58 protein-coding genes and 1 riboswitch (1 of these 59 running past the window's edge) are annotated in these 54,201 nt (G+C 62.9%); of the genes, 30 read left to right on the forward strand and 28 right to left on the reverse strand.

From position 1 onward, the window contains the following. Nucleotides 1-12: 12 nt before the first annotated feature. The 5 genes from A9K68_RS07110 to A9K68_RS07130 all read right to left on the reverse strand — a co-directional run bounded on the left by A9K68_RS07110 (nt 13) and on the right by A9K68_RS07130 (nt 3,939). A complete protein-coding gene (locus A9K68_RS07110) occupies nt 13-288 on the reverse strand; it encodes a sulfurtransferase TusA family protein (protein WP_051694953.1) in 276 nt (91 codons plus the stop codon). Nucleotides 289-293: 5 nt separating this feature from the next. Further along, nucleotides 294-1,589, reverse strand: coding sequence for a murein L,D-transpeptidase family protein (locus tag A9K68_RS07115; RefSeq protein ID WP_065007392.1), 1,296 nt, complete (start codon nt 1,587-1,589; stop codon nt 294-296). Between the two features lie 200 nt (nt 1,590-1,789). Then, nucleotides 1,790-2,740 (reverse strand): acetyl-CoA carboxylase carboxyltransferase subunit alpha, encoded by a 951-nt coding sequence (locus A9K68_RS07120; protein ID WP_065007391.1) that lies wholly within the window; start codon nt 2,738-2,740, stop codon nt 1,790-1,792. A gap of 99 nt (nt 2,741-2,839) precedes the next feature. Next, nucleotides 2,840-3,757: a site-specific tyrosine recombinase XerD gene (locus A9K68_RS07125; RefSeq protein ID WP_065007390.1), complete on the reverse strand. Its 918-nt coding sequence runs from the start codon at nt 3,755-3,757 to the stop codon at nt 2,840-2,842. Nucleotides 3,758-3,786: 29 nt separating this feature from the next. Beyond that, entirely contained in the window at nt 3,787-3,939 is a 153-nt protein-coding gene (locus tag A9K68_RS07130) for a hypothetical protein (protein WP_029348640.1), read from the reverse strand. A gap of 273 nt (nt 3,940-4,212) precedes the next feature. Between A9K68_RS07130 and A9K68_RS07135 the strand changes: the two genes are divergently transcribed. The 4 genes from A9K68_RS07135 (at nt 4,213) to A9K68_RS07150 (ending at nt 7,760) form a co-directional block, all read left to right on the forward strand. Continuing rightward, on the forward strand, nt 4,213-4,818 hold the full coding sequence (locus A9K68_RS07135; RefSeq protein ID WP_029348639.1) for a shikimate kinase: 606 nt from the start codon (nt 4,213-4,215) through the stop codon (nt 4,816-4,818). Beyond that, nucleotides 4,815-5,978: a 3-dehydroquinate synthase gene (gene aroB, locus A9K68_RS07140; RefSeq protein WP_065007389.1), complete on the forward strand. Its 1,164-nt coding sequence runs from the start codon at nt 4,815-4,817 to the stop codon at nt 5,976-5,978. The genes A9K68_RS07135 and aroB overlap by 4 nt, the downstream gene beginning before the upstream one ends. Continuing rightward, a complete protein-coding gene (locus A9K68_RS07145; protein WP_065007388.1) occupies nt 5,975-6,868 on the forward strand; it encodes a transporter associated domain-containing protein in 894 nt (297 codons plus the stop codon). Before aroB ends, A9K68_RS07145 begins: the two co-directional genes overlap by 4 nt. Before the next feature lie 91 nt (nt 6,869-6,959). After that, nucleotides 6,960-7,760: an alpha/beta hydrolase gene (locus A9K68_RS07150; RefSeq protein WP_065007511.1), complete on the forward strand. Its 801-nt coding sequence runs from the start codon at nt 6,960-6,962 to the stop codon at nt 7,758-7,760. A 3-nt stretch (nt 7,761-7,763) separates the two neighbouring features. Here A9K68_RS07150 and A9K68_RS07155 read toward each other — a convergent pair whose 3' ends face one another. Continuing rightward, nucleotides 7,764-8,066: a BolA family protein gene (locus A9K68_RS07155; protein WP_065007387.1), complete on the reverse strand. Its 303-nt coding sequence runs from the start codon at nt 8,064-8,066 to the stop codon at nt 7,764-7,766. A 192-nt stretch (nt 8,067-8,258) separates the two neighbouring features. Between A9K68_RS07155 and A9K68_RS07160 the strand changes: the two genes are divergently transcribed. The 5 genes from A9K68_RS07160 to A9K68_RS07180 all read left to right on the forward strand — a co-directional run bounded on the left by A9K68_RS07160 (nt 8,259) and on the right by A9K68_RS07180 (nt 13,396). After that, nucleotides 8,259-8,888 (forward strand): J domain-containing protein, encoded by a 630-nt coding sequence (locus tag A9K68_RS07160; RefSeq protein WP_036262308.1) that lies wholly within the window; start codon nt 8,259-8,261, stop codon nt 8,886-8,888. A 122-nt stretch (nt 8,889-9,010) separates the two neighbouring features. After that, nucleotides 9,011-9,997 (forward strand): cobaltochelatase subunit CobS, encoded by a 987-nt coding sequence (cobS, locus tag A9K68_RS07165; RefSeq protein ID WP_065007510.1) that lies wholly within the window; start codon nt 9,011-9,013, stop codon nt 9,995-9,997. Nucleotides 9,998-10,007: 10 nt separating this feature from the next. Continuing rightward, entirely contained in the window at nt 10,008-10,463 is a 456-nt protein-coding gene (locus tag A9K68_RS07170; RefSeq protein WP_065007509.1) for a hypothetical protein, read from the forward strand. Nucleotides 10,464-10,472: 9 nt separating this feature from the next. After that, on the forward strand, nt 10,473-12,371 hold the full coding sequence (gene cobT, locus A9K68_RS07175) for a cobaltochelatase subunit CobT (protein ID WP_065007508.1): 1,899 nt from the start codon (nt 10,473-10,475) through the stop codon (nt 12,369-12,371). Further along, on the forward strand, nt 12,368-13,396 hold the full coding sequence (locus A9K68_RS07180) for an esterase-like activity of phytase family protein (protein ID WP_065007386.1): 1,029 nt from the start codon (nt 12,368-12,370) through the stop codon (nt 13,394-13,396). The genes cobT and A9K68_RS07180 overlap by 4 nt, the downstream gene beginning before the upstream one ends. Nucleotides 13,397-13,479: 83 nt before the next feature. Here the strand turns inward: A9K68_RS07180 and A9K68_RS07185 are convergent, their stop codons facing one another. The 3 genes from A9K68_RS07185 to rpmB all read right to left on the reverse strand — a co-directional run bounded on the left by A9K68_RS07185 (nt 13,480) and on the right by rpmB (nt 15,276). Beyond that, nucleotides 13,480-14,154 (reverse strand): hypothetical protein, encoded by a 675-nt coding sequence (locus tag A9K68_RS07185; protein ID WP_065007385.1) that lies wholly within the window; start codon nt 14,152-14,154, stop codon nt 13,480-13,482. Nucleotides 14,155-14,216: 62 nt separating this feature from the next. Further along, the gene (locus A9K68_RS07190; RefSeq protein WP_065007384.1) at nt 14,217-14,897 is read right to left on the reverse strand and encodes a queuosine precursor transporter; all 681 of its coding nucleotides are present in this window, start codon (nt 14,895-14,897) and stop codon (nt 14,217-14,219) included. An 82-nt stretch (nt 14,898-14,979) separates the two neighbouring features. Then, a complete protein-coding gene (gene rpmB, locus A9K68_RS07195; protein ID WP_006328411.1) occupies nt 14,980-15,276 on the reverse strand; it encodes a 50S ribosomal protein L28 in 297 nt (98 codons plus the stop codon). Between the two features lie 256 nt (nt 15,277-15,532). On the opposite strand from rpmB, the gene A9K68_RS07200 reads away from it, so the two are divergent. The 4 genes from A9K68_RS07200 (at nt 15,533) to A9K68_RS07215 (ending at nt 18,949) form a co-directional block, all read left to right on the forward strand. Further along, the gene (locus A9K68_RS07200; RefSeq protein ID WP_065007383.1) at nt 15,533-16,321 is read left to right on the forward strand and encodes a DUF3108 domain-containing protein; all 789 of its coding nucleotides are present in this window, start codon (nt 15,533-15,535) and stop codon (nt 16,319-16,321) included. 43 nt (nt 16,322-16,364) lie between these two features. After that, nucleotides 16,365-17,252, forward strand: a complete 888-nt coding sequence (locus tag A9K68_RS07205) for an EamA family transporter (protein ID WP_065007382.1) — start codon at nt 16,365-16,367, stop codon at nt 17,250-17,252. Then, complete coding sequence (locus A9K68_RS07210; protein ID WP_065007381.1) at nt 17,252-17,920, forward strand: lysoplasmalogenase family protein; 669 nt, start codon at nt 17,252-17,254, stop codon at nt 17,918-17,920. The genes A9K68_RS07205 and A9K68_RS07210 overlap by 1 nt, the downstream gene beginning before the upstream one ends. 85 nt (nt 17,921-18,005) lie before the next feature. Further along, nucleotides 18,006-18,949 (forward strand): IS630 family transposase gene (locus tag A9K68_RS07215; RefSeq protein ID WP_245430216.1). Its coding sequence is split into 2 segments (ribosomal slippage): nt 18,006-18,341 and nt 18,344-18,949, totalling 942 coding nucleotides; the frame shifts between segments, so codons are not numbered across the junction. Between the two features lie 64 nt (nt 18,950-19,013). On the opposite strand, the gene A9K68_RS07220 is transcribed toward A9K68_RS07215, so the two are convergent. Together A9K68_RS07220 and gloB are read right to left on the reverse strand one after the other, a co-directional pair. Next, nucleotides 19,014-19,442: a cupin domain-containing protein gene (locus tag A9K68_RS07220; protein ID WP_029348628.1), complete on the reverse strand. Its 429-nt coding sequence runs from the start codon at nt 19,440-19,442 to the stop codon at nt 19,014-19,016. Nucleotides 19,443-19,482: 40 nt separating this feature from the next. After that, a complete protein-coding gene (gene gloB, locus A9K68_RS07225) occupies nt 19,483-20,250 on the reverse strand; it encodes a hydroxyacylglutathione hydrolase (RefSeq protein ID WP_065008519.1) in 768 nt (255 codons plus the stop codon). A gap of 301 nt (nt 20,251-20,551) precedes the next feature. Between gloB and A9K68_RS07230 the strand changes: the two genes are divergently transcribed. The 3 genes from A9K68_RS07230 (at nt 20,552) to A9K68_RS07240 (ending at nt 24,275) form a co-directional block, all read left to right on the forward strand. Next, the gene (locus A9K68_RS07230) at nt 20,552-21,328 is read left to right on the forward strand and encodes a methyltransferase domain-containing protein (protein ID WP_029348626.1); all 777 of its coding nucleotides are present in this window, start codon (nt 20,552-20,554) and stop codon (nt 21,326-21,328) included. Between the two features lie 119 nt (nt 21,329-21,447). After that, a complete protein-coding gene (locus tag A9K68_RS07235; RefSeq protein WP_065008518.1) occupies nt 21,448-23,274 on the forward strand; it encodes an ABC transporter ATP-binding protein/permease in 1,827 nt (608 codons plus the stop codon). A gap of 125 nt (nt 23,275-23,399) precedes the next feature. Then, complete coding sequence (locus tag A9K68_RS07240) at nt 23,400-24,275, forward strand: DUF1194 domain-containing protein (protein WP_082982393.1); 876 nt, start codon at nt 23,400-23,402, stop codon at nt 24,273-24,275. 88 nt (nt 24,276-24,363) lie between these two features. On the opposite strand, the gene metW is transcribed toward A9K68_RS07240, so the two are convergent. Both metW and A9K68_RS07250 read right to left on the reverse strand, forming a co-directional pair. Continuing rightward, nucleotides 24,364-24,978 (reverse strand): methionine biosynthesis protein MetW, encoded by a 615-nt coding sequence (gene metW / locus A9K68_RS07245; protein ID WP_065008548.1) that lies wholly within the window; start codon nt 24,976-24,978, stop codon nt 24,364-24,366. A gap of 115 nt (nt 24,979-25,093) precedes the next feature. Then, entirely contained in the window at nt 25,094-26,263 is a 1,170-nt protein-coding gene (locus A9K68_RS07250; protein WP_029348622.1) for a homoserine O-acetyltransferase, read from the reverse strand. A gap of 116 nt (nt 26,264-26,379) precedes the next feature. After that, nucleotides 26,380-26,457, reverse strand: a riboswitch (SAM riboswitch). A 293-nt stretch (nt 26,458-26,750) separates the two neighbouring features. Here A9K68_RS07250 and hisC point away from each other — a divergent pair. Together hisC and A9K68_RS07260 are read left to right on the forward strand one after the other, a co-directional pair. Then, nucleotides 26,751-27,860, forward strand: a complete 1,110-nt coding sequence (hisC, locus tag A9K68_RS07255; RefSeq protein WP_065008517.1) for a histidinol-phosphate transaminase — start codon at nt 26,751-26,753, stop codon at nt 27,858-27,860. Nucleotides 27,861-27,864: 4 nt separating this feature from the next. Continuing rightward, entirely contained in the window at nt 27,865-28,800 is a 936-nt protein-coding gene (locus tag A9K68_RS07260) for a prephenate/arogenate dehydrogenase family protein (protein WP_203546889.1), read from the forward strand. A 98-nt stretch (nt 28,801-28,898) separates the two neighbouring features. On the opposite strand, the gene A9K68_RS07265 is transcribed toward A9K68_RS07260, so the two are convergent. Together A9K68_RS07265 and A9K68_RS07270 are read right to left on the reverse strand one after the other, a co-directional pair. Next, complete coding sequence (locus A9K68_RS07265) at nt 28,899-29,822, reverse strand: PfkB family carbohydrate kinase (protein ID WP_065008515.1); 924 nt, start codon at nt 29,820-29,822, stop codon at nt 28,899-28,901. Between the two features lie 57 nt (nt 29,823-29,879). Then, a complete protein-coding gene (locus A9K68_RS07270; RefSeq protein WP_065008514.1) occupies nt 29,880-30,878 on the reverse strand; it encodes a DUF2125 domain-containing protein in 999 nt (332 codons plus the stop codon). Between the two features lie 119 nt (nt 30,879-30,997). Here A9K68_RS07270 and A9K68_RS07275 point away from each other — a divergent pair, with 119 nt between their 5' ends. After that, on the forward strand, nt 30,998-31,591 hold the full coding sequence (locus tag A9K68_RS07275) for a gamma-glutamylcyclotransferase (protein ID WP_065008513.1): 594 nt from the start codon (nt 30,998-31,000) through the stop codon (nt 31,589-31,591). A gap of 87 nt (nt 31,592-31,678) precedes the next feature. Here the strand turns inward: A9K68_RS07275 and A9K68_RS07280 are convergent, their stop codons facing one another. Then, nucleotides 31,679-32,659: a zinc-binding dehydrogenase gene (locus A9K68_RS07280; RefSeq protein WP_156768333.1), complete on the reverse strand. Its 981-nt coding sequence runs from the start codon at nt 32,657-32,659 to the stop codon at nt 31,679-31,681. A 171-nt stretch (nt 32,660-32,830) separates the two neighbouring features. On the opposite strand from A9K68_RS07280, the gene A9K68_RS07285 reads away from it, so the two are divergent. The 3 genes from A9K68_RS07285 (at nt 32,831) to A9K68_RS07295 (ending at nt 35,663) form a co-directional block, all read left to right on the forward strand. After that, on the forward strand, nt 32,831-33,799 hold the full coding sequence (locus A9K68_RS07285) for a helix-turn-helix domain-containing protein (protein ID WP_065008511.1): 969 nt from the start codon (nt 32,831-32,833) through the stop codon (nt 33,797-33,799). Between the two features lie 143 nt (nt 33,800-33,942). Next, nucleotides 33,943-34,890 (forward strand): aldo/keto reductase, encoded by a 948-nt coding sequence (locus tag A9K68_RS07290; protein ID WP_065008510.1) that lies wholly within the window; start codon nt 33,943-33,945, stop codon nt 34,888-34,890. Between the two features lie 155 nt (nt 34,891-35,045). Then, complete coding sequence (locus A9K68_RS07295; RefSeq protein WP_065008509.1) at nt 35,046-35,663, forward strand: LysE family translocator; 618 nt, start codon at nt 35,046-35,048, stop codon at nt 35,661-35,663. Between the two features lie 24 nt (nt 35,664-35,687). Here the strand turns inward: A9K68_RS07295 and A9K68_RS07300 are convergent, their stop codons facing one another. Both A9K68_RS07300 and A9K68_RS07305 read right to left on the reverse strand, forming a co-directional pair. Beyond that, on the reverse strand, nt 35,688-36,482 hold the full coding sequence (locus A9K68_RS07300; protein ID WP_065008508.1) for a 1-acyl-sn-glycerol-3-phosphate acyltransferase: 795 nt from the start codon (nt 36,480-36,482) through the stop codon (nt 35,688-35,690). A gap of 99 nt (nt 36,483-36,581) precedes the next feature. Beyond that, a complete protein-coding gene (locus A9K68_RS07305; RefSeq protein WP_065008507.1) occupies nt 36,582-37,493 on the reverse strand; it encodes a LysR family transcriptional regulator in 912 nt (303 codons plus the stop codon). A gap of 114 nt (nt 37,494-37,607) precedes the next feature. Here A9K68_RS07305 and A9K68_RS07310 point away from each other — a divergent pair, with 114 nt between their 5' ends. After that, nucleotides 37,608-38,240, forward strand: a complete 633-nt coding sequence (locus A9K68_RS07310) for a pyridoxamine 5'-phosphate oxidase family protein (RefSeq protein WP_065008506.1) — start codon at nt 37,608-37,610, stop codon at nt 38,238-38,240. Nucleotides 38,241-38,257: 17 nt separating this feature from the next. Here A9K68_RS07310 and A9K68_RS07315 read toward each other — a convergent pair whose 3' ends face one another. The 3 genes from A9K68_RS07315 to ftsE all read right to left on the reverse strand — a co-directional run bounded on the left by A9K68_RS07315 (nt 38,258) and on the right by ftsE (nt 40,700). After that, the gene (locus A9K68_RS07315; protein WP_065008505.1) at nt 38,258-38,977 is read right to left on the reverse strand and encodes a YdcF family protein; all 720 of its coding nucleotides are present in this window, start codon (nt 38,975-38,977) and stop codon (nt 38,258-38,260) included. 81 nt (nt 38,978-39,058) lie between these two features. After that, nucleotides 39,059-40,048 carry an ABC transporter permease gene (locus tag A9K68_RS07320; RefSeq protein WP_065008504.1) on the reverse strand — a complete coding sequence of 330 codons (990 nt, stop codon included), beginning with the start codon at nt 40,046-40,048 and terminating at the stop codon, nt 39,059-39,061. Beyond that, on the reverse strand, nt 40,041-40,700 hold the full coding sequence (gene ftsE / locus A9K68_RS07325; RefSeq protein WP_010911739.1) for a cell division ATP-binding protein FtsE: 660 nt from the start codon (nt 40,698-40,700) through the stop codon (nt 40,041-40,043). Before ftsE ends, A9K68_RS07320 begins: the two co-directional genes overlap by 8 nt. A gap of 191 nt (nt 40,701-40,891) precedes the next feature. Between ftsE and A9K68_RS07330 the strand changes: the two genes are divergently transcribed. The 3 genes from A9K68_RS07330 (at nt 40,892) to A9K68_RS07340 (ending at nt 42,541) form a co-directional block, all read left to right on the forward strand. Further along, nucleotides 40,892-41,536, forward strand: a complete 645-nt coding sequence (locus tag A9K68_RS07330; RefSeq protein ID WP_065008503.1) for a hypothetical protein — start codon at nt 40,892-40,894, stop codon at nt 41,534-41,536. Between the two features lie 27 nt (nt 41,537-41,563). Further along, nucleotides 41,564-42,106 (forward strand): hypoxanthine phosphoribosyltransferase, encoded by a 543-nt coding sequence (gene hpt / locus A9K68_RS07335; RefSeq protein WP_065008502.1) that lies wholly within the window; start codon nt 41,564-41,566, stop codon nt 42,104-42,106. A gap of 63 nt (nt 42,107-42,169) precedes the next feature. Further along, a complete protein-coding gene (locus A9K68_RS07340) occupies nt 42,170-42,541 on the forward strand; it encodes a response regulator (protein WP_065008501.1) in 372 nt (123 codons plus the stop codon). Nucleotides 42,542-42,561: 20 nt separating this feature from the next. Here A9K68_RS07340 and A9K68_RS07345 read toward each other — a convergent pair whose 3' ends face one another. After that, nucleotides 42,562-43,512, reverse strand: a complete 951-nt coding sequence (locus A9K68_RS07345; RefSeq protein ID WP_065008500.1) for a DMT family transporter — start codon at nt 43,510-43,512, stop codon at nt 42,562-42,564. Nucleotides 43,513-43,737: 225 nt separating this feature from the next. Between A9K68_RS07345 and A9K68_RS07350 the strand changes: the two genes are divergently transcribed. Beyond that, entirely contained in the window at nt 43,738-44,595 is an 858-nt protein-coding gene (locus A9K68_RS07350) for a LysR substrate-binding domain-containing protein (protein WP_065008499.1), read from the forward strand. Nucleotides 44,596-44,638: 43 nt separating this feature from the next. Here the strand turns inward: A9K68_RS07350 and A9K68_RS07355 are convergent, their stop codons facing one another. From A9K68_RS07355 to A9K68_RS07365, 3 genes are all read right to left on the reverse strand, one after another. Then, nucleotides 44,639-44,917 carry a glyoxalase superfamily protein gene (locus A9K68_RS07355; protein WP_348640708.1) on the reverse strand — a complete coding sequence of 93 codons (279 nt, stop codon included), beginning with the start codon at nt 44,915-44,917 and terminating at the stop codon, nt 44,639-44,641. A gap of 130 nt (nt 44,918-45,047) precedes the next feature. Then, a complete protein-coding gene (locus A9K68_RS07360) occupies nt 45,048-47,690 on the reverse strand; it encodes a TIGR02302 family protein (protein WP_065008498.1) in 2,643 nt (880 codons plus the stop codon). A gap of 172 nt (nt 47,691-47,862) precedes the next feature. After that, entirely contained in the window at nt 47,863-48,804 is a 942-nt protein-coding gene (locus tag A9K68_RS07365; protein ID WP_065008497.1) for a threonine/serine dehydratase, read from the reverse strand. A 50-nt stretch (nt 48,805-48,854) separates the two neighbouring features. On the opposite strand from A9K68_RS07365, the gene A9K68_RS07370 reads away from it, so the two are divergent. Continuing rightward, nucleotides 48,855-49,157 carry a metalloregulator ArsR/SmtB family transcription factor gene (locus tag A9K68_RS07370; protein WP_065008496.1) on the forward strand — a complete coding sequence of 101 codons (303 nt, stop codon included), beginning with the start codon at nt 48,855-48,857 and terminating at the stop codon, nt 49,155-49,157. Between the two features lie 10 nt (nt 49,158-49,167). Here A9K68_RS07370 and lysA read toward each other — a convergent pair whose 3' ends face one another. The 3 genes from lysA to argH form a co-directional block, all read right to left on the reverse strand. Next, nucleotides 49,168-50,436: a diaminopimelate decarboxylase gene (lysA, locus tag A9K68_RS07375; protein WP_065008495.1), complete on the reverse strand. Its 1,269-nt coding sequence runs from the start codon at nt 50,434-50,436 to the stop codon at nt 49,168-49,170. Nucleotides 50,437-50,487: 51 nt separating this feature from the next. Further along, nucleotides 50,488-50,694 carry a hypothetical protein gene (locus A9K68_RS07380; RefSeq protein WP_029348597.1) on the reverse strand — a complete coding sequence of 69 codons (207 nt, stop codon included), beginning with the start codon at nt 50,692-50,694 and terminating at the stop codon, nt 50,488-50,490. Between the two features lie 227 nt (nt 50,695-50,921). Further along, nucleotides 50,922-52,322 carry an argininosuccinate lyase gene (gene argH, locus A9K68_RS07385; RefSeq protein WP_065008494.1) on the reverse strand — a complete coding sequence of 467 codons (1,401 nt, stop codon included), beginning with the start codon at nt 52,320-52,322 and terminating at the stop codon, nt 50,922-50,924. A 35-nt stretch (nt 52,323-52,357) separates the two neighbouring features. Between argH and A9K68_RS07390 the strand changes: the two genes are divergently transcribed. Both A9K68_RS07390 and ugpB read left to right on the forward strand, forming a co-directional pair. After that, nucleotides 52,358-53,044 (forward strand): TlpA disulfide reductase family protein, encoded by a 687-nt coding sequence (locus A9K68_RS07390; RefSeq protein WP_065008493.1) that lies wholly within the window; start codon nt 52,358-52,360, stop codon nt 53,042-53,044. A 214-nt stretch (nt 53,045-53,258) separates the two neighbouring features. Then, nucleotides 53,259-54,201, forward strand: partial view of a sn-glycerol-3-phosphate ABC transporter substrate-binding protein UgpB gene (ugpB, locus tag A9K68_RS07395; RefSeq protein ID WP_065008492.1) — the 5' portion only. It continues 368 nt past the right edge of the window; 943 of the gene's 1,311 nt are visible here — the first part of the coding sequence; its start codon is at nt 53,259-53,261; its stop codon lies off the right edge, out of view.

Raw genomic sequence — 54,201 nt, forward strand, 5'->3', positions numbered from 1 at the left:
CTAAGTTGAGACTCAGCCACCGCCGCGCTCGACAAGGAAGCGATGGCCGCCTGATATCGCTGCCGTTTCGATCAATCGATGGCCGCTCTCGGTGCAAAAGGCGGGAATGTCGATGACGGCGAGGGGATCAGTGGTTTCAAGCCACAGGCGGCTGCCCGGCTGCATTGTTGCCAACCGCTTTTTTGCCTTGAGCACGGGCAACGGGCAGTTCAGGCCTTTGAGATCGTAGACGGCGGCGGGGCTGGTTGAGGGCCTGTCTTCTTGGCCCCCATCTTCTTGTTCAAGCATGAACCTCAGCCGCCGAACATGCCGAGCAGCTTCTTCTTCAGCCTTGTCGTCGTGCTTTCGTCGGCACTCGCCGCGTGCGTTTCGATTGCCGCGGCGGCCTCGGAGGGCACGACGGTTGCAGTGGCGACAGGCGCTTCGGCTGCGGCCCGGACCGCTTCCTCTTCAGCCAGAGCCTGAGCCTTAGCTGCCTCTTTCTCGGCCTTGGCTGCTTCTATCGCGGCAAGCCTTTGCTCCTCGGCCTTCTGCTTGGCGGCCTTCTCCGCGTCGAGCGCGGCCATCTTGCGGCCGGCCGGCGAATCGATGCGGCCCATGCGCGCCGTCGCCGTCAACGAGCCGTCGGCGTTGAGCGAGGGCGGCTCGATCGGCACGCGTTCGCCACGCGCGCGCTTCTTCGACCACTCGGAGACGATGCTGGCTTCCTTGATCCCGGCGATGGTCGGCTTGGGCGCCGGCACGCTAGCCTTGACCGCGCCGTTAAAAGCCGCTTCGTAGGTGCTCTGATAGGCATTGAAGGCGCTCTTCAGCGAATCCGGCTGCGTGGTCGCGGGGCAGGCGCCGGCCGGATCGAAGGTCGCGCCGTCAGCCGCGACCTGGTTGAAGACATAGCGCTTCTCGCAGACATCGACCTTCGGCGGCACTTTGGTGATCTCGAAATTGTCGTAGCCGACCTTTAGCATCTTCCAGAATTCGTAGTTCGGATCTTTGCGATAGCGCGCCATGTTGGCGGCGGTCATGCGGAACGGAAAGGCCTGGATCTGGAACTCGGTCTGGCCGCCCTGGAAAGCGTCGCGGCCGAAGGCGTAGATTTGCTCGATCTGTGCGTCGGTCATCGAATAGCAGCCCGACGACGAGCAGGCGCCATGGACCATCAGATGGGAACCGGTGCGGCCATTGGCGCGGTCGTAGGCGTTGGGATAACCGATGTTGAACGCAAGGTGGTAGCTCGACCGTGGATTCATCTGCGCCGGACGGACCGTATAGAAGCCTTCCGGCGCCTGGCGGTCGCCTTCGGTGAATTTGGGGCCCAGCTTGCCCGACCATTTGCAGATGTCGTAGCTGGCGACCAAGTCGTAGCGGCCGTTGGTCTTGGCCTTCCAGATTTCGAGCTTGCCCTCTTCCTTGAAGATGCGGGCCATCACCGGCGAGGTGCGGGTCATGCCCTTGGCGTTCATGCTGGCCAGGATCTTGTCGGGCAGCGGCTTATTGGCGTGGGGGGCAAAATCCTTCATCGAAGAATCATTGCAGCCGGCGACGCCTATCGCGGCAATCAGAAGTCCGGTGCGGGCAAGCTTGGCAAACATGGATATGGCTATGTCTTTTCTTTCGGACCGCAGGCATCAGCGCCGTCAGGCCCAACCCTAAGCCCGGTAACCTTGAAAATTCCTTACCGCAAGCGCCGGACGCATCCCCTTACAGCAATTTGATTGAACCGAATGCCGCGGCATTTTTGTGGCGGAAGCGCTCAATCTCGCCACATTACGGCGCGGACACCCATCTCGCGTTAAAGGTTTCGCCCCATAGCCAGGTATTTTTCGCGGCGCTGCTCGCGAAAATCGGTGTTGGCGCCGGAGAACTCCTTCATCGTCTTGGCGATGAGGTCGCCGGTGGCGGCAATCACCGTTTCCGGGCCACGATGGGCGCCACCGAGCGGTTCGGCAATGATGGCGTCGATGATCTTCAGCTCCAGCAGATCCTGGGCGGTGATCTTCATGTTGGTCGCCGCATCCTTCGAGCGGGTGGTGTCGCGCCACAGGATCGAGGCGGCGCCCTCCGGCGAGATCACCGAATAGATGGCATGCTCGAGCATGTAGACGCGGTTGGCGGTGGCGATCGCGATGGCACCGCCCGAGCCGCCTTCGCCGATGACCACCGAGATCGACGGCACCTTCAGGCCGAGACAGGCCGAGGTCGAGCGGGCGATGGCTTCCGCCTGGCCGCGCTCCTCGGCATTGACGCCGGGATAGGCGCCGGCCGTGTCGACCAGCGTCAGCAACGGGATGTTGAAGCGATCGGCGAGTTCCATCAGCCGCACCGCCTTGCGATAGCCCTCCGGCCGTACCGAGCCGAAATTATGCTTCAGCCGGCTGGCCGTGTCGGAACCCTTTTCCTGGCCGATGATCGCCACCGGCTCGCCGCGGAAGCGGGCGAAGCCGCCGACGATCGCCTGGTCCTCTCCGAAATTGCGGTCGCCGGCAAGCGGCGTGAAATCGTTGAACAGGCCCTTTATGTAGTCGACGCAATGCGGTCTGTCCGGATGGCGCGCCACCTGCACCTTCTGCCACGGGGTCAGCGCCCTATAAGTGTCGCGCAATGCGTCACGCACGCGTTTCTCGAGACGGCTGATCTCATCGCCGACATCTACCGCCTCGCCATTCTCTGCGAGCTTCTTCAGCTCGACAATCTTGCCTTCGAGATCGGCAACCGGCTTTTCGAAATCGAGGTAATTGTACATTCTTGAGCGGACCGATAAGCCGGGAGGCAATGACTGACGGAACCTGGGAAATAGAGGCGCCGGGCGGTGGAACGTCGTCCTCACATAGCGATATGACGTCTAGTCGGCAAGCGGATGATGATCGTTGACCAGCCGCACCAGCCGCTCCTCCAGCACATGCGTGTAAATCTGCGTCGTTGAAATATCGGCATGGCCAAGCAACTGCTGCACGGCCCTGAGATCGGCGCCGTTCTGCAGGAGATGGCTGGCGAAAGCATGGCGCAGCACATGCGGCGATATTTTCGCAGAGGCGATGCCGGCGCGCGCGGCAAGACCCTTCAGGTCGCGGGCGAAAACCTGCCTGGAGAGATAGCCGCTGTCGCTTGCTGCTGGAAAAAGGAACGGGCTATCTGCGAAAGCCGGCACCGTTGCCCGGGCAGCGAGCCAGGCCCGCATTGCCATGCGCGCCTTTGCCGACAGCGGCACCATGCGTTCCTTGTCACCCTTGCCGCGCACCATGAAGAAACGATCGTCGCGCAGCGCCACCGTGACCGGCAGGCCGACCAGTTCGGAAACGCGCAGGCCGGTGGCGTAGAGCACCTCGACCAGCGCATGCAGGCGCAGCGCCGCCAGGTTGTCGCCATCGTTCAGCGAGGCGTCAGCTGCCTCCTGCGCTGCACGGTCGATCAGCCGGCCGGTGTCGGCCTCGCTCATCGTCTTCGGCAGCGGCCGGCCCTTCTTCGGACTGTCCAAGGTTCCGGTCGGGTCGTCGCCGCGCAGGCCTTCTGCATAGAGGAACTTGAAGAACTGGCGGATCGCCGACAGTTTGCGTGCCTGCGAGGTGGCAGCAAAACCGCGCGCCGCGATCTCGTCGAGATAGCCGCGGATATCGGCGTCGGTGGCACCCGCGAGCCCGCCGTCGATCTCGGCCGAAGCGTCTTCGAGGTCGCGGCGATAGCTGGAAAGCGTGTTTTCGGCAGCGCCGCGCTCGGCACTCATCATTTCCAAAAAGGCTTCGATGCGGGCCGCGCTATTCATTTCTTTTGGGTCAGTTTTTCTCTTTTGGGTCAGTTTTTCTTGGGGTTCAGCTTTTCGGGAGGAATGCGTACGCTCATTTCGGTCTTTCTCGGCTCGACGAACATCGCCAGAGCGAACATCGTGCCATAGACAATGCCGGCCAGAATCGTGAGCGTCACGACAAAGCGGAACAGTGTCGGCATCAATTTTCGCCCGTCTTCTTGTTCTGCGTTTCCAAACCCTGTGCCCTTATGAGACGCCAATCCGGCCAATTCAAGGGCGAAGCTCGGACGACGCTCGGCGCCGCCACGCTTGACGCAATCAGGCTTTTGATGTCGATACGCCGGCAAAGTGGGCCTAAGCAGGCATTCGTGGGCTGGCCCACGAATGCCTGCTTAGATTCTTTGGCTCGTCGCAGTTCTTGTCGCCAAACCGTAGGATACTTGGCGGAACCTGCTTAGAAACATCATGGTGTCATGAACGCACTACCAGCAAATCCTCCCGATGAGAGCCATGCCGCGCTGCTCGGCCGGCTGGGCAACCGTTCCATCGTCTTTGTCGGCCTTATGGGCGCCGGCAAGACGGCGATCGGCCGCAAGGTGGCGGGGATCCTGGGACTGCCTTTCATCGACAGTGATCAGGAGATCGAAAGCGTGTCGCGCATGAGCGTCCCTGAATTGTTCGAACGCTATGGCGAGACCGAGTTCCGGGCGCTGGAGCAGCGGGTCATCCTGCGCGTGCTGGAACATGGTCCGCAGGTGCTGTCGACGGGCGGCGGCGCCTTCATGAGTGCGCAGACGCGGGAGGCCATTGCCGGCCATGGCGTGTCGGTATGGCTGAAGGCCGAGATCGACCTCTTGATGGACCGCGTTTCCAAGAAGCAGAACCGGCCGCTCCTGAAAAGCGCCGACCCCCGCGCCGTGATCGAGCGGTTGATGGCTGAGCGCTATCCGGTCTACGCAGCCGCCGATGTCACCGTGCCGACCCGCGACGATCGCAAGGAGGTCATCGCGGCCGAGGTGGTGAATGCGCTTTGCGGGTATTTCGGCGTTGCGGCCGCGACAGGCGAGGTGCGGTCGTGAGCACCAATACGACAGTCACCGTCGAAGTCGGGCTCGGCGATCGTGCCTATGACATATTGATCGGCTCCGGCCTGCTTTTGCGCGCCGGCAGCGAGATTTCGCGCCGCCTGCCCGGCACGCGCGCCGCGGTGGTCACCGACGTCAATGTCGCCGCAGCACACCTCGAGACGTTGAAGGCCGGCCTTGAAAAGGGCGGCATCCAGCCCGCCGTGATCACGTTGCCGGCTGGGGAAAAGACCAAGAGTTTCGCGCATCTCGAAGAGGTGGTGGACGGCGTGCTCGCCGCAAGACTGGAACGCGGCGATGTCGTCATCGCGCTCGGTGGCGGTGTCATCGGCGATCTGGCCGGATTTGCCGCCGGCATCGTGCGCCGCGGCATGAATTTCGTGCAGGTCCCGACTTCGCTGCTGGCGCAGGTCGACTCTTCCGTCGGCGGCAAGACCGGCATCAACAGCGCGCGCGGCAAGAACCTCGTCGGCGTCTTCCATCAGCCGAAACTGGTGCTGGCCGACACCGAAGTGCTCGATACGCTGCCGATCCGGGATTTCCGGGCGGGTTACGCCGAACTCGCCAAATACGGGCTCATCGATCGCCCCGACTTCTTCGCCTGGCTGGAGGAAAACTGGGGCCAAGTGTTCGCCGGCGGCCCGGAGCGGGCCGAGGCCATCGCCGAAGCCTGCCGCGCCAAGGCCGATGTCGTCGCCCGCGACGAGTTCGAGACCGGCGACCGCGCGCTGCTCAATCTCGGCCACACGTTCGGCCATGCGCTCGAGGCCGCCACCCACTATGACAGCGCCCGTCTCGTCCACGGCGAGGGAGTCGCCATCGGCATGGCGCTGGCTTATCGCTTTTCGTCACGCCTCAACCTGGCAAGTCCCGACGATGCGGCGCGCGTCGAGGCGCATCTTCGCGCTGTTGGCCTGCCCTGGCGCACGGCCGATATTCCGGGTGAATTGCCTGATGCCGAAGCGCTGCTTGCCTTCATCACCCAGGACAAGAAGGTTTCGCGCGGCGCGCTAACCTTCATCCTGACGCGCGGCATCGGCCAGGCCTTCATCGCCAAGGATGTGCCGGGGTCAGAAGTGCTGTCGTTTCTGAGGGAGAACCGCCCGGGTCAGCCGAAAGGCAGCCCGGGTCGGCAGAAGAGCCGCCCGGGATGAACGAGGCCGGCTGGATTGCCGCTGGTGTCTTGGCCGGGCTCGGCCTGCTCGCTTTCGCCTTTCGCGCGCGCCTGCTCGCTGCCTTCGGCTATGAACTGCAGCGCATCGAGCCGCAGCATTCGAAACATGATGAAGCGCGAGGCGCCGTCGACGATTTTCGGCGCGACGGCCAGGTGGTGCGCGTGGATCACGCCCGCATCGGCCGCCTGTCCGATCTCGACGAGCTCGAAGTGTCCGATGTCATGGTCCACCGCACCAACATGCGCTCGGTCAATGCCGACAATCCGCCGGAAGCGGTGGTGCGCGAGATCCTGCAGAGCCCGCATACCCGCATGCCCTTGTGGAAGGGCTCGCTCGACAACATCGTCGGCGTTCTGCATGCCAAGGACCTGCTGCGCGCGCTGAACGATGTCGGCAACGACTTTTCCAAGATCGACGTGATGAAGATCGCTTCAAAACCGTGGTTCGTGCCCGATACCACGACACTGCAGGAACAGCTCAACGCCTTCCTGCGTCGCAAGGCGCATTTCGCAGTCGTCGTCGACGAGTATGGCGAGGTCGAGGGGCTGGTGACGCTGGAGGACATCATCGAGGAAATCGTCGGCGAGATCGCCGACGAGCACGACATCGACGTGCAGGGCGTCAAGCAGGAAGCCGACGGCTCCGTCGTCGTCGACGGCACTGTGTCGATCCGAGACCTGAATCGGGCGCTCGCCTGGGACCTGCCGGACGAAGAAGCCACCACCATTGCCGGTCTCGTCATCCACGAGACGCAATTGATCCCGGACGAGAAGCAGGCGTTCACCTTTCACGGCAAGCGCTTCGTCGTCATGAAGCGCGACAAGAACCGGATTGCAAGGCTGAGGATCAGGCCGGCCGGTGACATCTAGTTCTGGTAGGTTCTGTCGCGGCTCGCCAATCCTTGACTGCACGCTCGCCGCGCCGGCGTGCACTTTTCGGCTGGGCTGTCTGGAGATGACGGTGATCGATCGGCGAATCCTGCTTTTGATGTCGATGGCTTTGTTGCCGGCCAGCGCTTCGGCGGCGCCGCGCCGGCTTTTGCCATCTCCGCAAACTTTCGACTACGGACCGGCCAGGCTCGACATCTACGCGCGCGCTGGCGCTAGCTCCCTGCCTGTGGTCCTTTTCATCCATGGCGGTGCCTGGCGAGCCGGCAATCGCACCAACGTCGACGTCAAGCCGCGCTTCCTGCTCGACAATGGCTTCTGCTTCGTCTCGATCGACTACCGGATGCTGCCTAAGGCTGATGTCGCCACCCAGGCCAACGATGTCGAGCAGGCATATCGTTACGTGCGCGCCAACATCGCCAGATACGGCGGCGATCCGAACCGGATAGCGGTGATGGGCCATTCGGCCGGCAGCCATCTCGCCGCACTGACCGGGCTGCGCGGCGGTCTGCCCGGCGTCGCGGCGCTGGTTCTGAACGATACCAGGGCCTATGATCTGGAGGCGCTTGCGAGGAGCGGCGGCATGACACCGGCCTATGCCCGGGCCTTTCCCGACCCGTCGCAGTGGCGCGTGCTGTCGCCTGCGACCCATGTCGGGAGCCGCAAACATCCGCCGACCTTTATCGCCTATTCGCGCGCATCGGGTCGTGCGGCGGCCTCGCGGGCCTTCGCCGAGCGCCTGCGGGCGACCGGAACCGAGGTGACACTGTTCGACGGCAGCGCTTATTCGCACATGTCGATCAACCGCGACTTCGGCGAAGGCGACACCTTGACCCGTGCAGTGATGACTTTCCTGAAGGCGGCGCTCGGCTGAAGCCTACCACCTGATCTTTTCGTCCGGCGCGGCCGGTTCGATCGCCAGCGCGTGGACACCAGCATTCAGCTCGTCGGCCAGCAATGCGTTGACCGCGCGATGGCGCTCGATTCGGCTCATGCCGGCAAAGGCTGAGGAGACGATGCGGACGCGGAAATGCGTCTCGCCGGTGCCGTCATAAGTGCCGTGATGGTCGGAATCCTGATGGTGATGGCCGGCATGCAGATGGCTTTCGTTGATGATCACCAGCCGCTCCGGCGAGAACGCCTTCTTCAACTTGCCTTCCATCGTTGACTGTATGGACATTCGTACTTCCCTTCACCACATATGCGGGCGCATGACCCTCGAAAATCGGCGCCCTTTGCGCGTGCGGAAGGAAGCGCGGTACCGTCGCCGCGACAAAATTCGCCGATCGCCCGCTTTATGCCCCGATTCAGCGGTTAGGGCGATCATTGCAAAAATGTCAATTCTTGTTTCGCACCAGCGAACAGCCCATAAATGGGTGAGATGAAACCGTACCCCAAATATTTCGAAAAAATTCGCATCCGCCCGGAGAAGGATGCGGAGCTGAAGTCGCGCTCGCCGATCTGCCAATGGGACGGTTGCAAGGAGGCCGGCACCCATCGCGCGCCGGTCGGGCGCATGAAGGAGGGCGAATATTTCCAGTTCTGCTTCGATCATGTGCGCGAGTACAATAAGGGCTTCAATTATTTCTCCGGTGTCCCCGATACCGAGATCGCCCGCTTCCAGAAGGAAGCGATGACCGGCCACCGGCCAACCTGGAAGATGGGCGTCAACGGCGCCTCGACGCGCTCCTCGCCCGATTTCGCCCAGCAGCGTTCCGGCCGCGCCGGCTACTACAACCGCATGCGCGATCCGTTCGACCTGTTCAAAGGCCCGAAGGATCCGCGCGAAGCGCGGGAGCGCAAGGCCAAGCCGCTTGAGGCCAAGGCGCTGGAAACGCTTGGCCTTGATACAAAGGCGACTGGCAAGGATATCAAGGCGCGTTATAAGGAACTGGTGAAACGCCACCATCCGGATGCGAATGGCGGCGACAGAGGTTCGGAAGACCGGTTCCGCGATGTGCTCCAGGCCTATCGTGTGCTCAAGCAGGCAGGATTGTGCTGAGCGACCATTCGGTTCGTGTCGTTTTCCAACTTTCATAAGGTTGGAAAAGGCTCTAAGACCGCCCCCGAACAAAATCGGTTGCCGGCGAAACGCGGCGTTCGCCCGTGGAGACGTTGATAAAGATGAACAAGGTCGATCGCGACATCGCCAACCTGCCAGACAGCACCGTGTCGGTGAAGGAGAAATTTGGCTTCGAGTCCAAGATGGTGGTGCCGGCCTATTCGGTGACGAGCGAGCATGTGCCCGACATCGATCCCGACTATCTGTTCGACAAGAACACGACGATGGCGATCCTCGCCGGCTTTGCCTACAACCGCCGCGTCATGGTGTCGGGCTATCACGGCACCGGCAAGTCGACGCATATCGAGCAGGTCGCCGCCCGTCTCAACTGGCCTATGGTGCGCGTCAATCTCGACAGCCATGTCAGCCGCATCGACCTCGTCGGCAAGGACGCCATCGTCGTCAAGGAAGGGCTGCAGATCACCGAATTCCGCGACGGCATCCTGCCCTGGGCCTACCAGCACAATGTCGCACTCTGCTTCGACGAGTACGATGCCGGCCGTCCGGACGTGATGTTCGTCATTCAGCGAGTGCTGGAGTCGTCCGGCCGGCTGACGCTGCTCGACCAGAGCCGGGTCATCCGCCCGCATCCGGCGTTCCGGCTGTTCTCCACCGCCAACACCGTCGGTCTCGGCGACACCACCGGCCTCTATCACGGCACCCAGCAGATCAACCAGGCGCAGATGGATCGCTGGTCGATCGTCACCACGCTGAACTATCTGCCGCACGACAATGAGGTGAACATCGTGCTGGCCAAGGCCAAGCACTATCGCGACAGCAAGGGCAAGGAGATCGTCAACAAGATGGTGCGTGTCGCCGACATGACGCGTTCGGCCTTCATCAACGGCGACCTGTCGACTGTCATGAGCCCGCGCACGGTCATCACCTGGGCCGAGAATGCCGAGATCTTCGGCGATATCGGCATGGCGTTCAGGCTGACCTTCCTCAACAAGTGCGACGAGCTGGAACGCTCGCTCGTTGCCGAGTTCTACCAGCGCGCTTTCGGCCAGGATCTGCCCGAATCGGCCGCCAATGTGGTGCTGGGGTAACACCGATCCCATGGGAACGATCCTCCGGATATTCCTATGGAGTTTTTCAATCTTCTGCTTTGGTATCTGTCAGGCGGCTATGGCCCAGAATGAACCATTCAAAGCCGGGCAAATTTGGACTTATCGCGGCGCGACACCGGTATCATCGCGGTTAATCGTTGGCGCAGTCGATAACTTCGATGGCGAAAGCCAGCCGATCATATCGGTCTCAGTTACCGACGCTCCAATTCCGAATGGCGGCAAGCAGCTACAAACTGTCCCCCACCTTCCTGTAGCCGCCGACGCGTTGAGAAAAAGTGTAATTGAACTTGAACGGATCGGTTCGATTCCTAATGGTTTTGACAACGGATACAGTCTGTGGAGACATGCATATGACAGCGGGAAAGGAGGCTACTTTACGATCTCGGTGGAAGAGGTTGTCGGCCACCTTCGCGCTCAATTTGGCCAGCAGCCGGCAGCAAAATAGAGATGTATGATGGCGGGTCCGGGCGACAACACGCGCAACAAGTCGAAGACGGGTTCTGAAGCTGACAGCTTCAAGCGCGCCGTCACCGTCTGCATGCGCGCGATTGCCGGCGACAAGGACCTCGAAGTCGGTTTCGCCAAGGATCGGCCGGCGCTGGCCGGCAGCCGCGCCCGGCTGCCTGAACTTCCGAAAAAAGCGTCGAAGGCCGATATCGCCATCACCCGCGGGCTCGGCGATTCCATGGCGTTGAAGCGCGCCTGTCACGACACGCGCATCCACACTCGGCTGGCGCCGGAAGGCAAGCAGGCCCGCGCCATCTACGATGCGGTCGAGCAGGCCCGCGTCGAGGCGATCGGCTCCCGCGCCATGCAAGGTGTGGCCGACAATATCGGCTCCATGCTCGAGGACAAATACGCCAGAGCCAACCTTATCGACGTCAAGGACAAGGCCGACGCGCCGATCGAGGAAGCGCTAGCCTTGATGGTGCGTGAAAAGCTGACCGGCCGCACCGTGCCAAAGAGCGGCGAGCGGCTGGTCGACCTCTGGCGTCCGTGGGTCGAGGAGAAGGCCAGCGCCGATCTCAACGGGCTGTCGGCCAAGCTCGACGACCAGCAGGCTTTCGCCCGTGTCGTGCGCGAGATGCTGGCTTCCATGGAAATGGCCGAGGAACTCGGCGACGACCAGGAGACGGAAGACTCAGAGGACAACGACGACAACCAGCCGCAGGGCGAGGAGCAGAGTGAGGAGGGCGGCGAGGATGATTCCGGCTCCGAGCAATCGCAGTCCGACGACACCGAAGCGTCGTCCGACGACGAGCAATCGGCCGAGAATGAGGCATCCGATGCCACCGCCGACGACCTGTCCGACGATGACGACGCCGATGCCGAGACGCCCGGCGAGGCGCGCCGCAACGACAATCCCTTCACCAATCTGTCGAAGGAGATCGACTACAAGGTCTTCACCACCGCCTTCGACGAGACGGTGGGTGCGGAGGACCTGTGCGAAGAGGAAGAGCTGGATCGGCTGCGGGCCTTTCTCGACAAGCAACTTGCCAACCTTTCCGGCGTCGTCGGCCGGCTGGCCAACCGGCTGCAGCGCCGCCTGATGGCGCAGCAGAACCGGTCCTGGGATTTCGATCTCGAAGAGGGTTATCTCGATCCGGCGCGGCTGGTGCGCGTCGTCATCGATCCGATGCAGCCGCTGTCCTTCAAGCAGGAACGTGACACCAAATTCCGCGACACGGTGGTGACGCTGGTGCTCGATAATTCGGGCTCGATGCGCGGCCGGCCGATCACGGTCGCCGCCACCTGCGCCGACATTCTGGCGCGGACGCTGGAACGCTGCGGCGTCTCGGTCGAGATCCTCGGCTTCACCACCCGCGCCTGGAAGGGCGGGCAAGCACGCGAGAAATGGCTGAAGGAAGGCAAGCCGCCGAATCCCGGCCGGCTCAACGACCTGCGCCACATCATCTACAAATCCGCCGACCATCCGTGGCGACGGGCGCGCCGCAATCTCGGGCTGATGATGCGCGAGGGCCTGCTCAAGGAAAATATCGACGGCGAGGCGCTGCTGTGGGCGCACAACCGCCTGATCGCCCGGCCGGAGCAACGCAAGATCCTGATGATGATCTCGGACGGCGCGCCGGTCGACGATTCGACGCTGTCGGTTAATCCGGGCAACTATCTCGAACGGCATCTGCGCGCGGTGATCGAACTGATCGAGACGCGCTCGCCGGTCGAGCTTTTGGCCATCGGCATCGGCCACGACGTTACCCGCTACTATCGCCGCGCCGTCACCATCGTCGATGCCGAGGAACTGGCCGGCGCCATGACCGAGCAACTGGCCTCACTGTTTGGCGAGGAAAGTACGCGGGATACGCGACGCGGCGGCATGCGGCGCGCCGGATGATTTTTTCGCGGGGCGGCTTTCGGCAGACGCTTTTCGCCGTCACAGCGCTGTTCGTTGCCGGCATCGCCCTGTCGCCTTGCATCGCCGCGGGCAGCGTTTCGGTCGAGCCGATCGAAATCTCGGCACGGCTGATAGACCGGTTTCATATCGGCCGTGACGAAAAGCGGTTCGGCCCGCTCGAATTCGTCGGCGGGCTGGAAATGACCTCGCCGTCACGCGATTTCGGCGCTTTGTCGGCGTTTCGCTTCCTCAAGCCCGGCAGTGATTTCATCGGCGTCGCCGACACCGGTTTCTGGTTCTTCGGCACGGTTACCCATGATGCGGACAAGCGCCCATCGGGCATGCGGAATTTCCGCATGCAGCAGATGGTCGACGAGGCGGGCCTGATCGAAGAGAAATGGAAGGTCGACGCCGAAGGCCTTGCGGTCAAGGGTGGCATTGCCACGGTCGGCTTCGAGCGCAACCACCGTGTTTCCCAGTTCAAGATCGACCCGCACGATATGGAGCCGCCGTTCAAGCAATTGGATTCCCTGATTCCAGCCTGGGAACTTCGCCTGAATCGCGGCTTTGAGGCCGTCACCCACGCCCATCCTAACGGCCAGCACCAAGGCGGGCTGGTCGTGGTGTCGGAGAAGAGCCTCGACAAGGCCGGCAACATCTATGCGGCTGTTATCGGAGGGCCGCACAAGGGTGTCTTCACCATCAAGCGCAACGGCAATTTCGACATTACCGACGGCGCATTCCTGCCGGACGGCGACCTCTTGCTTTTGGAGCGCAGCTTTTCGATGGCTGGCGGGGTCAAGATGCGGCTGAGGCGCATCTATGGCGAAAGCGTCGAGAAGGGCGCCGTTGCCGACGGGCCGGTGCTGATGGAAGCCGACATGGCCTACCAGATCGACAATATGGAAGGGCTCGACGTCTGGACCCGCGAAGACGGCGCACTGATGGTGTCGCTGATCTCGGATGACAACCACTCGATGCTACAGCGTAATCTCTATCTGGAATTTGTGCTGCATGAGGATTGAGAACGTGCGGCCGGCGATTGGCTGATGGCGAGGCTGCCGTCTCGAGCTCTTCGATGTTCGCAGCTTCGCAAAGAGAATTCGGCCTATTGCTCGTTGGTCGCGATCCAGATGACGTGGCGGGCGCCGCGCTTGCCATTGGCGCGGACCCTAACTTCCTCGACCGAGAAGCCCGTCTGCTTGAGTCTGCGGGTAAAGCCGCTGTCGGGCCCCTGCGACCAGACCGCCAGCACGCCGCCGGGCTTGAGCGCTGCTCTCGCTCTGTTCAACCCGGCTATACTGTAAAGAGCGTCATTGGCCCCGTGGACAATCCCTTCCGGCCCATTGTCGACGTCGAGCAGGATGGCGTCATAGGTTGCCACGTCCAACTTGATGAGCCGTCCGACATCCGCCTCGCGAACGGTCACGCGCGGATCGTCGAGACAGCCACCGAACACCGAGGCCATCGGGCCGCGCGCCCACGCCACGACGGCGGGTACCAACTCGGCGACAACAATGCCGGCATCGGCGCCAAGCTCGGCAAGGGCGGCGCGCAGCGTGAAGCCCATGCCCAGCCCGCCGATCAGGATTTTCGACTGCCGCCGGCCGGCAATCCTTTGGCAGGACAGCCTGGCCAGCGCTTCCTCGGAGCCGCTGAGGCGGCTGTTCATCAACTCGTTCGAGCCGAGCATGATCGAGAATTCGGCGCCGCGTTGTTTCAGGCGAAGCTCGTGGTCGCCGGCAGGCGTATTCGCGCTATCGAGCTGGACCCATGGGATCATGCTCGAGACCCTGTGGGCAAGATCTTTTCCGAAAACCGGCGCCCACTCTCAGGGATCATGGTCTATGCCGCCAGTGCCGGCTGGCTCCAGCGGGCGGCAAGCAGCCGGTAGGGGATCAGCGCCACCACGGCGATGATCAGCTTCACGCCGAGGTCGCCGAGCGCCCATGACACCCAGCGCATGGTCTCGACCGGCAGCACGCCCATCAGCGGCGCGGTTTCAAGCGCGAAGCCATCGTTGGGGCCAGCGAAGGCGAACGCCGCTGAAAAGGCGACGGTGAAGAACACGGCGGTGTCGAACACCGAGCCGACCAGCGTGCCGACGATCGGCGCCCGCCACCAGCTCTGCCGGCGCAGCCAATTGAACACGGTCACGTCGAGCAGCTGCGCGATCAGGAACGCGGTGCCGGAAGCCGCCGCAATGCGCACCAGCCGGTCGGCGGCCGTTTCGAACTCGATCAGACCGTAGCGGAACAGCAAGGGCGGGATGACGACCGAGCAGATCACCGCCGCCGTGAAGCCGACAAACACGATCCGGCGCGCCACGGCCGGGCCGTAGCGGCGGTTGGCAAGGTCGGTGACCAGGAAGGAGAAGGGATAGGTGAAGGCGCCCCAGGTCAGAATGTCGGCCAGCGACAAGCCGCCGATCGCACCTTGCAGCGGGAACTGCACAAGGATGTTCGACGCCACCACGACAAGCGCCATGGCCGCAACAAAGGGCAGGTATCGGGAGAAAAAACTCATTTTTTTATCCTGGGTAATGGAACCAGCGGGGTGTCATGCCGAGCTCGGACGACACTCCTTGGAAGGCGGTTGCCTGAAAAAATTAAGCGGCCGGCTGTTCGGCAAGTTTCTTGGCGATCTGCTTCTTCAGCAGGCGCGCGCGCTGCGACAGCTCCTTGGCGTCGGCCTTGGCCAGGAACGCATCAAGGCCGCCGCGATGCTCGACCGAACGCAGCGCGTTGGCCGAAATGCGCAGGCGCACATTCTGGTTCAGCGCTTCCGAGATCAGCGTCACATTGACGAGATTGGGCAGGAAGCGACGCTTGGTCTTGTTGTTGGCGTGGCTCACATTGTTGCCGGACATGACTGCCTTGGCAGTGAGTTCGCAGGTGCGGGACATGGTTCTAAACCTTCAGTTCTCGGTCTGGCCAAACATTCGACCCGCGCCGGTTGGCGCGCGGTTTCGGTCAGGCGGCCTTATGGAAAAAGTTGGCGTTCCATAGTTGCATTTCGCCGATGCGTCAAGCTCCGGCTTGCGCACGGGTGTGACGACGCCTTTCACATAAAGGCCGGAATTCAGCCTATAAGCGGTCGCACAACGAGATGCCAGGCCGGAGTTGTCCGCTTCCGCTGAAAATCGAGGATCGATCCCCGCCATGCTTCGTTCGTCTCTTGCTATCCTTGCCTCGCTTGCCGTTGCGCTGCCGACGGCAGCGTTTGCCGCTACGCCACAGTCCTTCAAGGGCGAGTATACGGTATCGATCCTCGGCCTCTCGGTGGCGAAAGCAACCTTTTCCAGCAGTTACGAAGGCGATACCTATTCGATCGACGGCAGCGTCTCCAGCGCCGGCCTCGCCACAATCTTCGACGACACACGCGGCACGGTCTCGTCAAAAGGCAAGATTTCGGGCAAGCAATTGCAGCCGCAAGCGTTCCGCGCCGACTACACGTCGGGCGAGAAGGCGTCGATGATCGATATCCAGTTCGCCAATGGCACTGTTATCGCGACGAAGGTCGTGCCTGCGCCGAAGAAGCGCAATCCCAAAAATTGGATACCGCTGGGCGCCAGCCATCTCGCGTCGGTGCTCGATCCGATGGCCGCCACCGTCATCCATGCCGATAGCCTCGACAAGGTATGCGGGCGCACGGTGAAACTCTATGACGGCGAGATGCGCGCCAATCTGACGCTGACATACTATTCGAAAGGTTCGATCTCGGTGCGCGGCTACAAGGGCGAGACCGTCACCTGCAGACTGGGCTTTGAGCCGGTGGCGGGGTACCGCAAGAACCGCAAAGCTTTGAAGTACCTGAAGGATCGCAGCCGCATCATGGTGACATTTGCGCCGGTCGGTCAAACTGGCGTATATGCGCCGATCCACGCCACCGTCAGCACGAAAATCGGCACTCTCACCGTCAGCGCGGAGCGGTTCGAAGCAACAGAATAGGCGCGATTGCGCGCCGCCAGAAACAGCCGTGAGGCCGACGGACATGGGGCGCGCAACACTGATCGGCTTCTCGGCGATCGCCATGTGGGCGCTGCTGGCGCTGCTTACGGACGCTTCCGGTGCGGTGCCGCCATTCCTGCTTTCGGCGATCACCTTCACGATCGGCACCGGCGTCGGGCTCGTCGCGCGGCTGTTCATGCCGGCCGCCGCCAACCGGCCGAAGATACCGCCGCAAGTGTGGGTGATCGGCATTGCCGGCCTGTTCGGCTATCACTTCTTCTACTTCACTGCGCTGCGCAACGCGCCGGCGGTGGAGGCGAGCCTCATCGCCTATCTGTGGCCGCTGCTGATCGTGCTCGGATCGGCGCTGATGCCGGGCGAGCGGCTGGCCTGGAACCATGTCGTCGGCGCGCTGCTCGGGCTTGCCGGCACTTTTCTGATCGTCACAAAGGGCGGCGGGCTTGCCTTCGACGCGCGCTATGCATTTGGCTATGCGATGGCTGGCGTCTGCGCCGTGCTGTGGTCGGCCTATTCGCTGCTGTCGCGGCGCTTCCCGTCGGTGCCGACCAGCGTCGTCACCTGGTTCTGTGCGGCCACGGCAGCGCTTTCCCTTGTCTGCCATCTGATGCTGGAAGAGACGGTGCTGCCTGTCGGCGCCGGGCAGTGGCTGGCCGTGCTCGGCCTCGGCCTGATGCCGGTGGGCGCGGCCTTCTACGCCTGGGACATAGGCGTCAAGCGCGGCAACATCCAGGTGCTGGGCGCGGCGAGCTATGCCGCGCCGCTGCTGTCGACGCTGGTGCTGATATCAGCCGGTTTCGCCGAGCCGTCCCTGCGCATTCTCGCCGCCTGCGTGCTGATCACCGGCGGGGCAGCACTTGCGGCGAAGTCGCTGTTCTTGCGCAAGCAGGCAACTGGCGAGGCTGGGGCGTGATGCCGTTTCCCGGCGGCATTGACGCCAACGCCAATGCGACGCTGCTGTTTTCGCTGGTGGCGGCGGTGATCTACGCCTTCATCATCGACATGCCGCCGACGCTTGCGCGTTCTGCGGTCAAGACGCTGGCGGTGGCAATGCTTGCCGTGCTGTCCTCGCTGCAGGGCGGTCCGTGGCTGCTCGTAGCGGCACTGGCGCTCAGCGCCGTCGGCGACGCGTTCCTGTCGCGCGACGATGAAAAGGCTTTTCTCGGCGGGCTGGCCAGTTTTCTAATCGCGCATGGGCTTTACATAGCGCTGTTCCTGCGTTCCGGCGGTGGGATCGGGCTGCTCTCGGCCGAGCCGTGGCGCGGGTCGATTGCCCTGGCAATGGCCCTGTTCGCGCTCGCCATGCTTTTTTCGCTCTGGCGCCGTGTCGGCCCCGTCTTGCACCTTCCGATCAGCGTCTATATCGCGGCAATCCTTGCCATGGGAATTTCAGCACTCACCCTGAGCAATGTCTGGGTCTTTGGCGGCGCCGTGCTGTTCATGGCGTCCGACGGGCTGCTCGCCTCGGAAAAGTTCCTGCTGACCGCCATCTCGCCGCACCGTGTCTGGATGCGCTACGCGGTCTGGATGCTGTATTACGCCGCCCAGCTGGGGATCACGATGGGTTTCCTGTTGGGTTAGAGCACGTCCGGCGATCGATGAATCGATTGTGATGTGACGCGAATCGGTTTGGCTGATTCAACGTCCACTTTTATGGAGGTGGACGATGGCGAGAGCACTTGGTGAGGATCTGCGGTCACGTGTCGTGAAGGCTGCGGGTGAAGGAGCATCGGCCCGGCAAGCAGCGGCTCGGTTCGGTGTCGGGATATCGAGTGCGATCCGCTGGATCGGCAGAGCCCGGATGGGCGAGACGACACCACGACCGCAGGGACGACGGCGCGGCTCGCGTCTCGACGCCCATGCCGACTTCATCATCGGGATGATCGAGGAGCGCAAGGACATCACGCTGAACGAGATGGTGGAGCGGCTCTTGGCCGAGCGGTCCATGCGCATCGGCCGCAGCACGTTGAGCGACTGGCTGCGGGGGCACGGCTGGACGTTCAAAAAAAGTCCGCACACGCACTGGAGCAAGATCGCCCCGACATCCTGAAGCGCCGGCGTGCCTGGTTCGACGGCCAGCTCGACCTCGATCCGGCAAGGCTCGTCTTCATCGATGAGACCGGGCTGTCGACCAAGATGGCTCGCCTGCGCGGAAGAGCGCTGCGCGGCGAACGCTGCCGGGCCGGCGTGCCGCACGGTCACTGGAAGACCACGACCTTCACCGGCGCGCTCAGGCTGACCGGAATGACCGCGCCCTTCGTCTACGACGGCGCCATGAACGGGGTCGTGTTCCTCGCCTATGTCGAGCAGGTGCTGGCGCCAACGCTGACGCCAGGCGACGTCGTCGTCATGGACAATTTGCCGGCGCACAAGTCCGGGGGCGTGCGCGAGGCGATCGAAGCCGCCGGTGCAAAGCTGATGTTCCTCCCGCCCTACAGCCCCGACTTCAACCCCATCGAAAACGCCTTCGCAAAGCTCAAGGCGCTCCTGCGGGCGAGGGCCGAGCGAACAATCGCAGCCCTATGGGACACCGTCGGCGCGCTCGTCGACCTTTTTACGCCAACAGAATGCGAAAACTACTTCAAGGCCGCAGGCTATGAACCGGATTAAACCGGACGTGCTCTAGGTATGTCGATATCAGGGTGATGCCGGCCTGACCTGAATCTCAACATACCTACGTCGTTCCCGGCTGCCAGCCCGGTTCGGCCAGCTCGAAGGCGGCGAAATCGAAGCCCGGAGCCACGGTGCAGCCGACCAGCGTCCACTCGCCCAGGCTGCGTGCCGACTGCCACCAACCTGCCGGCACGACGATCTGCGGCCGCTCGCCCGCCGCCAGTGCCGTGCCGAGCACCTGCTCGATCACCGGCCCGTTTTCCCCATGTATCGACAGCGCCAGCGGCGCGCCGGCATAGAAGTGCCAGACCTCGGCCGCGTCCTTGACGCGGTGCCAGGCCGACACTTGTTCCTGCTCCAAAAGAAAATAGATCGCGGTCGAATGGCCGCGCGCGTCTTCCGTGCCGTCGCGGAAGGTTTCGGCATACCAGCCGCCTTCCGGATGCGGTTTCAGGCCGAGCGTTGCGATGATTTCGGCGGAACTGGTCATTGGCCCCAGAACGTCACGGTTTCCAGACCATCAATGGTGCTCAGAAATTGTCCTTGCGCTTGCGAATTTCGGCGAGCACTTCGGCGTCGGAGGCGTTCTCCAAGCCGAGATGCTTGCGGATTGCCGGATCGTGCCAGCGCAGGAACGGATTGGTCGACAGTTCCTCGCCGATCGTGGTCGGCAGCGTCGGCTTGCCGTCGGCGCGCAGCGCCTCGATTTTCGCAGCGCGCTCCTTTAACGCCGAATTGGTCGGGTCGACGGTCAGCGCGAAGCGGGCGTTGGAAAGCGTGTATTCATGGCCGCAATAAACGACCGTCTCGGCCGGAAGTGCCGCGAGCTTTTTCAGCGAATCGTACATCACCGGCGGCTTGCATTCGAACAGCCGCCCGCAGCCGAGCGCGAACAGCGTATCGGCGGTGAACGCCACTTTCGATCCCGGCAGATGATAGGAGACATGGCCTGCCGTGTGGCCGGGCGTGGCGATCACGTCGATCCTCTCCTCGCCGAGGTGGATGACCGAACCCTGCTCGACGGTTTCGTCGATGCCGGGGATCTTGGCCTTTTCCGCTTCCGGTCCGACGATGCGCAGCTTGAAGCGCTCCTTCAGCGCCAGATTGGCCTCGACATGGTCGACATGGTGATGGGTGGTCAGGATCATCGTCGGCGTCCAGCCGGTACGCTCGATCGCAGCCAGGATCGGCGCCTCCTCGGGCGCGTCGATGATCGCGGTCTGGCCGCTTTTGGGGTCATGCACCAGCACGCCGAAATTGTCGCTGCGGCACATGAACTGTTCGATTTCAACCGGCATAGCATCTCTCCACTAGAGCGGTTCGGCGTTTCACGGAAACGCCGAACCGCTCTATCTCGTTGTTTTTCCGCAATTCCGGACGGAAAACCGTTTCACACTTTTCCTGGAACTGCTCTAGAGCGCCGTACGTCCAGTTGGACGCACAAAGAACGCTCTAACACCTTTATCTGCTGCATCGTGCTTTCCGAAATCGAAATCGATTTCGGGCCAATGCAGTAGTCGCCGCAGACATAGGGCGCTTGCCCGCGGATGTCATCCGCCTTTGTTGAACTTGGACAGCATCGAAGATAGCGTGCCGCGCATGCATTCCGATATCGTCGACCTTCGCTCCTTCTATTCGACCACGCTCGGGCGATTGGCCGAACGCTCGATCACCATGGCGTTGTCCTCGATATGGGCTGTTGTGCCCAATGAGCGGCTGGTCGGCCTCGGTTACACCTTGCCGTGGCTGGAGCGGTTCGGAACCGACGCGGAGCGTGTCTTTGCCTTCATGCCGGCGACGCAAGGCGCGGTGGTCTGGCCGGCCACGGGGCCGACCGCAACCGCGCTGGTCTTCGATGAGGAATTGCCGCTGGTCGATGCCTCCATCGACCGCATGCTGCTCGTCCATTCACTCGAACATGCCGAGAACCCGCGCGAGACGCTGAACGAAATCTGGCGGGTGCTGTCGCCTGCCGGCCGCGTCGTCATCGTCGTCCCCAACCGGCGCGGTGTCTGGGCCCGTTTCGAGCATACGCCGTTCGGCAGCGGCCGGCCTTTTTCGCGCGGCCAGCTCACCGAATTGCTGCGCGAAGCAAACTTCACGCCCGCCGCCTGGTCCGACGCCCTGTTCTTCCCGCCATCGCGGCGACGCTTCATGATGCAGTTCCACAATGTGCTGGAGCGCGCCGGCCGCAGGTTCTGGCCGATCTTTTCCGGCGTCATCGTGGTCGAGGCGCAGAAGCGGCTCTATCAGGGCGTGCCGGTCGTCCAGCGTGCATCTCGCCGCGTCTTCGTGCCGGTTTTCTCGCCGCATGGCGCCACAAGGCTCGGCCGGATATCGCCGACCGGGAAGGCGACATTGCCGAGCCGTCGATGACATTTTCGTGATCGGGATCGAGCTTATTCTCACCTATCTGTCGAGGGCGGGTTTGCTACCCGAATGTGTCGACATGTCCACCGGTTTCAGCACCGCTTGCGAATTCAAGGACTTCACCAATGGCTGATCATCCGGATGTAGAGGCCAGCGCCAAGCCGGTTGCCGCGTCGATCGAGGCCAGCAGCTTGCGCGACCAATTGGCGACGATCAAGCTGGCGCTGGGGACTTCGCCGATCCGCAAACACCTGCTCTGGGCGTGCGTCGGCATTGTCGCCGTCATTGTGGCAACGTCGATCGGGCAGGTTCTGCTCAATCGCTGGAACGAGCCCTTCTACGACGCGCTGGCTCGGCGCGACATGCAGGGCTTCCTGCACCAGCTTCTGGTCTTTGCCGCCATCGCCGGCGGACTTGTGGTGCTCAATGTCGGCCAGACCTGGCTCGACCAGAGGATCCGGCTGAAGCTGCGTGAGGCGTTGACCCTCGATCTGATCGGTGAATGGCTGCGGCCGGCGCGCGCCTTCCGGCTCGCCAACGCCGGCGCCATCGGCGTCAACCCTGACCAGCGCCTGCAGCAAGATGCCGGACATCTCTCCGATCTTTCCACAGGCCTCGGCATAGGGCTGTTGCAGTCGTTGATTCTGCTTGTTTCGTTCGTCGGCGTCTTATGGTCGCTGTCTTCTGGCTTCGTCTTCCATATCGGCGGCTATTCGCTGGCCATTCCGGGCTACATGGTGTGGGCCGCGATCCTCTATGCCGGTACCGCTTCCTGGCTGAGCTGGCTGGTCGGACGGCCGCTCATCCGCTTCAACAGCGACCGCTATACGCGTGAAGCGGAGCTGCGTTCCTCGGTGGTCCGCGTCAACGAGAATGTCGATGCCATCGCGCTTGCGCACGGCGAAGCCGACGCGAGACGACGGCTCGAGCTCGACCTCGGCACGGTGCTGGGCGCGATGCGGCGCATCTACAGCGCCCAGATCAATCTTTCCTGGGTGACCGATACCTATGGCTGGATCACTGTCGTCGCACCGATCCTCGTCGCCTCACCGGTCTATTTCGCCGGCGATATCAGCTTCGGCGGGCTCATGATGGCTGTCGGCGCCTTCAACCAGGTGCATGCCTCGTTGCGCTGGTTCATCAACAATATCGGCGGCATCGCCGATTGGCGCGCCACGCTGATGCGCGTCGCCGATTTCCGCATCGCGCTCGTTGAAACGGACGTGCTGCACGACACCGAAGAACGCATCACGATCGGCGAAAACCCGAATGGCAGGCTGACATTCGAGAACCTCGAGGTTGCGTCGCGGGATGGCTGTACGAAGCTCGCCAAGCCCCATGTCGAAATCCGCGCGGGCGAGCGCGTCATGATCACCGGAGATCCGCGCGCCGGCAAGACGCTGTTCTTTCGCGCCATTGCCGGTCTGTGGCCGTGGGGAAGCGGGCGGATCGGCATGCCGGCCGGAGAGGTTCCCGCCTTCGTTCCCCGCAAGCCCTATTTCCCGCTCGGCACGCTGCGCGAGGTGCTCAATCACGCCGATGCCGCGGTCAGCGACGCCGAGATCTCGGCGGTGCTTGCCGAGGTCGGTCTTGGGCGTCTGTCGTCCTCGCTCGACCGCTCGGCGCGCTGGGAGCGCGAATTGAGCGATGACGAGCAGCGCCTGCTTGCCTTTGCCCGGCTGGTTTTGCGGCAGCCGAAATGGGTGATCATCGACGAGGCTTTGGACACGTTCGACGGCGCGACGCTGAGTCGGGTGCTGTCGATGCTGGAAGCGCGTCTTGCCGACGCCGCGATCCTCAACATTGGCCGGAGCCAGCAGAACGTTGAATTCTTTCCGCGCTCGTTGGCGATCGTGAAAGACGTCGAGCGACCGGCTCTCAAGCCAGTCCGTGTCAGGGCCGGCGCGATCGAACCACCCCCGGCCGTCGCCGCAGCCTACCAAGAGACGTAGCCGGCGATACGCAGCCAAGCTTTATTTCGCCGTGATCGCGGCGAAAGATTGCCGGCATCGTGCGGAAGTTCGCGGCGTTGGACCCATGCTTGACGCGCTTAAAACGCGTCCCGTTGAAGAGATTCATGCGACACGTTTTAAGCCTTTGTTTCTATGCATGTCGTTACCCCAAAACCGCTTCGCACTTTTGGGCGACATGCATCAGCCTGCTTGCCTGCCTTGCCTGCGCTCAGGCAGCACCACTGGGCGCGCCGGCCAATACCATTGCGGTGGACGTCGAACTGGTGCTGGCGGTCGACATTTCACACTCGATGGACGAAAGGGAATTCGCCCTGCAGCGCGCCGGCTATGTCGAGGCGCTGCGCCACCCCGACTTCATCGATGCGGTGCGTTCGGGTGTGACCGGCCGCATCGCGCTGGCCTATTTCGAATGGGCAGGCACTGTCCGCGACGATGCGGTCATTGCCTGGCAGGTCATCGATAACGCTGAGAGCGCCGACGCATTCGCCGACAAGATCGAGGCGCGCCCATTCAGGAGCTTTCGCGGCACCTCCATTTCCGGTGCGCTCGGCTTCGGCGCCAAGCTATTGGATGGAGGCGCTTTCGAAGCGACGCGCAGCGTCATCGACATTTCAGGCGATGGTCCCAACAATACCGGGATGCCCGTCACCACGACACGCGACGCCGCGGTGGCAAACGGTATCGTCATCAACGGCCTGCCGATCCTGATCAGCCCGTCGCCCAGCTTCAGCCATCTCGACCAATACTATGCCGAGTGCGTTACGGGCGGGCCTGGGGCTTTCGTGCTGCCGGTCTATGCCGCTTCCGAATTCGTGACCGCCATACGCCGCAAACTGATCCTAGAGGTCAGCGGTGTTGCCGGTCCCTGGGCCGATCGCGTACCGATCCGGGTCGATGCGGCAACACCGGTCGACTGTTTGCAAGGCGAGCGCGACCGGCGGTTTTTCTCCGATCCGTATTTTCCGGAACTTAATCGCTAGCTGGTCGATGAATGGCGATCAGTCCTACACCCATGGTCTTCGGACTCGGGCAGGCCGAGCGCCATATTGGCCGAAGAAGCGACGGCCGTTATCGCCTCAGCAGGAACACCGCTTGCTGGCCAAAGAAATTCCAGAACCACCATGGCATCGAGAGGCCGATTTTCTGGCCATTGGCGTCAAGCGCGGTTGCCCTTTCCACGGTTGCGCCGAGCTCCTCGCAGAGATTGACGAAGTCGCGGATGGTGCAGAAATGGATGTTGGGTGTGTCGTACCAGGAATAGGGCAGGTCCTTGGTCACCGGCATCCGCCCTTCGAGGAACAGCGAAAGGCGCACCCGCCAGTGGCCGAAATTGGGGAAGGAGACGATGGCGTGTTTGCCGATCCTGAGCAATTCGTCGAGCACCAGCTTCGGGTTGCGGGTCGCCTGCAAGGTTTGCGACAGGACGACGAAATCGAAACCCTTGTCGGGATAGAATTTGAGGTCCTTGTCGGCGTCGCCCTGGATGACGGACAGGCCGCGCGCCACGCATTCGTTGACGCCGCGCTGCGACAGTTCCATCCCGCGGCCGTCGACCTGCTTCGTCGCCTGCAGCAATTCGAGCAGCAGGCCATCGCCGGAACCGACGTCCAGCACCCGCGACTGCGGCGGGATGAGATCGGCGACGACTTCGAGGTCGACGCGCTGGGCGTGGTTGACACTCATGATCTCGCCTTTTGCCTGGCGCATGATCCGGATCCGAACAGTCTGCGACTTTTCGGGGTCATGCGCTGATGCCTGGCGCATGATGCCGGTCCGGAAAGCCTGCAATCTTCAGGGGTCATGCGCTGAGCCCCCTGGCGCGGGCCGCCGAGGCGATGAAGCCGTTGATGGCGGCGAACAACTCCGGCTCGTCGAGCAGGAAGGCGTCGTGGCCGCGATCGGTCTCGATCTCGACGAAGGACACCGAGGCGCCGGCCGCGTTCAGCGCGTGAACGACCGAGCGGCTCTCCTCGGTCGGGAACAGCCAGTCGCTGGTGAATGAGACCAGGCAGAAACGGGTCCTGGTGCCGGCAAAGGCGTCGGCCAGTCGGCCGCCATGGTCGGCGGCGAGGTCGAAATAGTCCATTGCCCGGGTCATGTAGAGATAGGAGTTGGCGTCGAAACGGTCGACGAAGGTCATGCCCTGATGGCGCAGATAGCTCTCAATCTGGAAGTCGGCGTCGAAACCGAAGGTGAGCGCTTCACGGTCCTGCAAATTGCGGCCAAACTTCCGGTGCAGGGCCGCTTCAGACAGGTAGGTGATGTGAGCGGCCATACGCGCCACGGCCAGTCCCTTTTCCGGGCGCTTGCCCTGCTCGAAATATTTGCCGCCATGCCAGTCCGGATCGGCCATCACCGCTTGCCGGCCGACCTCATGGAAGGCGATGTTCTGCGAGGAATGGCGCGCGCCGGTGGCGATCGGCAGCGCTGAGAAAACGCGCTCCGGATAGCTCGACGCCCATTGCAGCACCTGCATGCCGCCCATCGAGCCGCCGAGCACTGAGAACAGTTTTTCGATGCCGAAATGGTCGACCAGCATCAACTGCGCCCGCACCATGTCGCGGATGGTGATGATCGGCAGGTCGAGCCCGTAGGGCTTGCCGGTGGCTGGATTGGTAGAGGCGGGGCCGGTCGAACCGAGACAGCCGCCGATGACGTTTGAGCAGATTACGAAGAAGCGGCTGGTGTCGATGATCTTGCCGGGGCCGATCAGCACTTCCCACCAGCCCGGCTTGCCGGTCACTGGATTGGTGCTGGCGACATGCTGGTCGCCGGTCAGCGCATGGCAGACGAGGATGGCGTTGGAGCGGGCGTCGTTGAGCGTGCCGTAGGTCTTGTAGGCGATCTGGAACGGTGACAGCAGCGTGCCGGCGTCAAGCTTGAGCGGCTTGTCGGCACCGAAACGCAACACCGGGCTCGACGGTTGGTCGGCCTCGTTGTTGGTTCTTTTAGTGCGCAGCGCGACCATCGCATCCTCTTATATTACCCATCGCGCTTTCCGAAAATCGATTCCGATTTTCGGGCGATGCGGTTGTCCGGCCGGCAACGGACAACAAAAACCGGCATTGCCTTCGCAAAGCCGGTTACAGAATGCAAACGGCCCTTTAGCGAGTTGTTTAACGTGGCTGCAAGCCGACCGGCCAAATCACCACGGGATTTCGCCTTTCTTCTAGGACCGCCGCGCCTCGGCGTCAACGGCCAGTCGCTCACCCTTAATTGACGGTCTCGACATTCCGGGCCACGGCTTGTATTTCCGCTGCGGCTTCTAGTGTGGCGAATCCGAAATTCGCATCGCGTTGGAGCAGCGCAGTGGGCGAATTTCGGATTCGCCACGCTAGCAACCAATGAATTCTAGTGTGCTGGATTTGAAGTTCCTGAGCGCTGATGCCACCAAAATGGCAGGAACTCCAAATCCATCACGCTAGGCGGAAACGTTCTCGACGGATTTTTGCAATATGAACCAGCCATCGGATCAGGCACGTCCAACGCCCCGCGCGGGGATCATGGACATAGAAGCCTATGTGCCGGGCAGGAGCACGGCGCCGGCCGGCGTTGCCAGTATCCATAAATTGTCGTCGAACGAGAACCCGCTCGGCCCCTCTCCGAAGGCGATAGAGGCCGCGCGCGACGTCGCAGCCAAACTCGACATATATCCCGACGGCACCGCCAAGCGCCTGCGGGAGGCGATCGCCGAGGTGCATGGCCTCAACCCGGCGAACATCGTCTGTTCCAATGGTTCCGACGAGATTCTGGGCCTGCTTGCGCAGACCTATCTCGCGCCCGGCGATGAAGCCGTTATCACCGAACACGGCTTCATGGTCTACAAGATCTACATCCAGTCGGCTGGCGCTGTCCCGGTCTCTGTCAAGGAAACCAATGAGCGCGCCGACGTCGATGCGATCCTCGCCGCCGTAACGCCGCGGACCAGAATCATCTTCCTCGCCAATCCGAACAACCCGACCGGCACCTATTTGCCGTTCCAGGAGGTGCGCCGCTTGCATGCCGGCCTGCCTCGAAATGTGCTTCTGGTGCTGGATGGCGCCTATGCCGAATATGTCCGCCGCAACGACTATGAAGCCGGCGTCGAGCTGGTGGCTGGCGCGGAAAACGTGGTCATGACCCGCACCTTCTCCAAGCTCGGCCTCGGCGGCGCGCGGATCGGCTGGATGTACGCGCCGATGCATATCATCGACGCGATTAACCGCGTGCGAGGTCCCTTCAACGTCAACGCGACGGCGATCGAGGCCGGCATTGCCGCGATCCGCGACCGCGCCCATGTCGAGCGCAGCGTGGCGCACAACGAGACCTGGCTGCAATGGGTGAGCGAGGAGTTGACCAAGCTCGGACTGCGGGTGACGCCGAGCGTCGGCAATTTCGTGCTCATCCACTTTCCCGAGGACCAAAAGCATTCGGCGGCGGCTGCGGACGACTACCTCTCAGCGCGCGGCTACATATTGCGGCGCGTTTCCGGCTACGGCTTCCCGAATGCACTGCGCATGAGCATCGGCACCGAAGAGGCCAATCGCGGCGTTGTCGCCGCGCTCACGACATTTCTGAAAAGCTGAGACAATGACATCACCGATGTTCGAAAAGATCGCGCTGGTCGGCATCGGCCTGATCGGCTCGTCGCTGGCCCGCATCATCCGCCGCGAAGGTCTTGCCCGCCACGTCGCTATCTCGACACGCAGCGAAACGACGCTGGCACGGGCAAGCGAACTCGGTCTCGGCTCCTCCTACACGGTGGACGCGAAAGAGTCGGTCCGCGATGCAGACCTGGTCATCGTTTCGGTGCCGGTCGGCGCTTCGGGCGAGGTCGCCGAGGAAATCGCACCGGCGCTGAAGCAGGGCGCCATCCTCACCGATGTCGGCTCGACCAAGGCGTCGGTCATCGCGCAGATGCAGCCGCATGTGCCTGATGGTGTGCATTTCATTCCCGGCCATCCGTTGGCGGGCACCGAAAAATCGGGTCCGGATGCAGGCTTTGCCGAACTGTTCGAGAATCGCTGGTGCATTTTCACGCCGTTGCCCGGCACCGATCCCGAGGCGCTGGAAAGACTCTCGGAATTCTGGCGCCGCTGCGGCTCTAACATCGATACGATGGATTCCCAGCATCACGACATGACATTGGCCATCGTTTCGCATCTGCCGCACATCATCGCCTACAACATCGTCGGCACCGCCGACGATCTGGAGTCGGTCACCAAGTCCGAGGTCATCAAATACTCGGCCTCCGGCTTTCGTGACTTCACGCGCCTTGCCGCTTCCGACCCGACCATGTGGCGGGATGTCTGCCTGCACAACAAGGATGCCATTCTCGAAATGCTGGCGCGGTTCTCGGAAGATTTGGCCTCGCTGCAGCGGGCGATCCGCTGGGGCGACGGCGAAAAGCTGTTCGACCTGTTCACCCGCACCCGCGCCGTCCGCCGCTCGATCATCGAGGCCGGCCAGGACATCGACGTACCGGACTTTGGCCGGCAGGCGGTCGAGCACCCATCCAAGGGATAGAGCATCGGACCCAAATGTGGGTACCGATTTTGGGAAATCCGATGCTCAAACAAAAGGCAGAGCGGCGGTACGATTCGATTTGAAAGCCCGCCGCTGTCTCAGGCCGGCCATAGGGCGGCCATCATCGCCAGCGTCTCGGCCCTGTCCGGCGCACCCAGCCTGCCGCCGAAACGCAGGCATTTGAGCGCGGCGGCGGCGCTGGCAAAGCGCAGGGCCTGTTCGATCGGCATGGCTTCCGCCAAACCAACGGCAAAGGCGCCGTGAAACACGTCGCCGGCGGCAAGCGTGTCCACTGCCTTGATCCTTGGCGCCGCGACATGGCGCACGGATCCCACTGAGCGGTCGAACCACCAGCTTCCCGCCGAGCCGCCCGTCACCGCTACGAATGCATCGGTGCGTCCGGCCAACCCTTCACAGGCCTTTTGCGGGCCTTGTTCCTCGCCGCAGAGGATGAACGCCGCCGGCTCCGACGCGACGATGTGCGAGGCGAGCGGAAACAGGCGTTCCAGCACGTCCCGTGGCGCGGTGTCGGCGTCCAGTATGGCTGGACGGCCGATTGCGCGCGCCGCCGCCAGGGCCAGAGCTGCTGCGCCCGGCCAGCGTACGTCTACCAGGACGGCGTCGAATGCGGTGAGATCTTGGGTGGGGAGCGCCTCGGGATCGGCCTGGGCGAGCTTGTCATAAAAAGGAACGATGATGCGCTCGCCATGCGTATCGACCAAGATGGCCGACAGTGCCGAACGCGCGCCGGTGACGCGCCGGACAAAGCTGCAATCGACGCCTTCGGCCTCGATCCCGGCGACCAGCTGATCGCCGACGGTGTCGTCTCCCGCGCTCGCCCACAGCGATACGTCCGCGCCGAGACGGCGTGCGGCGCAGGCCGCGCTCGAAGCCATGCCCGAGGCGATCTGGACGCCGTCGGCCGCGATGAACTTGCCCTGACGTGTCGGAAGCGTGTCGACGCGTAGGATCGTGTCGAGCGTCAGCGCGCCAACACTCAGGAGCTTCACCGGGCGGTTCATCTATCTTCCTGTTCGACCATGATCTTTTTTTCCGAACTGGAGGTTCGCAATCTTGGTCTAATCGACCGGCTCGATCCTGCCCAGCGGGATAAAACCGAGCGAGGCCTTGCCCTTGACGACCTTGAGCGGCATCGACGGTTCGTTGCCTAGCAGCGCCAGCCCGGCAAAGCCTGTTTTGATCTGGCTCTTCTGCTCGGGAATGGCCTTGCCGAGGATTGCCGCCACCGCCTTCGGATCGCTAAGCTTGATCATCAAATCGGCGTCGATCAGCCCATCGGCATCGACCGAAACCGGTCCGGAAACGGTGATACGCGCAGTTCCCGACGACAGATCCAGCTTGCCGATATCGACCGCCTGGCCGCGTAGGCCCTCTGTTTGTGTCTTGATCAGCGCCACGCCGTTCTTCAGCGTCACGTCGCCGCTGCCGTCGAGCGGCGGCAGAACGCGCCCATCGATCACCCCTGGATCGATTTCGAGATCGGTAAAACTTCCGGCATAGTCGATGTCCTGGCCGTTCGGACGCAATTGTCCGGCCGCTGTCCCGGCGCTGAACAGCTCGACCGGGTCTGTGCCATCCGCCGGATCGGTCTGGGCAGACAGGCTCTCCGCCTCCAGTGAAACGCGCCGGGGCAGCGGCCAGGACAGTTTCACGTTCGCTCGCAGAGTATCCCAGTCGATCCATAGCGGCGCCATCCCCGGCACGGAGGTCCTGAGCGGTCCCCGCAGGTCGACGCCAGGCGACAGGATCTGGGTGATATGCGTAGCCGCGTGGAGGCTGCCGAGCGAGGCGGCGACGTTCCTTGTGTCGTCCTGGTAAGCCAGGTTGTCGCAGGAAACGGCGAAGCTCGAGGGATAGCCGCTGACCGTCAGATTGGCGCAGTCCGCCTCGATGCCATTGCCGTTGAGCTCGGCCACCGCTTTGCCGGCTTCGCTCTTGACCTTGCCTGCCAGGTAGAACCAGCCGGCGCTGTAGAGGCCGAACAGCACGACGATGAAAGCGCCGAGCCAGAGCAGCCGGCGGAGAAAATTCGGCGGGCGTTCGTCATTTGACGTCATGCTGCGGCTCTTCGTTGGCGCGTGTTGCAGAGGGGACTGTCGTTTCCGGCAACATCAGATAGACGGAGGAGGATCGAAAAACACCGATTCCAGTGCGGTGCTGCAACAGGCTTGGCGATATGGGCGATTTTTGGGTTTTTGGCTACGGTTCGCTGATCTGGCGGCCGGGATTTGCGCATATCGAGACGCGGCGCGCCCGCCTCCATGGCTACCGCCGCTCGCTGTGCGTCTACTCCTTCGTGCATCGCGGCACGCGCGAACGGCCCGGCCTGGTGCTCGGCCTCGACCGTGGCGGCTCCTGCATCGGGCTGGCCTTCCGCGTCCCCGGCGATCTGCGCAACGAGGTCATCACCTATCTGCGCGAGCGCGAGCTAGTCACCAATGTCTATCTCGAGCGCATGCTTAGCATTCGCCTCGACAATGGCGATAAGGATGGCGGCGATAAGGGGGGTGGCGATAAGGGTAGCGGCGATAAGGGTGGCGGCGAGACGGACGGGGGCGAGACGGTCTCGGCTGTCGCCTATGTCGTCGACCGTACCCACGAGCAATATGCCGGTGCGCTCGATGCGGCCGATGCGGCGACCGTCGTTCGCGGCGCCGTCGGCCAGTCGGGAAAGAACGAGGACTACGTGCTCAGCACACTGGAGCACCTCGAGGCGCTGGGGATCCGCGACCACTGGCTGGAAGAGGTGGCGAAACGGATCGGGTCGTGATCTTCTTTCGTTGTTTGACCATGATCTTTCCGAAAACCGGTTCCACTTTTTGCTTCGCTGACCTTCGGATCGGGATCATAGTCCGGGCTACATCCTGAAAATCTGCTTTCCGAGATCGGCGCGATCCAGGCTGTTTGCAACGGCGAGCTCGAACTGCGCCAGCGGATGGATGCCGCCGACAGAGATATGGAAATCGGGTTGGCCGAAGATGTCGATAATCTCGCGCAACACCGGCCGGTCCGCTTCGACAGGCGGCGAAAAGAAGTAGCGGTAGATATTTGCCCTGATCTCGACGCCGCTCAGCAGCACGTCGAAATTGTGCAGTTCGAAACGCTCGCTGCTCATGCCGCCATTGATGACCATCTGCCCGCCCATCGCGAGGGTGCGGATCAATTCGCCACTGGCGGGTCCGCCGACATTGTCGATGATCCCGTTCAACCCGGCGCCGCCGGTCATGTCCATGACCGCTTCCCTGATGCCGACCTTCAAATCCGACAGATCGAGGGTGGCGGTGGCACCAAGCCGCTTCAGGTCCAGCCTGTCGTGAGAGCGTCGCACGAGCGCGATCACGTTGATGCCGCGCCGTTTGGCGAACTGCATCACCATCGTCGAAACCGATGAATAGCCGGCCGTGACGGCCAGCCACTGTCCAGGCTGCACACGGGAATCCGCCAGCAGGTCCCAGGCGGTGATGGGGTTCACCATCTGTCCGGCGCGTTCGAGCGGATAGTCCGCCGGTAGCGGGATCAGCCATTCGGCCGGAACGGCCGCATATTCGGCCCAGCTATTGTAGTGGCTGAACGCGACAAGCGTGCCCGGTTTGAAAGCGACGTTCGCGCCCACGGCATCGATAATGCCGGCGCCATGATTTCCGGCGATCTGGTGGGGAAAATGCGGCTTCTTCGGTTCGGGATAGAGGTTCTGGATGAACAGGAAGTCGCCAGGGTTGACCGAGGCGGAAACCATCCTGACCAGCACCTCGCCGTCGCCAATTCGCGGCATGGGTACGTCGTGCAGATAGAGCACGTCCCGCGGCGAGCCGATTGCGTCAAACACGATTGCTTTCATCTCGGCCTCCAATAACGGGCGATCTGGTCATGCAATCTGGACGCGGCCAGATCGCAGGCACCGATGTTTGCATCGGTGTCGCGGAACCTAAGCTCGCGGGCAAAAATCGGAATTGGCAGATTTGACAATCTATGTGCTAAACTTGCCATAACTGTTCAAAAAGGAGGCATCTTGGACAATCGTTCCGTCCACGCCGTGATCTGGCTGCCGTCGACCTTTTATTCGGCCGTCGCCGCGACACTTGTCGAAATGTTCGAGCTGGTGAACACAATTCGCGGCGCGCCGGCGATTTCCTTCGAATTCGTGGCGCGGCAGGCCGACGCCACGACGACGCCCGGGATTTCCTTCCATACCAGACGCGAACCCTCGCAGCGCATGGACCTGCTGATCCTGCTGGCCATGCCCGGCATGCAAATCCCGGAGCTTGTTGCCGCGCTGGAGGAAGAGAGCCGCCACGCCGCGCCGCTTATCGCAAGCGCGCTACGCGACGGCACCATCATCGCCGCGCATTGCGGGGCCGGTTACTTCCTGGCAGACGCCGGTCTTCTCGACAGAAAGCGCGCGACGATCTCCTGGTGGCTGAAGACCGATGCTCAGCGCCGCTTTCCGAAGGTGCGTTGGGACACGTCACGTGTGCTGATCGGGGACGGACGGATCTACACTTGCGGCGGCGGTTTTTCAGGCTTGGAGCTCGGCAAGGCGCTTCTGCGGGATCTTGGTTTCGCCAGGGAGGAGCGCCTGGTTCGCAAATTGCTGGTGCTGCCGCCGTCGCGGCAGATCCAGACGCCCTACGAGTTCCCGCTCACCGATCTGCTGCCCACGCAAGAGCCGTTCCGCGACCAGCTCGAAGCTTTATCCAGAAAACAGCTCGGAGCGCTCGACCTTGCCTTCCTTGGAGCGCAACTCGGCCTGTCGCCGCGAACGCTGGCGCGCCGGTTTTCCGATGAATTGCACACCACTCCTGGCCGATGGATTCAAGACCGGCGCCTTGAGGCCGCGAAAACACTTCTTGAAAGCACCAAACTCGGCATTTCGGAAATATGTTACCAGGTCGGATACCGGGATACGGCCTCATTCAGCCGGCTTTTCAACCGCGTGGTCGGACTGCCGCCTGGTGAATACCGACGCCAAAGCCAGTAGACATTTCGAGCGCGGCGAGTCGCGCCTTTGTGAAGCGCTGGTCCATCGGAAAAGACAGCCGGGCCTTTGACCTCGGCGCGGTGAGACCTAGTTAAAGCCCGGGCTTTTCGCCCGCTCCTTTCCATTCCCCACGGAGATCAGTCTTGCAGAAACGTCGTCTCGGTCAAACCGACCTGTCCATCGCGCCGCTGGTCCTGGGCGGCAACGTCTTCGGCTGGACCGCCGACGAGAAAACCTCTTTCGACCTGCTCGACCGCTTCGTCGGCGCCGGTCTCAACGCCATCGACACGGCGGATGCCTATTCGCGCTGGGTTCCCGGCAACAAAGGCGGCGAATCCGAAACCATCATCGGAAAATGGATGAAGAGCCGCGGCAACCGCGACAAGGTCGTGGTGATCACCAAGGTCGGGTCGGATATGGGACAGGGCAGGAAAGACCTCTCCGCCGCCTATGTCGAAAAGGCCATCGATGCGTCGCTGAAGCGGCTGCAGACCGATGTCGTCGATCTCTATCTGTCGCACTGGCCGGATCCGACGACCCCCTACGAGGAAACGCTCGGCGCCTACCAAAAACTGCTCGCCAAGGGCAAGATCCGCCATGTTGGCGCCTCCAATCTCGATGCCGGCCAGTTGCGTGCCGCGCTCGACGTGGCAAGCCTGCGGGGCCTGCCGCGCTACGCGGTGCTGCAGCCGGAATACAATCTCTATGATCGCGCCTCCTTCGATGGGCCGCTCCGCGATCTGTGCATGGCCGAGGATCTCGGCGTCATCAGCTATTTCGGCCTCGCCAAGGGTTTTTTGAGCGGCAAGTACCGCAGCGAAGCTGATCTCGGCAAAAGCGCGCGTGGCGACGGCGTGAAGCGCTATCTCAACGCGCACGGCATGCGCATCCTGGCGGCACTCGACGCTGTGTCGGCGCGTCACTCGGCCAAGCAGGCGGAAGTGGCGCTCGCCTGGGTGATCGCGCGGCCCGGCGTCACCGCGCCAATCGCCAGCGCCACGACGCTGGACCAGGTCGACAGCCTCGTTCACGCCGCATCGTTGAAGCTCAGCCCAGACGATGTCGCCGAGCTCGACAGCGCGAGTGCGTAGCCGCGTGTGAATTGACTGCTTGCGTGTCCCAGGACATTCAGCAGTGGATGCGTCAAGGACGCCCGGCCGCGGACGAGTTTGCACGATCGTTCAAGACGCTCGGCGCTGCCTTGCCGTACCGTCCCTGCATCGACGCACGATGCGGGGGATGACGCATGGCCGGACAAGTTCTATCCCACCCGTGTCTATGGCCGCAATTGCTCGCGCTTGTGCTGGTATCGGCGGTTGTGATGGGCAGTCCGGGGCCGGCGACGATCAGCGTCACCGCCGTTGGGGCCGCCTTCGGTCTGCGCGATTCGCTCCGCTACGCCTCCGGCATCGTTCTTGGCACAGTCGCCGTGCTTTTGGTCGTGGCGACGGGCATCACGGTCATGCTTGCCTCTGTGCCGAAGCTCACATCGCTCTTGGCGCTGGCATCCGCAGCCTACATCCTCTACCTCGCCTTCAAGATAGCAACGGCTCCGCCTCTGGCTGCGCGTACCGGCGGGGCCGCACTTCCCACGTTCTTGGGTGGGTTTCTTCTGGCCGTCGCGAACCCTAAAGCCTATGTGGCGATTGCCGCTGTGTTTGCCGGCACGTCGTCCGCCGGTGAGCTTGATGCAAGCCTCAAGCTGGCGGTCCTCGCCTCGATGATCGTCGCCATCCATGCCCTTTGGCTTCTCGCCGGGGCAGCGTTTGCGCGCTTCCTGCGCAAACCGCTGGCCTCGCGGATCATCAATCTGACGTTCGCGGCGACGCTGGTTTTGACGACGGCACTGGCTGTGATTCCCTAGGGATATTAGCGGTCAGGCAGCAGTTCAGGCCGAGGTATCGGAGGCCAGCTCGCTCAGCCGCTTCACCGCCGTCGGCGGCATAGGCGGCGGGTTCGGCGCATTGGAGGCCTCGACGAGCAGCTGGTCGCAGGCGGCTTCCGTCTCACCGATCAGCCGTTCCATGAATTCCTGCTTGTCCAACCCGGGTGGGATCGGCGGCAGGAAGCGGGCCTTGATCGTGCCGGGATAGCGCAGGAATTTCCGGCGCGGCCAGTAGAGGCCGGCGACATGGGCGACCGGCACCACCGGAATGCCAAGCTGCGCATAGATCTCGACGATGCCGTATTTATAGGCCGGCTCGTCGCCCGGCGCTCGGCGCGTACCCTCGGGATAGATGATCAGCTGGCGGGGATTGCGGGCCAGCTCCTGTTTGGTCGCGGCGACGACTGCCTTCAATGCTTTCGAGCGGCTGCCGCGGTCGACCGGGATCATCCGCATTTTCAAGATGTACCAGCCGAAGAACGGGATCCAGGTCAGTTCCCGCTTCAGGATGTAGATCGGATCCTGCAGGAGGGGGAAAAAGGCAATCGCATCCCAGAAGGATTGATGCTTGGGCGCCAGGATGAAGGAGCCTTCGGGCAGGTTTTCCTGGCCGGTGATCTCGCTTTTGGTGCCGGTGATCTTGTCGTAAAGCCACATGCTTGTGCGCGACCAGAATTTCGGCACGAACCAGGCGCGGTGGCGCGGCGACAGGAAATAGTACGGGGTCCAGAGGATCATCTGGACGATCAGATTGACATAGAAGACGAAGTTGAACGCCAGCGAGCGGATAAGGAGCATGGGGGAAGTGCCCGGTGAGGAGGTGTGCGTTGGTTACACCAAGCGCGGGCAAAAAGGAAACGATGCGAAATCGATCCGACTTGACCCGCTATCCGTTCGTCAGGCCTGCCACGTCGCTTGCATCAGCCGCTTCTTCAGGCGAGGGGCGGCGAAATCAACGAACGCACGCAGTTTCACCGGCAGCAGACCCTGGCGGGCATGCACGAGACTGACCGGCCATGGCTGCGGCTCGAATGCCTCCAGCACGGTGCAGAGTGTGCCCGCCCGCACCGCAGCTGTGACCTGGTAGGAAAGCACCCTCGTCATCCCGGCGCCGGCAACCGCGGCATCGACCGCCGCTTCCGCGGTGTTGACCCGAAGCCGTGAGCGGATCGGAACAGCGAGCTCGGTCTTGCCGGTGGCAAAAGTCCATGCGGCGGGAGCGGTGAGCCCCTCGAAGGTGATGCAGTTATGTGCCGCGAGGTCTCTCGGGGTCTCCGGCATACCGTGCTCGGCCAGATAGGCCGGGCTCGCGCAAACAACGCGCCGGATCGAGCCGATGCGGGTGGCCACCAGGCTCGAGTCGGGAAGCTCGCCTATGCGGACGGCGAGATCGATATGCTCCTCGCTCAACTGGGTTATCCGGTCCGCGAGCATCAGGCGGATAGCCACGTCGGGGTAGGCGGCGAGGAAGCCGGTGACTACCGGCAGCACATGCAGGCGGCCAAAGACGATCGGTGCGGTGATGATCAGTTCGCCCGTCGGGGCGCTGTATTCGCCGGCGGCGGCCCGCTCGGCCTCGCCGACCTCGTCGAGAATGCGACGGCAGGCCGCTAGGTAGGCGTGACCCGCGTCGGTCAGCGTCAGCTGCCGCGTCGAGCGGTTCAGGAGACGCGTCTTCAGATGCCGCTCCAGGTCGGAGACCTTGCGGCTGACCGTTGCAAGTGGGATGCCGAAACGGCGTCCGGCGGCCGAAAGGCTGCCGGCCTCCACCGCGGCGACGAAAAGCGACATGGCCTCGAGGCGATCCATGGTTCTCCCGAAAAATGGAAGGATTGGTTGCATCTATGCCATCTGCATCCGGAGGATGGAAGGCCTTATTTTTTGCTGACTATGGCTCGCAGCTCTGCCTGCGAAGGAGGTTCCATGAATGCTCACGCCTTCACCAGCGATGTTGCCTTTACGCCAACCGTCAAGGCGATCCAGGCCCGCAAAGGCTCACGCGTGGCCTATGCCCGCGTCGAGGAGCGCGGCGGCTGGCAAGCTGATATCACGCCCGATCTCGCCGCCTTCATCGAGGCGCAGACCAGCGTCTTCCTGTCAACGGCCAATGGTGACGGCCAGCCGTACATCCAGCATCGCGGCGGGCCGGCCGGCTTCCTCAAGGTGCTCGACGAGCGGACGATCGGCTTCACGGATTTCTCCGGCAACAGGCAATTCATCACCCAGGGCAATCTGGACGACAACCCCCGCGCCTTCCTGTTCCTGATCGACTATGCGCACCGGCAGCGCATCAAGATCTGGGGCAGCGCGCGTGTCGTCGAGGACGACGCCGAACTGATGGCGAAGCTGATGCCGGAAGGCTACAAGGCCCGCCCCGAACAAATCATCCTGTTCACGGTTTCGGCTTGGGATTCCAATTGCCCGCAGCATATTCCGCAACGGTTCGAAGCTGCCGACGTGGCGGCGGCGCTGGCCGAGCGGGACAAGCGTATCGAACGTCTCGAACAGGAGATCGCGCGCCTGCGCAGCGCCTCATGCGCCACGGTCAAGGAATGATATAGGTCCAGATCGGCTCAGTTCGGCGCAGCAGCCTCGGCCAGCGCGATGCCGGTTGGCGTTGGTTTCACCGGCACGATGCCGCGCGCCAGCGCCAGCAGATATTTGTTATATTCGGTGAACAGCACGCGCAGCGCCCTGGGCTTGGTCAGCCAGCCGCCATTGCCAAGGTTGCTGTTGACAACCGGATAGGGCTCGAGCTTGGCCTTGTGCAGCAGCCGGCCCATTTCCAGCAGGCTGCGCGGCATGTGATAGTTGTTGGTGACGAGGATCACGGTGCCATAGGCGTGATCTTCCACCCACTTGGCACTTTCCTCGGCATTTCCGATCGTGTCGAGCGCGGCGCGGTCGATATCGACGCAGCAGGAAAACAATTTCTTGTCGCCGCGGGTCGCGACCTGAAGCTGGCGGCGGCTGGCGGAAGGATGCACGCCGCTGATCAGCAGCCGCTCGCCCTTGCCGGACGCCAGCAGACCCATAGCGGCGTCGAGACGCGAATGGCCGCCGGTCAGCACGATGATGGCATCGGCTTTTGCCGGATTGATAGGCGTCGCGAGACGGCTGACAGTGTTGGCGAACCAGCCGAAGCCGCCGGCAAACAGCGTTGCCAGCACAAGCAGAAAGAAAGCGGAGATGCGCAATGCGCCCGCCAATCGGCCGGGCGTGACGCGCTCACTGGATGGCGCAATCACCAAGGGTAACTGTCCAGCCGTTCCGGTCGACTCGCGCGCGTCCATCGTCTCTATCGTTAACCCCGAAATGCGGCGTTTAGTAGGTGGAAGAGCTCACATTACGTTACGCTAATTCTCTATTCGTGATCACCTCGCGTCCGGCTGGCGGACATCGATGTCGCTGAGATAGGTGACGACGGTGACATGGGAGGTTGCCGCAGTCAGCGCACCGATGACCAGCACCATGAGGACGACGCCGAGATAGCCCGCCGAACCGATGGCGAAATTACCGAACAAGGCGGTCGCCTGATCGGCCTCCGGCGTTGCCATGTTGCGCGACGACCACCATGAGAAGACGATGAAGACGAGCACCGCCGCCGCACCCCCGGCCGCTGCGCCCTTCATGCCGGTGACCAGGAAGTGGTGGCGGAATTCACGCGCGATGAAGCGCGCTTCGGCGCCGACGAAATGCAGCACTTCGATGATGTGGCCGTTGCCGGCCATGGCGCCGCGCGTTGCGAACACCACGGTCAGCACGGTTGCCGACAGCATCAGCGCCAGCACGGCAATGCCGATTGTCACCGTGGTACGGGCCATGGCCACCAGCCGGTCGACCCAGGTGCGATGGTCGTCAAGTGCTGCACTAGGCAGCTTCGGCGTGATCGCGGCGCGCATTGCGGCGAAGTCGGGCGGGTTGTTCTCGTCTATGGTGACGATGATCAGACGCGGCACCGGCAGCTCGTCGATGTTGAGACCCGAACCCAGCCACGGCTCCAGTAGCCGCGCCGTGGCATCGCGGTCGACGATCCTGGCGCTCTTCACGCCAGGAAATTCACCGGCGATCTGCGAGGCCTGGGCAAGTGCTGCCTCCATGTCGAGGCCATCTACCGGCTTGATCTGGATGGTCGCCTCGCGTGATATCTGGTTCTCCCAGGCCGAGGCGGTGTCGCGCACCAGCGTCACCGCGCCGAAGGTCAGGCAGGAGAGGAAAGTCATGATGGCAATGACCAGGACCAGTGCCCGGCCGGCGATGTTCTGCGCCGGCACGATCGGCGCCATCTTGCGCTGAGCGCGCTGCGTCGTCGCAGCCTTACCGGCGTGCTGGTCTTCGGCATGGTGAACGGAAAGGTCAGTCATAGATATCCAGCCTTCCGCCGGCCAGGATCATGCGCCGTGCGTCGACCTGTTCCATCAGGCCGAGGTCGTGCGTTGCAATCACCACAGCAGTGCCCAGCCGGTTGAGTTCGATGAACAGCCGCAACAGGCGTCGCGCCAGCGGCGGATCGACATTGCCGGTCGGCTCGTCGGCAAGCAGGATCTCGGGCTGCTCGATCAGCGCCCTGGCAATTGCGGCGCGCTGCTTCTCCCCACCCGACAGCACCGGCGGCAGCACATGCATGCGCTCGCCAAGGCCGACCCATTTCAGTAATTCGGTCACGTCGGTGCGGTAGCTCGCCTCCTCTCGCCCGCGCACGCGCAGCGGCAAGGCCACATTCTCATAGGTCGTCATGTGGTCGAGCAGGCGAAAGTCCTGGAACACCACGCCGATGCGCCGCCGCAGATGCGGCAGCTCGGTGCGCGAGATGCGCGAGCGGTCCTTGCCAAAGATGGTGATCAGCCCGCGCGTCGGCTTGAGTGACATGAACAAAAGCCGCAGCAGCGTCGTCTTGCCGGCGCCCGAAGGGCCGCTCAGGAACTGGAAGGAGCGCTCCGGTATGTGCAGGGAAATGTCGCGGAGGATTTCCGGACCCATGCCATAGCGGAGGCCGACATTTTCGAAGCGGATCACGTTCGACGACCTGAAACTTGCGGCGGCGACGAGCCAGCCTTCTCTGAGAAGAGACCATCGGCCGGCATGGTTAACCCGCGGTTAATTCGGAGGTTTTTTAGGCGCGTCACAAGGGCTCCGGTGGGGAAGCGTTAACCATTTCCGTTTACATAAAAGAAACGAAGACGAACAAGTACCGTAGTGCTGGGGCCGTGATGGCTGACGATCGAACCGCGCGCCCGGTTTCCGGCGAATTCATGACCGATTCGGCCCCTGCGCCGGAACGCATCTTGCGTGATCCAGCCGCCGACGTCGTCGATGCCGACTTCGAGGTGCTGCCGCGCCTCACCACCAGCATGGACCCTTCACCGCCGCTTTCGCGGGTGATCGCCACGCCATCGCTCGAAGGCATGGACATGTTGCGCAAGCCGAAAGCCGCGATGGAACGGCTGCGGGCGTCGCGCGGCGGGCCGATCTTCTGGATCGCCGGCCTCAGCGTGGCGTTTGCAGCCTTCTGGATCTCGGGCGGGCACGCGCTGGTGCGCCAGGCGCCGCTTCTTCTCGCCGCACAGGAGACGGGCGCTGCACTCACCATTTCAGGCGTTACGTCGCGTATCGATGCGTCCGGGCCGGAACCTGTCCTGTTCGTCGGTGGCGAGGCCGCGAATGACGGTGCCGGCCCGTTGCCATTGCCGCCGCTGGAATTCCGGGTCACCGGCAATGACAGGCGCACAACCCGCTATACGCTGGAGACATTCAGCCGTTCGCTGGCGCCCGGCGAAAGATTTGGCTTTTCCAGCCGGCTCGACGTGCCTAGAAACGGGGTGAAGACCGTCTCGGTCACCTTCGCCAATTAGGGGCGATCATTTCTGGAAAGGCGGCCAATGCCAATCGTGCGTGGCAAGAATATCGAGGTCTTGTTTTCGGCGTCGGCGATTGCCCGGCGCAATCTGGAGCTCGCCAAGGAGATCGCCGGGCACGATTATCAGGACCTTCTGGTGATTTCGGTGCTGAAAGGATCGTTCATCTTCGCCGCCGATCTTATCCGCGCCATGCACGATGTCGGCCTGTCGCCCGAGGTCGAGTTCATCTTCATTTCCAGCTACGGCGCCGGTACCACCAGCGGCGAGGTGAGGGTGCTGCGTGACATCGACAATGAAGTCGCCGGCCGCGACGTGCTGTTGATCGACGACATTCTCGAATCCGGCAAGACGCTGTCCTTCACCCGCGACCTGATGCTGTCGCGCGGCGCCAAAAGCTGCGGCATCGCCGTGCTGCTCGACAAGCGCATGCGCCGCCAGACTGCGCTCAACGCCAACTATGTCGGCTTCGACTGCCCCGACTATTTCGTCGTCGGCTACGGCATGGATGTCGCCCACGCGTTTCGCGAATTGCCGTTTGTCGGCGTTGTCAAGGGCGACGCATAGATTTATCTTCGATGCCGTTTGCGGTTCAGGAAAAGTCAACTTTTCCCCGCCAAACATTCCGCTATGGCAAAGCTCCTGATCGTCGAGGACGATGATTCCGTCCGCACCCTCGCCGCCCGCGCGCTCGAACGCGCCGGGCATATGATCGACATCGCCACCGACGGCGCGCAAGGGCTTGCCCTGATCCGCGCAGCACGTGGCGGCTATGACCTTGTCGTTTCCGATATCCGGATGCCGGAAATGGACGGCATCCAAATGGCCAAATCGGCGGCGTCGCTTTTTCCGGCGATGAAGATCTTGCTGATGACCGGCTATGCCGACCAGCGCGAGCGCGCCGAGGAATTGAATGGTGTCATTGTGGACGTCGTGCAAAAGCCGTTCACGCTGGCCGAAATCCGCGCGCGTGTCGAACAGGCGCTCGCCTGTTTTGCCTAGCGGCCAAAGCCTGATTGCAGTCAGGCCGGATCGCAGGTTGCCGCGATTGCCGGCGCGCTGCTCCGGCGCCGATTGGCGTTTAGCGCGAACAGACCGGCGCCGATGATGAGGGCCGCGCCGACGACGGTGGTCGATCGCGGCACTTCGGCAAAGAACAGGAAGCCCCACAGCGGCGACCAGATGATGCCGGTGTACTCGAAAGTGGCGACGCTGTTGGCGGGCGCCAGCCGGTATGCCTGCGACAACAGGACCATCCCAGCCGAAGCGACGAAGCCGCAGGCCGCCATCTTCAGGAAATCGATCGGCGTCGGCCAGATCCATGGCCTGACCAGGAATTCGAGGCTCGGATGCGTGGCGTGAGCTATTCCCGCCAGCCAGAACAGCCCGGCAACCACTGCAGCGCCCGAGAGGTAGACGCCGTTCTGATAGAACGCCATGACCGTGGCTGATTCGGTGTCGCCGATCTTGCGGGCCATCAACTGCGATAAGCCGTACAGCACCGCCGAGGCCAGCGACAGCACCGCCGCCCAGTCGAACAGCCCGGCACCGGGTCGCAGCATCACCAGCACGCCCAGCATCCCGACCATGATGGTGACCAGCGTCTGCCACGCCACTCGTTCGCCGAGATAAGGGCCGGCAAGCGCCATGATGAACAGCGGTGCCATGAAGTAGAGCGCCACCGCGTCGGCAAGCGGCAGGGCGGCGATCGCCAGATAGTAGACCGTGTAGGAGGTGAACAGGATGAAGGCGCGCGTCGTCAGCATGCGAAATCGCTTTGAAAAGATCGCTCTGAGCCCGACATCGGCATGAACGAGCACGAGAAGAATGGGCAGGGCGACGATGGAGCGGATCGCCATCACCTCGGTCACCGGATAGGTGCCCGACACGGCCTTGATCAGCGGATCCTGGAGCGAGAACACCAGAACGCCGAGGCAAAGGCTTGCCATGCCGAGAACGATCCGGTTCTGCATGTCGTTCGACGGTCTCCTTGCAGTGCGGCCCGGAACCGGCCTGCGTCCGGGGTAAAAAGAACCCGCCACCGTTTCGGGCAGCGGGTACGAGTGAGGACTCTAAATTGGTCCGCGGCCGATTTCGCAGCCGCATGTCCAATGGGTGAGGCGACTATTATCCGCCGTTTGACATGTTGCAAACGAATTGGAATGATGCCAGCAATCAGAATTTCTTATGGCGGACAAATGAAGCTCACGCTTGACAGCGACCTGCTGCGCACCTTCGTCGCGGTTGCCGATACCGGCAATTTCACCAAGGCAGCGGAGCAGGCCGGCCGTACCCAATCGGCGGTTTCGATGCAGATGAAGAAGCTCGAAGATGTGCTCGGCGACAGTCTGTTCGAGCGCGGCTCGCGCGGTGTGGCGCTGACGCGACGCGGCGCCGAACTCATCGTCAACGCCCGCCGGATCGTGTCGCTGCTGGACGAGACGGCTGCCTCGATGGTCGCGGCGCCGCTTGGCGGCCCGGTGCGCATCGGCATTCCAGAAGAATATGGCCACGCGATCCTGTCGCGCGCGCTCGGCGCTTTTGCCAAGCGCCATCCTCAGGTCGACATCACCGTCCGCTACGCGCATTCGGGTGCGCAGATCGCGGCGCTCGCCGCCGGCGACCTCGATCTGGCGGTGGTGTTCGAGTGGCAGGACCTCTCCGGCGGAGAGGTGCTGATGCATGATCCGACCGTATGGGTAACGTCGGAGCTGCATCACATGCATGAGGAGCGACCGGTGCCGATCGCCCTCTATAATCGTGCCGGCTGGTGCAAGGATTTCGCGATCAAGTCGCTGGAGCAGCGCGGTCTCGCCTACCGCGTCGCCTATACCAGCGACACCAATGGCGGCCTGCGGCTCGCCGTCACCTCCGGGCTGGCGATCGCGCCGATCTCGCGCAGCAACATCCCGGCCGGCTGCCGCGAACTTACGGCCGCCGACGGGTTCGGCGACATCGATTCGTCGAACGTGGTGCTGCGCCGCAATCCGAACGCTTCCGGCGAGGCCATAGACGGCATGGAAGAGGCGATCCGCGAGGCGTTCACCAATCGCTAAGCATGTACCGTCCTCGATCGGATGGGATCGGGAAGGGCAGCCGCTATGCGACGTCTTCGTAGAAGGTCAGCCGATTGCCGAACGGATCGCCGACGGTGACCTCCCTTGTCTGCCAAGGTGTCTCTTCCAGTCCCGGCCTGGCAAAACGGTACTTTTTCGCTATCAGTTCGCGGTGCAGCGCCGCGGTGTCACCCGCTTCGACGCGGATGTGAGAGCCCGGCGCGCCGTCGCCGTGGTGTTCGCTCAGATGCAGCACGCAGCCATCGCGCGAAATTCCCATATAGAGGGGTGCGTTGTCGTCGAAGCGATGCTCGAACTGCACTTCGAAACCGAGGAAGCCGACAAGAATTCATGCGCCTTGGCGATGTCGAAGATGCGCAGGATCGGGGTAAGGGCGCCGAGTTTCACCATGGCGGTCTCAATGGTTCGATGCTTGAGGCGATAGGAGAGGTTTACTTCAGCTCCAGCAGCCGCTCCAGATAGCTGCGCTCGATATCGGGGCTGAGCGCGTTGCCGAGCCGCTTGCGGATCGCTTCTAGGATCTGGCGGGCGCGCTGCACGTCGATTTCGTCCGGCACCTTCACCGAATCGCCGAAGTCAGGGCCCTCGGTGGCGCGTGGCCGGCCAAGCGGATCGCGGTCGGCATTCTGCTGGCGGCCGCCCCGCTCGCCGTCGCCCTCGTCGCCCTGCATGGCCTGCAATTGCTTCATCATGTCCTTGGCGCCCCTGCGCAACGCTTCCAGCGCGCGGCCCTGGTGACCGACGGCCTGGTCGCCATCGCTGTCGCCAAGCGCCTGTTCGGCATTGCCCATGGATTTGCCGGCCTCGCCAAATCCTTCATTGGGCTCGAGACCCATGCCTTCGAGGCCTTTCCTCAGCTGGTCGAGGTCGCCTTGCAGCTTGCCCTGGCCTTCCTGCAACCGCTTCAGCGCGTCGGCGAATTCCTGCGGCGTCATCGGCCGGCCGAGCGGATCGCGGTCTTCACCTGGGCCGGGCTGCTCGCCCTGTTGGCCCATTTGGCCCTGCTCACCGTTCTCGCCGAGCTGCTGGTCGCGATTCTGCCCGCGCTGTTGCTGGCCGCGCTGCATCTGGTCCATGCGGAACGTCTCGTTCATCATCTCCTGCTGGCGCCGCATGATCTCGCCGAGCTTGTCCATCTGCTGGCGCATTTCGCTGTTCTGCTGGCCGCCCTGTTGCTGACGTCCGGCCTGGAGATTGTTCATCATATCCTGCAGTTGCGAAAGCAATTGCTGCGCGCTGTCGCGATCGCCTGATTTCGCCAGGTTTTCGATCTGGTCCATCATGCGTTCGATGTCGCTCTGGCGCAGTTCCTGGCCGTTCTGCTGCATCTGCGGCGCGTTCGGATTCTGCTGCGCACGCTGGGCGAATTCCTGCAGGAACTGGTTCATCGCCTCGCGCAGTTCCTTCATCGCCTTGTCGATTTCCTCGTCGCTGGCGCCGTTCTTGATCGCGTCCTGCAGCGCCTGCTGCGCCTGGCGCAGCCGCCGCTCGGCCTCCGAAAGATTGCCTTCCTCGATGCCGAGCGCGATCTCCCACAGATAGGCGACCTCGTCGCGCAGCTTGTCGTCGCTGTCAGCCATCTTCAACCGGGTGCGGGCGCTCATGACGGCGAGGTAGTGCGCCATGTTGTCGAACGTATCTTCGGGCCTGAGCGTGATCGCGTCCATCAGGTCGAGCACGCGGCTCTTGGAGTTGGCGTCGAGCGCCAGCACGCGGCGCTGCTCGATCACGGCCCTCGCCAGCGGGTTGGAGAAAGGCCGCTCCGGCATCACCAGCGTCTTAGTCTCGCTGGTTGCCGTATGTCCGGCGTCGTCGGTGGCGACAAGCGTGAGCTTGATGTTGCCGCCAGCCCAGACATGCTCGGTCAGGTCCTTCGTGGTCTTGGCGGCGTTCCCCTTGGCGCCGCGGCGCGGCAGCGTCAGCGGCATTTCGGGCGGGCCATAGAGCGGATGCGCATTCGGCGCCGGTGGATCGGCCAATGCGAAATCCGCCTTGGCGGAGGCCGCGCCATAGTCGTCGTCGATCTGGTAGTTGAGTTCGAAGGAGCCGTTGACGGCGCGTTTCGGCTCGCCGACGAAGCGGATCTGTGGCGGCTTGTCCGGGATCACCGCGAAGGCCCAGTTGCCGAGTTCGTCATTGCCCGATTGCAGCGTCAGCGTGCCGTTGGTCGTCAGCTTTCCTGTGAACTGGCGCACCGTGGAGGGCGTTGCCGTCGAGGGCGTTGCCGCCGCCGGTTTGGCCGCGTCGGCCTTCTGCCCGGTCGGTTCGATGGTGCTGGCGTTGCCGTCGGCGTCGGCGTAGCTCAGCGTTTCCTCGCCCGAACCGCCGGTGACGCGCAGGGACACATCGCTGCCTTCCGGAACGGTGAAGGTGGACGCAGCCTGCTTGCCGTTGTCGGCGAGGGCTGGGTTGGCGAGGGCGGGGGAAGTGAGGAAGACCGGCGGCCTGCCGGTGTAGGCCGGCGGCGTCACCCAGGCGTCGATGCGCGGCGGCACCGCGTCGCGCGCCGCGTGGGCACTGAACCCGTCTGCGATGCGGCCACCCGACGGTCCAAAGGAGAAGGCAAAGGCGGTGACCAACAAAAGCGCCGCCACGGCGCGCAGCCCCCACGGGTCGCGCTCCGGAACCCGGGTGCGTGGCATGTCGCCACCAAGGTTACCGAGTTTTTCGGCCATGCGTTTCTGGTGCTCACGCCACAGCGCTTGCGAAAAAATACTCTCCCTGCCGCTCGGCCGGTCGGTCTGCACCAGCACCGGGCTGTGCAGCAATTGGTTGGCAGCCTCGATGCGCCGGTCGATCTCGGCGCTGGTCGGCACCCGGAAGAAACGCAGGGGATAGAGCGTGGCAAGGGCTGCGATGCCGAACACTGCCATGAGGCTCATGCGCGCGGTGTCGGGCAGCAGAAGGAAGAGGCCAAGCCACGAGACGCTGAGGAACAGGCTGGCGACGATGACCAGCGGAAGAAGCAACGGCCAGCCACGCTCGACCGTCATCGAGACCCGTGTCGCCAGCCGGCTCAGAGCAAGGCGCCCGGCCAGGCTGCGATCACTGGTGAAGGTGGGTCGTTGCGTCATCGGCCCTTCCTATTCGGGCGGATAACCCGAACCTCACAAATCTATCGCACCGGCCCGAGAATCGGATGCGAAGGACTCAAACTCTTAGATGCATGTCGCTCCAAACATACCAAGAAACACGGCGAAGGCGAGGCAGTTCCCTAAAACGTGAACAGGACTGCCCCCGTTATCGTCAGAATTTAGCCGGATTGGCGTTTGCACCGCAGACCAGTACCGCGACACGCTCGCCCGCAGCCGGCGCGTACCGGCCGGACAGGATCGCCGCGAAGGCCGCAGCGCCGCCCGGCTCGGCGATGATTCGCACTCGGTCCCAAAGCGCCGCCTGCGCGGCGATAATCTCGTCGTCGCTGACCAATATGGAACGCTCGACGAATGCCTCGGCGATTGGAAACATCATTTCGCCGACGCGCTTCGGCGCCAGCGAATCGGCGGCGATCCCCTCGGCTGGCGCATCGACGGGTTGACCGGCCTCGAAGGCGCGATAAAGCGTCGGCGCTCCTTCGGGCTCGACGGCGACGATCCTGATTCGGCCGGCAAACCAGGCGGCGATGCCGCCGATCAGGCCGCCGCCACCGACGGCGACCAGCAGTGTGTCGAGTTCAGGCAGGTCGGCCTCGATCTCGAGGCCAAGCGTGCCTTGCCCGACAAGCGTTTCCTCCTGGTTGAAGGCGTGGATCTGCAGTGCACCGCACTTTTCGGCAAAGTCTTCGCTGGCGACCAGCGCCTCGGCATAGCGCGCGCCACCGATGACCAGCTCGGCGCCGTAGGCGCGGATGCGTTCCAGCTTGGCCGGCGGGCTCACTTCGGGAACGAAGATGGTCGCCTTGTGACCGAGCCGCATGGCGGCATAGGCGACCGCAGCGCCATGATTGCCGCCCGATGCCGAGACAACGCCAGCCTTGGGAACCGGCCGCTCGAGAAGATTGGTGAAGGCGCCACGTGCCTTGAACGAGCCAGAATGCTGCAGGCATTCGAGCTTCAGGTCGACGGCAAGAGGCGGACGGCCGAAATCGGCCATGTCGACGCGCAGCACCGGCGTGTGGCGCACGAATGGCCGGATGCGGGGTTCCATGGCGGCGATGCGTTCGCGTGTGATGCTATTGCGGTTAAGCATGGCCTGCTCCCAAGGATTGACATCACTTAGTAACTTAGCAAAATGGCTAAATGCAAGAGGTTGATGTCTTCAAGGCGATCGCCAACGAGCGCAGGCTGCAAATCCTCGAGTGGCTGAAGGACCCGCGCGCGCATTTTCCACGCCAAGCGGATGGCGATCTTGTCGAGGACGGCGTCTGCGCGCTGCTGATCGCCGAAAAGCTGGGGATCACCCAAGCGACGCTCAGCGAGCACATGCGGGTGCTCACCCGAGCCGGCCTTCTCAGCAGCAAGCGTATCAAACAGTGGACGTTCTATCGCCGCGACGAGGGCAGGATCGCCGAGACTAGGGCGCTGATTCAGCACTGGCTGTAGCGCTGCGGGTCTATTCCAGCCAGCCAGGCAGCGAATCCAGCCCGATCAGCTCGTCATAAGTCTGGCGCGGGCGCACGACATGGAAACGGTCGCCGTCGACAAGCACTTCGGGCACCAGCGGCCTGGTGTTGTAAGTGCCGGCCTGCACCGCGCCATAGGCACCGGCGGTGGCGATGGCGATCATGTAGCCGGCCTTGAGCCGGGGCAGGTCGCGGTCGAGGCCGAGATAATCGCCGGTCTCGCAGACCGGGCCGACGACGTCGACCGTCATGCGTGGCGCCGCGGCCGGCTGCTGCACCACCGGCTTGATGTCATGGAAGGCGTCATAGAGCGTCGGCCGGATCAGATCGTTCATCGCGGCGTCGACAACCAGGAAGTTCTTGGCGTCGCCCTCCTTCACGAAGATCACTTGCGAGACAAGGATGCCGGCATTGCCGACGATCAGCCGGCCCGGCTCGAACATCACCTTCAGCCCGAGCTTGGTGACGTGCTTCTTGACGATCTGGGCATAAGCGTCCGGCAACGGAGGCGGACTGTTGTCGACGCGGTAGGGAATGCCGAGACCGCCGCCGAGATCGATATGCTCGATGGCGTGCCCGTCGGCACGCAGCACGCCGACCAGCTCCACCAGCAGCGCGAAGGCGTCGTCGAACGGCTGCAATTCGGTGATCTGGCTGCCGATATGGGTGTCGATGCCGGTGACCTTGATGCCTGGCAGTTCAGCTGCGCGGGCATAGACCTGGCGTGACTTCTGCCAGGGAATGCCGAACTTGTTCTCGGCCCTGCCGGTGGAGATCTTCTTGTGGGTTTTGGCGTCGACATCGGGATTGATGCGCAGCGAGATCGACGCCACCTTTCCCAGTGCCGTGGCGCGGGCCGACAGCAATTCAAGTTCCGGTTCGGATTCGACGTTGAAGCAGAGAATGCCGGCCGAGAGCGCAAAATCCATTTCGCGCGCGGTCTTGCCGACGCCCGAAAACAGGATCTTGTTGGCCGGAATGCCAGCGGCCAGGGCGCGGCGCAATTCGCCTTCCGAGACCACGTCGGCGCCGGCGCCGAGCTTGGCCAGGATCTTTAGCACCGCCTGGTTGGAATTTGCCTTCATGGCGTAGCAGACCAGCGCGTCGAGCCCGGCAAAGGCCTGCGAAAACACGCGGAAATGCCTGGTCAGCGTCGCCGTCGAATAGCAATAGAACGGCGTGCCGACGCTTGCGGCGATATCTGATATCGCCACGTCCTCGGCATGCAGCACGCCGTCGCGGTAGTCGAAATGGTTCACAACAGTGGTTCCGGATGTTGGAGCCGATAAGATCGGCCGATCTCATCGGCTCTAGATCAGCGGGTCGAGAATGAACTTCTTGTCCTTGACCGGTTTTTCCGGCTCCGGCGGCACGGGCTGCTCGGCCTTTTGTGCGTCCTTGCGCGCCTGCACGGCCGCCTCATAGGGCGTGTCGAGGCCGGCTTTCCTGCCGCAGGCCGTTACGGTTGCCAGCGCCACCAGCAGCGTCAACGTCACCAAAATCCTGCTTGCGGTCATCGATCCATCCGTCTGAAACTTTTGCCCGCCGCTTTTAGCCGAGTTTTGCTGGCATTGCACCTAGTGTGGTGGATTAGAAGTTCCTGTCATTGATGGCATTCGCGTCCAGGAACTTCAAATCCAAAACCACACTAGAATTCATCAATTACTCGTGCGGCTTTTGAATCCGAAATTCGCTCGCCGCGCTGCTCCAGCGTGATGCGAATTTCGGATTCGCCGCACGAGCATCACGCCTTGGCGATGTGCTTTTTCCAGTACCGGATCTGCTTCCTCACCTCCGACGGCGCGGTGCCGCCGAAGCTCGTGCGGCTCTTCACCGAATTCTGTACGGCAAGCACCGAAAACACGTCCGCCGTGATGCCGGGGTGAATGGACTGCAAGTTTTCCAGCGGCAGCCTGTCGAGCCCGATTTTCTTCTCCTCGGCCAGCGCCACCGCGCGGCCGGTGACGTGGTGCGCCTCGCGGAACGGCAGGCCGAGCGTGCGCACCAGCCAGTCGGCAAGGTCGGTCGCGGTCGAATAGCCTGACCCGGCGGCCTTCTTCATGGCGGCCGCGTTCACCGTCATGTCGCGCACCATGCCGGTCATCGCCGCCAGCATCAGATCGAGCGTCTCGGCGGCGTCGAACACGGATTCCTTGTCCTCCTGCATGTCCTTGCCGTAGGTCAGCGGCATGCCCTTCATCACCGTCAGCAGGCCGACCAGATGGCCGGTGACGCGGCCGGTCTTGCCGCGCACCAGCTCGGCGGCGTCGGGGTTCTTCTTCTGCGGCATGATCGAGGAGCCGGTGGAGAATGAGTCCGACAGCCTGACGAAGCCGAATTGCGGCGTCGACCAGATGATGATCTCTTCGGCGAGCCGCGACAGATGCGTCGCGCAGATCGCCGCCAGCCCCAAGAATTCCAGTGCGAAATCGCGGTCCGAAACGCTGTCCAGCGAGTTGCGCATCGGTTCGCGGAAGCCGAGGGCCTTGGCCGTCTGGTTCCGGTCGATCGGAAAGCTGGTGCCGGCAAGGGCGGCCGCACCGAGCGGGCTTTCGTCCATCCGTTCGATGGCGTCGCGGACACGCGACAGGTCGCGCGAAAACATCTCGACAAAGGCCATGCAGTGGTGGCCGAAGGTCACCGGCTGCGCCGCCTGCATGTGGGTGAAGCCCGGCATCACCGTCGCCGCATGCTCCTCGGCCCGTTCCAGGAACGCCGTGATCAGGCCCTTCAGCGCCTCGGCGACGCGAAAGCATTCGTCTTTGACCCACAGCCTGAGATCGACCGCTACCTGGTCGTTGCGCGAGCGGGCGGTATGCAGGCGGCCGGCGGCCGGGCCGATCAGCTCTGCAAGGCGGGCCTCGACATTCATGTGGATGTCTTCCAGCCTGGTCGAGAACTCGAACGTGCCGGCTTCGATCTCTGCCAGGATCGTGTTCAGCCCGTGAGCGATTTTTTCTTGATCGGCCGTCGAAATAATGCCCGTTTGCGCCAGCATCTCGCTATGGGCGATCGAGCCTCTGATATCCTGCGCATAGAGTTTGCGGTCGAACGAGATCGACGCGTTGATCGCTTCCATAATCGCGGCCGGACCCGAGGCAAAACGTCCGCCCCACATCTGGTTGCTGGCCTTCTTGTCGCTCATCGCTATAACCCGTGCTCCGGAGCAGTTTTTAGAAAATGGCAGACGGCAATCGATTTTTCCCGGCCCCGCGCCTCATCCTCGCCGCTTTGGTGGCGGGCGTGCTTGCGGGCGCGGTCGCGGTATATGTCAGCGAGAGCGGTTCTGGCAACAACGCGCCCGCGCCAGTCGCCGTTGGCGACAGCAAGGACGATGTCGCCTGCGGCGCCAAGGCCGACCGCGCCAAGACGGTCGCGGCGGCTGCCACCGGCCAGGTCGCAGCACTTTTGCCGGCTGATCCGCCGCAATCGCTGAAGGGCCTTGCCTTCAACGACCCTGGCGGCAAGCCGATGACGCTCGCCGACCATGCCGGCAAGACGTTGCTGCTCAATCTGTGGGCGACATGGTGCGCACCCTGCCGCGCCGAAATGCCGGCGCTCGACGCGCTGCAAAAAGAAATGGGCAGCGACACCTTCGAGGTCGTCGCGGTCAACGTCGATGTCGGCGACGACGCCAAGCCGAAGAAGTTCCTCGAGGAAACCGGCGTCAAGGCGCTCGGCTACTACCGCGATTCGACGATGGCGCTGTTTAACGATCTCAAGACGCGCGGCCTGGCGCTCGGCCTGCCGGTCACCATGCTGATCGACGGTGAAGGCTGCCTGATCGCTCACATGAACGGCCCGGCCGAATGGTCGGGAGCGGACGCCAAGCGGCTGGTCGTGACAGCGCTCGGAAAGTCGGACTAGGCGCCAGCGATTGTTGCCGATCTTCGTCGCCTTGTTCGAGCCGTAAGCCGGCTTAGTAATCCCTTTCCATCAGCTCTCATTCGCAAGCGTGCACCACTTTACGTGGAGATCGAGTTCATCGATCCGCAACAAAACCGTTGTCCAATTGTCACGAGCGGCACATATTGCCTTTGCGAGAGTGCCCTTTCGCCAATGACAAAACGGGAGATGAAACATGAAGTTCTTCGGCTTCGCGGCCGGTGTCGCCGCCACCTTGACGCTGCTTTCCACCACCTCCGCTTTCGCCGTCACGCAGATCAGCTGGTGGCACGCCATGACCGGCGCCAACGCCGAAGTTGTCGACAAGATCTCCAAGGATTTCAACGCCAGCCAGAGCGACTATGAGCTGGTTCCGGTGTTCAAGGGCACCTATCCCGAGACGCTGAATGCCGGCATCGCTGCCTTCCGCGCCGGACAGGCGCCCGATATCCTCCAGGTGTTCGATGTCGGCACCGGCGTGATGATGGCGGCCGAGGGTGCGATCAAGCCGGTGGCCGAGGTGATGACCGGTGCCGGGATGACCTTCGACAAGAGCCAGTATCTGCCCGGCATCGTCGGCTATTATTCGAAGCCGGACGGCACCATGCTGTCCTTCCCCTACAACTCCTCCTCGCCGATCCTCTATTACAACAAGGACATCTTCCAGAAGGCGGGCCTCGACGTGAACAGCCCGCCGAAGACCTGGAACGAGGTGTGGGAAGCTGCCAAGAAGATCAAGACGAGCGGCGCCGCCTCATGCGGCTATACCTCGACCTGGCTGACCTGGATCCATCTGGAGAATTTCGCGGCGTGGAATGATGTGTCCTGGGCCACCCAGCAGAACGGCCTCGCCGGCGGTGATGTCGAGCTCAAGATCAATGCGCCGATTTTCGTCAGCCACTTCCAGGCGCTCACAGACCTCGCCAAGGACGGCACCTTCAAATATGGCGGGCGCACCTCCGAAGCCAAGCAGATCTTCCTGGCCGGCGAATGCGGCATCTTCACCGAATCGTCGGGCGGCCTCGGCGACATCGTCAAGTCCGGCATGAACTATGGCATCGGCCAGCTTCCCTACGACACCGACGCCAAGGGCGCTCCGCAGAACACCACGCCGGGCGGCGCCAGCCTGTGGGTCTTCG

The organism is Mesorhizobium sp. AA22, from assembly GCF_001672375.2.
GTDB classification, from domain to species: Bacteria; Pseudomonadota; Alphaproteobacteria; order Rhizobiales; family Rhizobiaceae; genus Mesorhizobium; species Mesorhizobium wenxiniae.

What these genes read in the sequence shown, in the direction of transcription:
- A9K68_RS07110 (WP_051694953.1), bottom strand. Translation starts at nt 288, where the DNA reads ATGCTTGAACAAGAAGATGGGGGCCAAGAAGACAGGCCCTCAACCAGC.
- A9K68_RS07115 (WP_065007392.1), bottom strand. Translation starts at nt 1,589, where the DNA reads ATGTTTGCCAAGCTTGCCCGCACCGGACTTCTGATTGCCGCGATAGGC.
- A9K68_RS07120 (WP_065007391.1), bottom strand. Translation starts at nt 2,740, where the DNA reads ATGTACAATTACCTCGATTTCGAAAAGCCGGTTGCCGATCTCGAAGGC.
- A9K68_RS07125 (WP_065007390.1), bottom strand. Translation starts at nt 3,757, where the DNA reads ATGAATAGCGCGGCCCGCATCGAAGCCTTTTTGGAAATGATGAGTGCC.
- A9K68_RS07130 (WP_029348640.1), bottom strand. Translation starts at nt 3,939, where the DNA reads ATGCCGACACTGTTCCGCTTTGTCGTGACGCTCACGATTCTGGCCGGC.
- A9K68_RS07135 (WP_029348639.1), top strand. Translation starts at nt 4,213, where the DNA reads ATGAACGCACTACCAGCAAATCCTCCCGATGAGAGCCATGCCGCGCTG.
- A9K68_RS07145 (WP_065007388.1), top strand. Translation starts at nt 5,975, where the DNA reads ATGAACGAGGCCGGCTGGATTGCCGCTGGTGTCTTGGCCGGGCTCGGC.
- A9K68_RS07155 (WP_065007387.1), bottom strand. Translation starts at nt 8,066, where the DNA reads ATGTCCATACAGTCAACGATGGAAGGCAAGTTGAAGAAGGCGTTCTCG.
- A9K68_RS07160 (WP_036262308.1), top strand. Translation starts at nt 8,259, where the DNA reads ATGGGTGAGATGAAACCGTACCCCAAATATTTCGAAAAAATTCGCATC.
- cobS (WP_065007510.1), top strand. Translation starts at nt 9,011, where the DNA reads ATGAACAAGGTCGATCGCGACATCGCCAACCTGCCAGACAGCACCGTG.
- A9K68_RS07170 (WP_065007509.1), top strand. Translation starts at nt 10,008, where the DNA reads ATGGGAACGATCCTCCGGATATTCCTATGGAGTTTTTCAATCTTCTGC.
- cobT (WP_065007508.1), top strand. Translation starts at nt 10,473, where the DNA reads ATGGCGGGTCCGGGCGACAACACGCGCAACAAGTCGAAGACGGGTTCT.
- A9K68_RS07180 (WP_065007386.1), top strand. Translation starts at nt 12,368, where the DNA reads ATGATTTTTTCGCGGGGCGGCTTTCGGCAGACGCTTTTCGCCGTCACA.
- A9K68_RS07185 (WP_065007385.1), bottom strand. Translation starts at nt 14,154, where the DNA reads ATGATCCCATGGGTCCAGCTCGATAGCGCGAATACGCCTGCCGGCGAC.
- A9K68_RS07190 (WP_065007384.1), bottom strand. Translation starts at nt 14,897, where the DNA reads ATGAGTTTTTTCTCCCGATACCTGCCCTTTGTTGCGGCCATGGCGCTT.
- rpmB (WP_006328411.1), bottom strand. Translation starts at nt 15,276, where the DNA reads ATGTCCCGCACCTGCGAACTCACTGCCAAGGCAGTCATGTCCGGCAAC.
- A9K68_RS07200 (WP_065007383.1), top strand. Translation starts at nt 15,533, where the DNA reads ATGCTTCGTTCGTCTCTTGCTATCCTTGCCTCGCTTGCCGTTGCGCTG.
- A9K68_RS07205 (WP_065007382.1), top strand. Translation starts at nt 16,365, where the DNA reads ATGGGGCGCGCAACACTGATCGGCTTCTCGGCGATCGCCATGTGGGCG.
- A9K68_RS07210 (WP_065007381.1), top strand. Translation starts at nt 17,252, where the DNA reads ATGCCGTTTCCCGGCGGCATTGACGCCAACGCCAATGCGACGCTGCTG.
- A9K68_RS07220 (WP_029348628.1), bottom strand. Translation starts at nt 19,442, where the DNA reads ATGACCAGTTCCGCCGAAATCATCGCAACGCTCGGCCTGAAACCGCAT.
- gloB (WP_065008519.1), bottom strand. Translation starts at nt 20,250, where the DNA reads ATGCCGGTTGAAATCGAACAGTTCATGTGCCGCAGCGACAATTTCGGC.
- A9K68_RS07230 (WP_029348626.1), top strand. Translation starts at nt 20,552, where the DNA reads ATGCATTCCGATATCGTCGACCTTCGCTCCTTCTATTCGACCACGCTC.
- A9K68_RS07235 (WP_065008518.1), top strand. Translation starts at nt 21,448, where the DNA reads ATGGCTGATCATCCGGATGTAGAGGCCAGCGCCAAGCCGGTTGCCGCG.
- A9K68_RS07240 (WP_082982393.1), top strand. Translation starts at nt 23,400, where the DNA reads ATGCGACACGTTTTAAGCCTTTGTTTCTATGCATGTCGTTACCCCAAA.
- metW (WP_065008548.1), bottom strand. Translation starts at nt 24,978, where the DNA reads ATGAGTGTCAACCACGCCCAGCGCGTCGACCTCGAAGTCGTCGCCGAT.
- A9K68_RS07250 (WP_029348622.1), bottom strand. Translation starts at nt 26,263, where the DNA reads ATGGTCGCGCTGCGCACTAAAAGAACCAACAACGAGGCCGACCAACCG.
- hisC (WP_065008517.1), top strand. Translation starts at nt 26,751, where the DNA reads ATGAACCAGCCATCGGATCAGGCACGTCCAACGCCCCGCGCGGGGATC.
- A9K68_RS07260 (WP_203546889.1), top strand. Translation starts at nt 27,865, where the DNA reads ATGACATCACCGATGTTCGAAAAGATCGCGCTGGTCGGCATCGGCCTG.
- A9K68_RS07265 (WP_065008515.1), bottom strand. Translation starts at nt 29,822, where the DNA reads ATGAACCGCCCGGTGAAGCTCCTGAGTGTTGGCGCGCTGACGCTCGAC.
- A9K68_RS07270 (WP_065008514.1), bottom strand. Translation starts at nt 30,878, where the DNA reads ATGACGTCAAATGACGAACGCCCGCCGAATTTTCTCCGCCGGCTGCTC.
- A9K68_RS07275 (WP_065008513.1), top strand. Translation starts at nt 30,998, where the DNA reads ATGGGCGATTTTTGGGTTTTTGGCTACGGTTCGCTGATCTGGCGGCCG.
- A9K68_RS07280 (WP_156768333.1), bottom strand. Translation starts at nt 32,659, where the DNA reads ATGAAAGCAATCGTGTTTGACGCAATCGGCTCGCCGCGGGACGTGCTC.
- A9K68_RS07295 (WP_065008509.1), top strand. Translation starts at nt 35,046, where the DNA reads ATGGCCGGACAAGTTCTATCCCACCCGTGTCTATGGCCGCAATTGCTC.
- A9K68_RS07300 (WP_065008508.1), bottom strand. Translation starts at nt 36,482, where the DNA reads ATGCTCCTTATCCGCTCGCTGGCGTTCAACTTCGTCTTCTATGTCAAT.
- A9K68_RS07305 (WP_065008507.1), bottom strand. Translation starts at nt 37,493, where the DNA reads ATGGATCGCCTCGAGGCCATGTCGCTTTTCGTCGCCGCGGTGGAGGCC.
- A9K68_RS07310 (WP_065008506.1), top strand. Translation starts at nt 37,608, where the DNA reads ATGAATGCTCACGCCTTCACCAGCGATGTTGCCTTTACGCCAACCGTC.
- A9K68_RS07315 (WP_065008505.1), bottom strand. Translation starts at nt 38,977, where the DNA reads ATGGACGCGCGCGAGTCGACCGGAACGGCTGGACAGTTACCCTTGGTG.
- A9K68_RS07320 (WP_065008504.1), bottom strand. Translation starts at nt 40,048, where the DNA reads ATGACTGACCTTTCCGTTCACCATGCCGAAGACCAGCACGCCGGTAAG.
- hpt (WP_065008502.1), top strand. Translation starts at nt 41,564, where the DNA reads ATGCCAATCGTGCGTGGCAAGAATATCGAGGTCTTGTTTTCGGCGTCG.
- A9K68_RS07340 (WP_065008501.1), top strand. Translation starts at nt 42,170, where the DNA reads ATGGCAAAGCTCCTGATCGTCGAGGACGATGATTCCGTCCGCACCCTC.
- A9K68_RS07345 (WP_065008500.1), bottom strand. Translation starts at nt 43,512, where the DNA reads ATGCAGAACCGGATCGTTCTCGGCATGGCAAGCCTTTGCCTCGGCGTT.
- A9K68_RS07350 (WP_065008499.1), top strand. Translation starts at nt 43,738, where the DNA reads ATGAAGCTCACGCTTGACAGCGACCTGCTGCGCACCTTCGTCGCGGTT.
- A9K68_RS07360 (WP_065008498.1), bottom strand. Translation starts at nt 47,690, where the DNA reads ATGACGCAACGACCCACCTTCACCAGTGATCGCAGCCTGGCCGGGCGC.
- A9K68_RS07365 (WP_065008497.1), bottom strand. Translation starts at nt 48,804, where the DNA reads ATGCTTAACCGCAATAGCATCACACGCGAACGCATCGCCGCCATGGAA.
- A9K68_RS07370 (WP_065008496.1), top strand. Translation starts at nt 48,855, where the DNA reads ATGCAAGAGGTTGATGTCTTCAAGGCGATCGCCAACGAGCGCAGGCTG.
- A9K68_RS07380 (WP_029348597.1), bottom strand. Translation starts at nt 50,694, where the DNA reads ATGACCGCAAGCAGGATTTTGGTGACGTTGACGCTGCTGGTGGCGCTG.
- argH (WP_065008494.1), bottom strand. Translation starts at nt 52,322, where the DNA reads ATGAGCGACAAGAAGGCCAGCAACCAGATGTGGGGCGGACGTTTTGCC.
- A9K68_RS07390 (WP_065008493.1), top strand. Translation starts at nt 52,358, where the DNA reads ATGGCAGACGGCAATCGATTTTTCCCGGCCCCGCGCCTCATCCTCGCC.